This is a genomic window from Micromonospora sp. CP22 (assembly GCF_009712475.1).
Classification (GTDB): domain Bacteria; phylum Actinomycetota; class Actinomycetes; order Mycobacteriales; family Micromonosporaceae; genus Micromonospora.
This window is the reverse complement of the sequence record NZ_VCJO01000024.1, coordinates 1-55,093: the sequence shown is the minus strand read 5'-3', so window position 1 is coordinate 55,093 and position 55,093 is coordinate 1. Positions and strand designations below refer to the sequence as shown.

Below are 55,093 nucleotides of genomic sequence, written 5' to 3'. Positions count from 1 at the left end.
CAACCGCCTCCACATAGGCCAATCACCCAGCATCATCCCAGCTCACTGGCTTGCCGAGCGAGAACGCAACGGCCCTGGGTGATCGCTGCCGCCCTGCCAAAAACGTCACCCACGCAGGGACCGGGAACACTGGCCGCGAGGACCCGACGACACCGATGGTCAAGCTATGGGAGTTCGTGTCGGAGGCCCGATGTCGACCAGACAATTATGATTGTCATTAACGGCGAGCTGCAACTGGTGGCACGCTGATGACAGCAGCCAGCTGTCTATGCCGCTGCGACCCGGTTCGCGTGCCAGGATCGACACAAGTCGATGCCCGGCACCGGTTCCGCCTTATCTAGGCTATTCCGCTCGCCTGAAATCAGGCCACCTGACGGGTCCCGGGCCGACCGCCCGGGACGCGTCTGTCACCACGCCGCCCGAGCCACCGGCGCCACCGTCCTCGACATCACCCCCGCCGGCGTCACACCGAACTTCCACACGGTCGGCATCGCCGACGCCCACAACTACATCTGTGGTGCTGCGGCACACCTCCCTGCCGCTCATCGCCTTCACCCCCCGCGTCAAGGGCGACGCCAGGGTGACGTTCGTCGACCACCCAACCTCGCCGCCGCCCTCACCACCCTGACCGACGCCGAGACCTCACCGCCGAGCATCTGCAGATCGCCCTGTCACAGGTTGACCTGAGCGCCCTCAGCCCACCTGAACACGACCCGATCAACTACTGGAAACCGACCACAGTCGGCGAGCTGCTGTTCAGCTTCTGGGACTGAACACCAGTAGTCACAGGAACAACCAAATTCGTCTAGCCGGACGTGTCACGGATCAAGTGACAGCGATCCGTAATGCATCAAATGGAGCCCGACACCCGCAATAGCCTACTACGGACTCCCGCCAATCCTTCGGACGATGCTTGATATCCCCTCCGCAGCTGCTCTCAACGCATGGTCGAGAGCAGCAAGATATTCTTCTCGGTTTTGAGCATAAGAGTCGGAGGACACCTTTAACCACACATCCTGGTAAGCGTCCTCTAAGCCAAGGACCTCTTCGACAAGTTCTGCCCGCTGGTCGAATGAAAGACCAACCCTACCCTGCAAGAGCATACTTAGTTGAGCCCTATTCGAAACAACGTCCCCTACAAGACGAATATGCGCTAAACCAACCTTCTCACTTAGGAGGATCTCCGCAAGAACAGCATCGTGATGTTCCCGTTGACCAGGCAAAGCAACCCCTAGCCTAGAGTCCGTTTGAGCGCAATCATTCCTCGCGCTCCCTCCGGTATATCAACGCCACCACCTCGCAAAATTGACACGCAGTAGGTGACACAACTGTTGTGAATTCCATCATACGGACCGAGGTCCGCTCCAATTGAGCGTTGCTGGGCATGCATGGCCGCTTCCGCATCAGGAACATCGAAGGATCTCTCAATAACATTGGGACCGAGGGGCTCCGCTCGCGCGCCCGTCGTTGGAAGACCATTTGGACTTCCTCCCTCATCCCATCCGGGGATTACTTGCTCAGTCTCCAGCGACCTGCCGCCGACCTCTACCCGAATCGTGGCATGCTCCATATCGACGTCCCAGCGTACGGTTGCCTTACCACCGCAGTTGTGGACGAGGACCCCATCTGGCCCTCATGATCGGCAGGACAGGACCGGTCGGCCCGGCGCACGGTGGGCAGGCCGGGGACGGGGGCGAGGATGTGCCCGTGCGGGCGTGCGGCCGCGCCGGTGTCGGTGGCGTCACCGCTGTGACGCCGTGCTGGGTGTTCGCTGCTCGGAGCCGGGCTGCGGCAGTGTCACGGCGGGGCGGGTGCTGCGGTGTTCGTGTAGCGAGAGCAGGACGACCGAGCCCAGGACCAGGCCGAGGCCAACCCATTGACTGGGGCCGAGCCGGCCGTTGAGCAGGGTGATGCCGACGAGCGCGGCTGACAGCGGGAAGGCAAGCTCGGCCAGGGTCGCGCGGGAGGCGGGGGTGTTCTGCAGGGCGTGGTAGTACAGCAGCAGGGCCAGCAGGCCCGGCACGGCCGCGAGCACCACCAGCCGGGGCAGCAGCGCTGGCGGTACGGCGACCGACGTGCGTGTCGCCACCGCGAAGCCAGCGAGCGCGACCAGGCCGACGGCGAATCGCAACGTGGTGACGTGCAGAAAGGACAGCTCATGGCTGACCATTCGTCCCAGCACAGTTCCAGCGGCCCACAGCAGGGCCGCGCCGACCGCGAGCGCCGCCGCGCCCGCGCCACCGATGGTCACACCGAATGGATCAGGGAAGGCCAGCAGCCAGGCCCCGACCAACGCCGGCAGCGCGAACAAGGGAAACCGCCGGGTTACGCGCTCGCCGAGCAGGGCGGCAGCTAGCACCAGGGCAAGTACCGGCTGCAACTTTTGCAGGACCTGCGGCGTGATCGGATCACCTAGCCGGAATGCCGCGGTGAACAGTGTGGTAGCCAGCGCCGATGATCCCGCACCGATGACCAGCACACCCACCCTGGTGCGCCGACTACACCGGCCGAGGGAACGCAGCGCAGGGATCAACCAGGGCGAGACGAGAAGCACGAGGACGATGTGCTCGACGAGGACGACACTCAACACCGGCAGTTGCCGGGAAAGGGGTTCTCGCAGCAGGCTGGAGAAACCCCAGAAACTGGCGGCGACGGCGACGAGCCAGGTGCGGTCGCCACTATGACCGGTGGCAGGGTGGGACATCGCGCGCTCTTTCCACAAGTGTGCGGGCAACACGATGGCCCGCTGGACACATCAGTTTGTCGCCATCAGAGTTGGAGTGATCCACGAGCGGGTGACCGCTCCCACGCTTTCGATCTTCAACGAGGCCAGTTGTGCCACGGTGTCCACGACGCGGCGCAGCCCAGAGCCGGTCACCGACAGGTCGTGGAAGCCGGCGGCGGTGAACTTCCACCGCGAGCCGCAGCCCAGGAGTGCGCGAAGTGTAGAAGGGTGTGGCCAGGACGACGACCACCCAAGCGTTGGTCATGGCACGGTGACCCCATCGTGGTCGGCCGGCCGTAGACCTCGGAGTCGCCCCGTCAGATGTCGGTGATCCGGATCCCTGCATGCGCCTTGTACCGGCGGTTCACGCTGATGAGATTCGCGGTAAGTGCCTCGACCTGGTGTGCGTTGCGCAGCCGCCCCCCGTACACGCCTCGCACGCCCGGGATGCAGCTGGCCAGATCCCGCACCAGGTCGACCGCCTCCCGCACATCTGCCAACACCAGGACGTCAGTGTCGACCGAGGCGGTCTCCGGGTCGTCGAGTGTGACCGCGCTCACGTTGTGGAACGCGCCGACCACGATGCTGTCCGGCAGCAGCGCCTGCGCCTGTTGGGTCGCCGATCCCTCCTCAACCGGGAGCGCATAGGCTCCCTGCTTGTCGAAGCCGAGCGGGTTGACACAGTCGACCACCACCTTGCCAGCCAGGCTGGTCGCCAACCCTTTCAGCAGGTCCGCATGTCCCTCCCAGGGAACGGCGATCACCACGATGTCCCCGGCGTCGGCCGCACCGGTGTTGTCCATGCCGGACACGAGGCCGCCCGTCGCCCTGGCCAGCTCGGTGGCGGCGCCGGCGGCCCGCTCCGGGTCACGGCTGCCGATGACCACCGCCAGCCCGGCGGCCGCGAATCGGCGGGCCAGGCCCCGACCTTGCGGGCCCGTACCACCCAGGACCGCGATGGTCTTGCCGACAAGCGACTCGGGCAGGAGATCTGTCATGATGTCTTACTCCTTCTGGTCAGTCTGTAGTCAGCTTCGCTAACGGGACACGAGCTGGTTGACTCGACAATGCCGCCCATCACGTGCGCTTGCGGATCTCCTCGACGGCCTGCGGTACGATTTTGAACAAATCGCCGACCACGCCGAAGTCGGCCAGTTCGAAGATCGGCGCTTCGGCGTCCTTGTTGACCGCGACGATGGTCTTGGAGGTCTGCATCCCGGCCCGGTGCTGGATCGCCCCGGAGATACCCAGGGCGATGTACAGCTGGGGGGAGACCGTCTTGCCGGTCTGCCCGACCTGGAACTGGTGCGGGTAGAAGCCCGAGTCCACCGCTGCCCGGGACGCGCCCACCGCACCGCCGAGCAGGTCGGCCAGTTCCTCGACGAGCTTGAAGTTGTCCGCGTTACCGACACCACGACCACCGGACACGACGACGGAGGCTTCGGTCAGCTCCGGGCGTGAGCTCTTTTGCTCGGCGACCCGCTGCACCACCCGGGCCAGCTTGTCCGTGTCGCTGACGGTAACGGTGAGCTGCTCCACCTCGGGGCTGGCCGGAGCCGGGGTCGGGGACAGCGAGTTCGGGCGGACGGTAACCAGCGGCAGGCCACGAGTGACCTTCGACTTCACGATGGTGGAACCGGCGAACACCGCCTGGGTCGCGGTGCCGTCTGCGGCCAGGTCGGTCGCGTCGGTCAGGATGCCGTTGTGCAGCTTCACCGCCAGGCGGGCGGCGATTTCCTTGCCCTCCTGCGACGAGGCCAGCAGCACCGCACCCGGGCGCACCCGCTTGACCAGATCGGCCAGCACGGTGGCCTTCGGGGCCACCAGGTAGCCGTCGATCTCCTCTCCCTCCGCGGCATAAACCTTCGCCGCGCCGTACTCACCCAGCTTCGGGCTCAGCGCGTCTGCGGCGCCGGGACCGCCGAGCACGACCGCGGCGGGGGTGCCCAACTGCCGGGCGAGGGTGAGCATCTCCAGGGTGACCTTCTTGACGCCGAACTCACCGGTGGCGTCAACGACGACGAAAATCTCAGACATGACCCGCACCCCTCACACGAACTTCTCGGAAGCGAGGAACTCCACCAGCTTCACGCCGCCGTCGTCCTCATCGGTGACCTTCACGCCGGCCGACCGCAGCGGGCGCTTGGCGTGCTCCAACACCGTGCTGGTCGCCCCGTCGAAACCCACCTCAGCGGCGGCGATGCCCAGATCGGCCAGGGACAGGGTCTGCACCGGCTTCTTCTTCGCCGCCATGATCCCCTTGAACGACGGATACCGCGGCTCGTTGATCGTGTCCCACACCGACACCATTGCCGGCGTCGAGGCGGTGACCACCTCATAGCCCTCCTCGGTCTGCCGCTCGACGGTCAGCGTCGACCCGTCGACGGTGAGCTTCCGCGCACCGGTCAGGGCGGCCACACCCAGCCGCTCGGCGATCATGTGTGGGATCACCTGCACCCGCCCGTCCGTCGACTCCGCACCACAGATGATCAGATCCGCGCCCAGCTGGCCGAGAGCGGCGGCGAGGACCTTTGACGTCGCTACTGCGCACGAGCCGTGCAGGGCGTCGTCCATCACATGCACCGCCTTGTCCGGGCCCATCGACAACGCCTTACGGATCGACTCGGACGCCCGATCCGGACCCATCGTCAGGACCGTGACCTCACCGCCGACCGATTCCTTGACCTTCAACGCCTCCTCGATGGCATACTCATCCATTTCATTGATCACGTTGTCCGTCGAACCACGGTCGACAGTGTTGTCGTCAGCACGCAGGCTGCGGTCCGCCCCCGAATCAGGCACCTGTTTGACGAGTACGACGATATTCATCGCGCTTCAACGACCTCCCACTACGTAATCTGCCGGCCGAGCCAGCTCCATAACTTTCTGGACGTTCATAGGATGCCGTCCCTTTCAGTCCCGCGACCGTCTGAAAGAGGCGGACAGGACCGGGCCAGGACGACGACGTCGGCCCAGGCCAAGCAGTCAGCGACACCAGGCCGGTGGCGGCTCCCCATGGACTTGATCTGGGCGGCGGCTGCCGCGGCACGCCGGTATCGCGGGATCCGATGGCCACGCGGAGGCCGGCGGCGTCCAGCGCTGGGCCAGATGCCGCCGATCATCCCGGCGCTGGGTTGGTTTCTATGTCCCGGCGGGGTATCAATCTCGGTCATGCTGGTTCCCTTCGTGGCGGGCGGGGTTATCAGTCGACGTCGGCCGGCCAGACGACCCGACGGTTCTGACGCGCCTGGGCGACCATTTCGCCCATTGAGGTGTATAGAGAGGTGTCCTCCATGCAGAAGTCGTCGCGGGCCCAGACCGTGGACGACACCACGAGGTACCACCCGTCGCGAGGAGCGGGCGGCTGCGGCCGAAGGTGAAGCGTGAAGTCGATGGTGGGAACGAACGCCGGCACGCGCGGGCTGAGGAAGAGCCCGGGCGGTACCGCGTCGATAAGTACCGCCGCGCGGCCGAGTGCGTCGAGCGTGGCCACCGGACGAGCCGGCTCGTTCAGCCTCATCCAGGCGCGCGTGGCCCTCCCGGCGCCCGTGTCGGGAATCAGCCGTAGCTCGAGCAGTCGGCTCCACGGCTGGTCGCGGTACGGCGGGTCGTACCTGGGGGTCTGCTCCGGCGTGAGTATGCCGGCCAGGTCGATCGGCGCGCTGGGGATCTCGGCGCCCCGGACGCGGGCCAGCTTCGCTACGGCGCGGGCCCGGGGGCGGCCCTGGAGCAGCGAGACCTCAACGCACGCGGTCCGTCCGCCCTGGTGCCGGGGCGAGACGAGCAGATCCGCATCCCCGAGGCCCACTGAGCCGCTGAACTCGACCGCCAGGGACAGCACCTCGAACCCCGGGATGCACTGAGCGGCCTCACCGAGCGCGGCGATCACGCGACCGCCGAAGACGCCGTCGAAGCCGCGCCATTCCTCGACGAAGTGCGCGCGGTCAGCCACGAGCCACCGGTTCCCGCACCATGATGTCACCCGAGGGAGGTTCGCCCGGCCAGTCGGCGGCCGCGCGGGCCCAGCGCGTGCCAGCGAGATCGAATGCCTCCGCTCCCTCGGGCCAGTCGTCGACCGTGGTGATCCGCCAGCGGGCCTCCGACGTCAGCAACACCTCGCCGCGCAGGCCGGAGCGAACATCGACGGAGATGATCGGTTCAGCGGCGGTCGGGCCAATCTCCTCCGGAGTCCGGAAGATCGCCGGACCGCCGAACCACGCCAGCGCTGTGCACCCCTGCGGCGCCTGCATTCTGGTTCGCAGGAACCGCGCCGGGACGTGTGTCAGCTCACCTGGGCCGTGGACCTCTCCCTCGAACTCGAGGTGGCCGTCGAGCACGAAGAACTCCTCGGCGGCCAGGTAGCCACCGGGGGTGTCGCGGACGAAGCCGGCGGGAAACCGGGCCAGGATCGTGAAGGTGTCACCGTCTGACTCCAGTGGCACGAGATCCAGCCCGAGCTCGGCCCCCGGCATCGGGACCCTGCGCCAGGTGATGCTGTCAGCGGTGAGGTCGATCGCGCGTGGCCGGGGCATCAGGGCTCCGCGCGAGCCGCGAGGGCCAGGATCTTGTGCGCGTTCCTGAGCACGGCACCGTCCACGAGGCGCCCCTGGTCGTCGAGCAGCACACCGCTCCCCTCGGCCTCTGCCGCCTCCAGCCGGCTGATCACCGTTCGAGCCTCCTCGGCTTCCTCTCGACTGGGGGTGAACACTTCGTGCACCACGGGGACCTGAGCCGGGTGGATGCATGCGCGGCCGAGGAAGCCTTGGCGACGCACCCGGCGGGTGGACTCGGCGAACGCTTTGGCGTCCTTGGTGATCCGCGAGACGGGACCCACCGGTGGGTTGATGCCTGCAGCTGCGCTGGCCAGCACCACCATCATGCGGATGCCGGCAAGCTCGGCCTCGTCCTGGCCGGGTTCGAGTCCGGTGTCACCGGCCAGGTCCACCTCACCGATCTGCAGCTGGTGCACACGTGGTCCTGCGGCGATCGCCGCCACCTGCAGCACCGCGGCCGCCGACTCGACCAGCGGCATCAGCACGCTGTCGTGGTCACCGAGCGACGCGAGCTGGTCGGCCACTTCGCGGACGTCCTGCGCGGACTCCACCTTGGCGAGGGCCAGTCCGCGCAGGGCGGGGATGCCCGCCAGCGCGGCCACGTCGCCGGACCGCCGGTTCCCGCCGTTGATCCGGACCCACAGCTCGGTGCGGAGGTCGGTCGGCTGCGCGCGCAGCCAGTCCTGTACCGCGGCGAGGGCAGGGTCCTTCTCGGCGACCGGTACGGCGTCCTCGAGGTCGACGATCAGTGCGTCCGCGCCACGGTCGAGCGCTTTGTCGAGCTTTTCTGGGGCGTTACCCGGGACGTAGAGGTAGGTGCGTGGGAGGTCGATGACGCTCATCCCACCACCGTCTCTCCGCTGATCAGCGACTTGGCCACAACCATCCGCAAGATGTCGTTGGTGCCCTCGCCGATGCTCATCAGCATGGCATCGCGGTAGAGGCGTTCCACCTCGAACTCCGTGGAGTAGCCGTACCCGCCGTGCACCTTCATGGAGTCGATCGCCGCCTCGAGGGCCACCTCGGAGCAGAAGATCTTCGCCATGCCGGTCGGGCCGTCCGCGCGCCCCTGCCGGACGGCGTCGGCGGCCCAGTAGGCCATCAGGCGGGCGGCCTGTACCTGGGTGCCGAGCTGCCCGAGCTTGAGCTGGATGGCCTGGAAGTCCGAGATCGGCCGGCCGAACGCCTTGCGCTGCTGGGCGTAGGCGAGGGCCTCGTCATGGGCACGCTGGGCGATCCCAACCGAGCGGGCCGCGATGTTCACCCGGCCCCACTCGAGGGCCGACAGCACCTGCTGCATGCCCTTGCCTTCGACGCCTCCGACCAACTGGTCACGGTGCACCCGTACGTCCTGCAGTGAGATTTCGCAGGATTCGGTGCCCTTGTAGCCGAGCTTCGGGATGTCCTTGGTGACCTCGTACCCCGGGGTGTCCGCCTCGATCAGCAGAACGCTCATCCCCTTGTGCGCGGGCGACGCGCTCGGGTCGGTCTTGACCAGCACGGGCAACGGGTCGGCGTACCGGGCGTTGGTGATCCACATCTTGGAGCCGTTGACGACATAGTGGTCGCCGTCGAGCCGGGCAGTCGTGCGAATTCCCTGCAGGTCGGTGCCGGCGTCGGGCTCCGTCAGCCCGATACCGGTACGCCGCACACCGGTCGCCAGCTCGGGCAGGTACTTCTGCTTTTGCTCCTCCGTGCCGTGCATGGCGATCAATCGGCAGGCCAGCGAGTGGCTACCGAGGATGCCGGCGATACCCATCCAGCCGCGGGCGATCTCCTCGAAGACGAGAGCGAAGGAGACCGGGTCGAGGTCGAGGCCGCCGTACTCCTCGGGCACGGTGATGCCGAACAGGCCCATGTCGGCCATGCCCTTGACGATCTCCGTCGGGTATCGGCCGGACTGCTCCCACTCCCGCGCGACGGGGACGACCTCCCGGTCCACGAACTGGCGCAGGAGCGCGCGGAATTCGCGCTGTTCCTCGTTGAGCTTGAAGTCCACGTGCAATGCCTCTCTGTGCTGGCAAGGGGGTCGGCGTGGCGCCGGCTAGCGGGGAGCGGGTACGAAGACCGGCAGCGCTCGCCCGTCGTCGAGGTCGACCCAGTCCACGGCGACGCGGTCACCGATGCGCCAGGCATCGGGCTCGGCGTTTTCGAGCCGGGTCAGGCAGATGACGCCTTCGTCGAGGCGGACCCGGGCGATGACGTAGGGGACGTCCGTGTCGGGGACCGGCGAGCGGTACACGACCGTGAACGAATCGACGACCCCGGTGCCGGCGGCGGTGTCGAACCGGAGCGTGTCGGTGCGCCCGCAGTGGATACACAACGAACGCGGAGGGTGCTGCACGCCGGAACACTCCGCGCACCGCTGCACCGCGAGTCGGTGCTCGCGGGTCGCGTCCCACCAGCCGGCCGTGACGACGTCGGCCGGGGGCACGGATGGCGCCTTCATCGGTCGACCCCCAAGATCACAGTCGCGTGCGTGGACAGAATCCCGCCGGTGCCGTGCGCCAGCGCGGTGCGTGCGCCGGCCACCTGGCGGGGCCCGCATTCGCCGCGCAGCTGACGAACGGCCTCGACGAGCAGCAGCACCCCGTACTGACCGGGGTGGCAGTAGGACAGGCCGCCGCCGTTGGTGTTCAGCGGCAACTGCCCGCCGGGGCGGATCCGGCCGTCCTGGATGAAGTCCAGCGCCTCGCCCCGACCGCAGACCCCGAGCGCCTCGAGCGTCAACGCCACCGTGATCGTGAACGAGTCGTAGACCTCGATGACGTCGATGTCGGAGATCGAAAGGCCGGCACGAGCCAGGGCGTCGGCCGAGGAACCCACCGCCCCCGTCAGCGTCAGGTTGTCCACGGCGGTCATCGAGGTATTGGTGGTCCGCTCGCCGTAACCGAGCACCTCGACCGGCGTTTTGCGCAGGTCGCGGGCCCGCTCGCTGGAGGTGAGCACCACGGCCCCGCCTCCGTCGGTCACCAGGCAGCAGTCCGCGGTGGTGAGCGGGCTGGAGATCATCGGGGCCGCGAGCACGTCCTCGACCGTCAGCGGGCCGGCGCCGTACCGGAAGGCCTTCGGGTTGAGCAGCGCCCACTCCCGGGCCGCCACGGCGATCTCGGCCAACTGCTCGCGCGTGGCGCCGAATTCGTGCAGGTACCGCTGCGCCGCCATCGCGTAGTAGGACAGCGGATACAGCGGGGCGTACGGCGTCTCGAACTGCGCCTCGGGCGTGTGGGCCTCCACCACACCGCCGAGCGAGCGGGACCGCGCCGAGCGCTGGTTCGACGCGAAACTGACCAGCACGGTCTCGGCCTGCCCGGCCCGGATCGCCTGCGCCGCGCGGGCGACGTACATCTCGTACGCCGAGCCGCCGGCGAAGGTCGAGTCGGTCCACTTCGGCTGGATGCCCAGCCAGTCGGCGAGCTGGGTGGCGGAGAACCGGGAGATGCCGGTGGTGGCCAGCCCGTCGACGTCGCGCAGGGCGAGCCCGGCGTCGTCGAGGGCCCGGGTGATCGCCTGGGTCTGCAGGCCGAGGATGGGCTGGTCGGTCACCCCGAGGTCGGACTCGGCGGCGCCGACGATCGCGACACCGGTGCCGTTCATCGCGCCGCCTCCGCTCCGGGTCCGTCGGCCCGTCCGAGCAGGACGGTCGCCGAGGCCGGTGCCACCGCGGTGCGGGCTGCGGAGCCGACCACGACGACCCGCAGGTCGCACACGATCCGTTCGTAGCCGGCTTCGGTGACCGTGCCCTCGCAGCGCACGGTCTCGCCAGCGAAGACGAGGTTGCGGAAGGTGAAGTCGAGGCGGTGCACGAACGACTTCGGACCCAGCCAGTCCTGCAGCTGCTCGACCAGCAGCGCCCCGAAGACCTGACCGTCCACGATCGGCCCGGGGAGCTTCTTCTCCGCGACGTACTCGGGGTCGTAGTGGAGCCGGTGCCAGTCCCAGGTGGCGCCGGCGTAGGCGACCATGTCCGTGAGCCGAATGGTGCGCTCCAGGGGCGGCACGGCCTGCCCGACCGTGATGCTCATGACGACTTCTCCAGTGCCACGAAGATGAGGCTCTCCTCGTTCTCGGCGAGCAGCTCGCCGTCCTGGTTGGTGTAGCTGGCCTTGGACATGACGATGAGCATCGCGTGCCCCGAGCCGGTGACCTTCTCGGTCACGCCCTCGATACGCCAGGTGGCCGTCACCACGTCCTCCGGCCGGATCCGCCGGTGGAAGACGTACGAGTTGCCGCCCCGCACCTGCCGGGTCCCCGGGATGTCCAGGCCCCAGGTGTGGCCGGGGTATCCCTCGTGGTCCATCGGCAGGCCGGCGTACTGGTTGGTCTCGCACACCAGCGTCAACGGCAGGGTCACCCCCGGCAGGCCCTGCGCCCGCGCGTACTCGGCGTCGGAGTAGAGCGGATTGTCGTCACCGATGGCCAGGCCGAAGTAGCGGCCGGCGGCGGCGCCGAACGGCTCGGGCGCGGTGTAGACCCTGGTCCGCCCCGCCAGCGCGCGGACCTCGTCAGTGAGCAGGCTCATGCCCGCGCCTCGGTCTCGGCCGGGTACAGCGCCGTCGGGAAGACCTCCAGCAGGAACTCCGGACGCAGCAGCCCCTTGCAGAGCGCCCCGGTGGACGCCGGCCACGGCGGGCTGAGCAGCCGCTCGCGCACGGGGGCCACCGCCCGGTAGTCCGGCAGCGCCGACTCCACGCAGTACTCCGTGGTCTCCAGCAGGTCCGCCGGGCCGAGCCCGGCGTGCTTCAGCAGCGTCAGGATCGAGCCGTACGTCACCTCGGCCTGGGCGCCGATGTTCCCCGGGTGCAGGGCCTCCTGGGTCACCATGTCGAGCGCGGCGAAGCCGGACATGAACAGCATCCGGCCGGCCTTGATCCCCGGCGAGTAGGTCAGCGTGTCGTAGCGCTTCCAGCCCGGGTTCACCAGCTCCAGGGGGTGCCGGGAGGCGGTGACGTCGATGGCGACCAGCTGCTCGGGCAGGTGCAGCCGGCTCATCAGGATGCCGCCCGCGCCCGGGTACACGCCGGCCCCGCCGAGCCGTTCCTTGCGGATCCGGTGGGTCTTGCGGTAGACCTCGCGGGTCTCGGGGGTCGAGTAGTCGTAGGTGGTGACGGCGTTGTCCAACGACAGCCCGGCCTGCTCGAGGAGCTGGCCCGCCCGGTCGAGGCAGTAGGCGTACTGGCCGACGAAGTCGCCGGGGTGGATGACGTCGCCGTTCTCGTCGATCGGCACGATCGTGGGCAGGTAGACGACGCCGTCGTAGCCCTCGGTCACCGGAAAGCTCCGCCAGGTGCCGGCCTCGCGCGCCTCGCTTGCGATCCGCAACTGCTTGCCGCCACCGCCGACCGCGTGCAGCTCGACCTCGAGGAACGCGGTACGCCGGACCAGGCGCTCCACGACGACCGTGCGGACGGTGGGCGTGTGCTCACCGAAGAGCTCCCGACGCACCGCGGCGGCCGCCTCGTATTCGGGCAGGCCGGAGAGCGTGACGTTCTCGGTGATCCGGGTGACGTCCGCGATGCGGAGACCGGCGCCCTCGAGGATGGTGAGCACCTTCTGGTAGGCGGTCCGGGCCTGCTCCTCCATGCTGCCCTTGACCACCATCTTGCCGACCGCCGCGTCGTGCGCCGCCGCGGTGTGGCCGGAGGTCCAGGCCACGTCCCCCTCCGCCAGGCCGAGGCAGAAGGTGAAGCCCTCGTAGGGGAACCACGGGAAGGATGCAGGCTTGATGGCGTGCAATGTCATGGGCGTTCCTTCGCAGAGCTGGGCAGGAGGCGGGCCAGGGCGTCGAGCAAAGGGGCCAGGTCGGGGTGCTGGTCGAGCTCCCGTACCGCGTCGAACAGGGGCGTGGCATCCCGGCCGGCCAGCCCCGTCGCCTTGGCGATCAGGCCTTCGTCGGTGAGCGGGTTGTCGGGTCCGCCCGCGCTGCGGGGCACCGACCCGTGGATATTGGCGCCGTCGCGCAGGACGACCCGCACCGCGCCGGGGGCGTCGGCGGCGACGCCGTCGCTCGGGGTGATCTCGACGTGGACCCGGCCCGCGAGCTCGGCGACCTCCGGACGGCGGATGGAGTCCGGCTCGAAGGTGTCCAGCCCGAGCCGGCCGTCGACGACCAGCGCCGCCACGCTCCACGGCAGCGAGAACTTGGCGGCGTAGTCGCTCGCCGGGCGGGTCAGGTCGCGGCTGGTGTCGCAGACCACCGAAGCCGAATCCGGGTGCACGCGGGCCACGATGTGGTCAACGTCGCCGGGCCGGAACGGCCGCGTCGCCAGCGCCGCCGCGGTCGCGTCGAGCGTGGCGTGGGACAACTGGCAGGCCGGGTACGGCTTGATCCCGATGCGGGTGGTCTCCCACCGCTGCCCCAGGTCGCGCACGATTGAGGCCCGGTCGGCGTGCCCCTCCGCGAGCGCGTCGTAGATGCCGTACGGACCATCGAACACCGTTTCGGGTCCGGTCGCCCCGGCGGCGGCAAGCCGGGCGGCGAGGATGCCGGCGTGCGAGGCGAAGCCGGGGTGCAGCTGCTTGGTGGAGGCGCCGGTGCCCAGGAAGGCGAGCAGCCCGCCCGCCTGGCTGCCGGCGATGCCGAGCGCGTGGGTGGTGCGCTCGGCATCCAGCCCGGACAGGCGCGCCGCCACCAGGGCCGACGAGAAGACGCCGGCCACCATCGTCGCGTGCAGACCGCGGGCGTGGAACCCGTGTGGTACCGCGGCCGCGATCCGGCAGGCGGCCTCATACCCGACGATCGCCGCGTCGAGCACCGCCGGGCCCGACGCGGCGGTCTGCTCGCCAACGGCCAGGGCGGCCGGCAGCACCACCGCGGTGGCGTGGATGAGGCCGCCGGCGTGGGTGTCGTCGAAGTCGAGGGCGTGCACGAGCGACCCGTTCGCGAGGGCCGCCGCGGGCGCGGAGACCCGCGGCCCGCGGCCCAGGATCGTCGCCTCCCGCGGGCCGCCCAGCTCCGCGGCCACGGTGGCCGCCGCCGAGACCGCGCCGGTGCGCACCGCGCCGACCGCGTTGGCCAGCCCGTCGAACAGGTGCCGCTGCGCCGCCCGGCGAACCTCCGCCGGGAACGCCCGGACCGAGAGTCCCCATTCGGCCAGCGTTGAGGCGATCATCGGGAGCCGGTCTCCGGGCCGGGGGCGTCGGACTGGCCGGTCGCCGGTTCGGCGCCGAACGCGCCGTCGCGGCGCAGCTCGGCGATCTTCCCGTCGTCGAGGCCGGCGATGTCGCGCAACACCTCGTCGAAGTGCTCGTTGCGCAGCGGCGCCCGGCGGTACTGCGGGAGCTCCGCCCCGACGCGCACCGGCGAGGCGACCTGCTGGACGGTGCCGAACCGCGGGTGCTCGGTCGTCACGACCAGGTTGCGGGCGAGGGTGTGCGCCTCCTTGAGCGCCGCCGGCACGTCGTTGATCGGGCCGCAGGGGATACTCGCGGGGTAGAGCACCGACAGCCACTCGTCGACCGTGCGCCGCCGGAAGATGTCCTCCAGCTTGGCCAGCAGCTCCTCACGGTGCTGCTGACGCCCGGAGAAGTTGGCGTACGGCGACCCGTGCGCCGCCCACTCGGGGTGGCCGATCACCTCCGCTAGGCGGGCCCAGAACTTCTCCTTCGCGCAGCCGACCACGAGCCAGCCGTCGCTGGCCTGGAACGCCTGGAACGGCACCAGCGAGGGGTGCGCCGAGTGGCGGGTCCTGGCCGGCTGGTAGCCGGCGTTGAGGTGCCACGCCGCGGGGTAGGTCAACATCGCGATCGCGGTGTCGTAGAGGCTCACGTCGCAGTCCATGCCCACGCCGTCCCGCCGCGCCGCGTGCAGCCCCGCCAGCAGGGCGATCGCCGCGACGTAGCCACCGGAGAAGTCGACCAGGGACAGGCCCGACTTGGTCGGCGGACCGTCCGGCTCACCGGTGAGGTCCATCCAGCCGGCCAGGCCCTGCAGCACGTAGTCGTAGCCGGGCTCGTTCTTCCGCGGCCCGGTCATGCCGAACCCGGTCAGCGAGCAGCAGACGATCGCCGGGTTGAGGTGCTTGAGCTGGTCGTAGGTGATGCCGATCTTCTCCGGCACGTCCCCGCGCAGGTTGGAGTAGACGGCGTCGGAGACCTTCACCAGTTCCTCGAAGACCTCGCGGCCGGCTCGCGTGGTCAGGTCGAGAGAGATGCTCTTCTTGTTGCGGTTGAAGGTCTCGAAGAAGAGCGAGTCCTCGCCCTCGGCGTACGGCGGAACGTAGCGGCCGACGTCTCCGCCGACCCGGGGATCCTCGATCTTGACGACCTCCGCCCCGAGATCGGCCAGGTGCACGCTGCCGAAGGGGCCGGCCCCGTACTGCTCGAGCGAGATGATCCGCACGTCCTCCAGCGGTCTCATGCCTTGCCTCCGGTCAGTTCTGCGATCAAGGCCAGAATCTCGTTCTGCGCCACGCGCACGTCCTCGGCGCCGATGCCGTGGGTGGGCGGGCTGAGCTTCACCGAGTCGGCCTTCCCCTCGTACGCGGCGATCCGCGCGGCCACGTGGTCGCGGTCGCCGGCGAGGGTGAGCGCGTCGACCATCTCGTCGCTGACCTGGTCGGCCAGGTAGTCCGCGCCCTGACCGGCGCGGAACGCGTCGATCACCGCCTGCTGCTGCTCGCTCAGCCCGTGGAAGTCGAAGAAGTCGGCGTAGGTGCGCACGCTGGCGTAGAAGCCGACCAGGCCCGCCACCCTCCAGCGTGCCTGCACGGGATCGGGGTCCACCGAGCAGCAGGCCGAGACGACGACGTCAACGTCGGGGCGCGTCTTGCCCTCGGTGCGGGCGATCCCGGCCTCCAACTCGGGCAGGACCCGCTCGACGAGGTAGCGCGGCGAGCAGAGCTCGTGGCTGATCCAGCCGTCGCCGATTTGGCCGGTCAGCCGCGTCATTGCCGGCCCCATCGCGGCGAGGTAGACCGGGATCTGCTGCCGCAGGACCGGGAACGGCCGCTCGTAGCCGCGGATGTGCATCGGCTCGTACTCGCCGTCGAGGGCGATCTGCTCGCCGGAGGTGCAGGTCCGCCAGAAGTGCCGGATGTTGCGGACCGTCTCCCGCATGTGCGGCACCGGCTTGCCGAAGCGTGCGTTGTGCCACTGCTCGTTGAGTCGCTGCACACCTGACCCCAGCCCGAGCACGAAACGTCCGTCCGACAGTTCGTCGATATCCAACGCCTCAAGGGCGGTGATCATCGGGCTGCGGGTGAACGCCAGGGCGATCGAGGTACCGATCTTCGCGCGGCTGGTGCCCTGCGCCAGCGCCGCCGCGGTGATCGTGGCGCTGCGGTGCAGCTCCGAGACCCACAGGACCTCGGCGCCGGCCTCTTCCGCGCGCCGCCCCGCGTTGACGAACTCCTCGAGGGTTTCGCCCCAGGGCTGGTAGGTGATGCGCATCCGACTCACTCCTGGTCCAGCGTCAGCGGTGCCTTGCCCTCGGGGAAGATTCCTTCGATCTGCTCGGCCCCCCGCTTGTAGACGTAGAACGTCCGTTTGAACGAGCAGACCTCGTCGCCGTGCTGGTTCAGTGTGCGGGTGCGAACGGTGACGATGCCGGCGTGCGGGCGACTGCCCGACTCCCGCTTTTCCAGCACGAGCGACTCGCTGAACAACGTGTCGCCGGCGAAGACCGGGTGGGTCATCCGGATCTCGTCCCAGCCGAGGTTGGCGAAGGCGTTCTGGGTGATGTCCGTGACGCTCTGGCCGACCGCAATCGCCACGGTCAGCGTGGAGACCACCAGTGGTTTCTTGAACTCCGACTGCGACGCGTAGAGGGAGTTGAAGTGCATCTGGTTGGTGTTCATGGTCAACAGCGAGAACCAGATGTTGTCGTTCTCGGTGACTGTGCGGCCCAGCGGGTGCTTGTAGACGTCACCCAACTCGAAGTCCTCGTAGAAGCGACCCGTCCACCCCGGCTTGACTGTCATACCGCGCCTCTCAAGCGATCATCCCGTAGGCCCGAGGTTAAACCTCAGACGTTTGAATGTCAACCACCGGGAAGGCGCTCCACGCGGTCCGTCTAAGCAGTTCAGAGCAGCAATGAGCGCCCGCTGAGCAATCCGTACGCGAGGTCTCGTTGCTATATGTCAGACATTTCGGCAAGCCTAATCGCTGTACGCTTCGCGCAGGGCAATCAGGTGCTTCAGCATCTCGGCCGCCGCCGCCTCACCGTCACCGTTCTCGATCGCGGCGAGGATCGCCTCGTGCTCGTGGTCCACGCCGGCCCAGAACTCGTCGGGGACGTTCGGCGAGAGGAACTTCGCTTGGAGCACTCGGAAGACTGGCTCGGTCATCATGCTCAACAGGCGGTTGCCCGCGGCCTCGACGATGATGGCGTGAAAGTTGCGGTGCTCGCGGAACCGGCCCCCGCGGCCCCGGGTAAGCATCTCCCGCTCGATCGCCTCGCGCAGCGCCTTGAGATGGTCGTCCCCGCGGCGCAGCGCGGCCAGCCGCGCCGCGGGCACCTCCAGCACCTCGCGCGCCTCGAGCATCTCGCCGACGGTGACCGAGGCGCTACCGGACATCAGCCCGATGCTGGTTTCGAGATAGTCGCTGACCTGCTCGAAGTTCACCGTGCTCACGAAGGTCCCGCCGGTGGTACCCCGCGTCGTGCGGATGAGGTCCCGCGAGGCCAGGACCCGCAGTGCCTCCCGCACCGTGCTCCGGCTGACGCCGAACGTCGCGGCGAGCTCCGCCTCGGACGGCAATCGGTCCCCTGCGGAGAGGGAGCCCGTGAGGATCAGCTCCCGCAGTTGGTCGGCCACCTGCTGGTAGGCGGTCCGCACCCTGCTCACCGGCAGGTTGCCGGAGCCGCCCCGGGCGCCCTGGATCTCTTTCAGGGGATTACCGGTCATGGCTGACCCTTCTCCTTCGCCGTTGACGCCCGTGTTCCGGCGCGGGCGAGGTACTCGTCGCGTAGCTGCCGCTTAAGAATCTTGCCGCCCGCGTTGCGGGGGAGGTTGTCGATTACATGCCACTCGCGCGGAACCTTGTATCGCGCCACGCTGGCCCGCACGTGCGTCTCCAGGGAGCCGAGGTCCACCTCGCGTCCCCCGGCGGGCACCACGAACGCCGCGATCCGCTCGCCGTACGTCTCGTCCGGCACACCGATGACGGCGACCTCGTTGACGTCGTGGTGTCGGACGACCACCTCTTCGATCTCCCGCGGGAAGATATTCACGCCGCCGGCGATGATCATATCCTTCTTGCGGTCCACAATGGAGATAAAGCCCTCGTCGTCACGCACCGCGATGTCACCCACCGTGACGAAGCCGTCCGTGGTGGTCGCCTGCCGGGTGGCGGCCTCGTCGCCAAGGTAGCCGGCCATGAGCATCGGCGAGCGCGCGAACAACTCACCGGGCACGCCGGGCGGGACCTCTCGGCCCTCGTCGTCGAGCAACCGCACGTCGTTCATGAACCACGGATGCCCCACGCTGCCAGCCTTGCGCATCGAATCCTCCGGCCTGAGGTTCGTCACGATCGAGCACTCCGTCGAACCGTACAGTTCGTGGACCCCGACCCCAGGGAAGGCTTCGTGCACCCACTCCTTCAGCTCGACCGGCAGCGCGGCCGCGTTGAAGTAGAGGGTCCGCAGGGCGGACAGATCGTAGGCCCCGGCGGGCTCCGCGACCAGCCGCCGGATCTGCTGAGCGTGCGTGGGGACCAGGAACACCGTGCTGGTGCGGGACCGTTCGAGCATACGCAGGAACTCCTCCGGGTCCCACTTGCGCAGCACCCACGTCTCTCCACCCAACTGCGGGCCGGCGTAGCCGAACGAGAAGCCTGCGCCGTGGTACAGGGGCGCCACGGCCGTGGTCACCCGCGAGGGTCCCAGCCCGTACTCGATCGCGGCGCCGTACGCCGTCAGCACCCGCCCACGGTGGGTCAGCACGACCCCCTTGGGCACGCCCGTCGTGCCGGACGTGTAGGTGATGCAAAAGGTGTCCCGCTCGCCCACGGCCACCCGCGGGTCACGGGCGGCAGCCCGATCGAGGAACGCCTCGTAGTCGCGCCCGACCTGGCCGTCGAAGCTGAGCACGAGGTCCAGTCCATCCACGATCGACTCGGCGTTGCCGTGCAGCGCGGAGTCCATGATCAGGACCCGCGCTCCCGAGTGCCCGACGATGTACTCGTTGTCCGCGGCGGCGTTCTTCGAGTTCAACGGCACCATCGGTAGGCCGGCCTTGGCCAACCCCGTGGCGACCTCGAAATACTCCATGCGATTCGCCGACAGCACGGCGACGGCGTCGCCCGGGCGCAGGCCCGAGGCGAGCAGGCCGGCGGCCAGCCGGCTGGATCGCTCGTGCAGCCCCGCGAATGTGAGGCTACGGTCGCCGTCCACGACGGCGACGCGGTTCGGAGCGGACCGGGCGAACTCCCGGACGCCGTTTGCCATGTTCAGTTCGGTGCCCACCAGTTACCGTTCCTTCACCGGGTCAGCCATCAACATCACCGCCGTCGCCTCGGCCACCGCCGCCCCCGCTCCGTCGACGACCTGCCAGGCGAACTCCTGGATCGCCTTGCCGCTGCGGGTGTGCCGCACCGGCCCGGGGGTGAGCCGAACGCGAAGCCACGCACCGGCACGCACCATCGAGTGGAACACCACCGACCGCAGCTCGAGCAGGGCGATGGCGCGGTCGAGAATCCCCGACTGCTCGACGAGACCGCCGGCCAGCAGCAGCACGCCCTGGCCCGGCAGCGGCGCGTCAACGCCTTCGGCGCGCTGCCCGGGCGTCGGGTTGAACAGCGGATGCGTGTATCCGCCGCTCGACACGATCGTCCTGATCAGCTCGTCGGTGATCTCGACGCCCGGGGTCTCAACGTAGCTGCCGGACATCGGCACCCCCCCAGTGCGGATCGCGCCGCTCGACGTACGCACGAAAACCCTCGTCGGCGTCCGCCGTGCTGACCTGCATCTTCTCGAAGAGCTCACGCTCGTAGCGCAGCCCCTCCTCGAGGGTTAGGTTCTGCGCCGCCCCGACCGCCAGCTTGGTCACCGCGATGGCCGGGCGCGACCGCCCCCGCACCGCGGCCACCAAGCGCTCGACCTCGTCGTCCAGCCGTTCGCTGGGAACAGCCGAGAACGCCAGTCCCCACTCGACCATGGTGGGACCGTCCAGCCACAACGAGGTCAGCAGGAGCGCCTTGGCCTTCTGGTCGCCGAGCTTGCGCGCTGCCCGCTGACTGGCGCCCGCCCCCGGTGGGACGCCGAACTGCAGGTGGATGTCGCCCACGCGCGCGTTCTCGGCGGCGACCACAAGGTCGCAGGCGAGCAGCAGCTCGAAGCCGCCGGCGCGGGCCAGACCGTTCACCCGCGCGATCACCGGCACCGGAAGCAGCTCGATCCGGCGCAGCAGGGCGTGCAGCCGGTCGAGGAACGGCAGGAACACCCCGTGCACGTCGGCGAAGCAGGACTCCAGAAAGGTGATGTCCATGCCGACGCTGAACGCCTTCTCGCCGGCGCCGGTGACCACCACCGCCCGCAGGTCCTCGTCCGCCTCCGCCGCGTCCAGCGCCCGCTCGAAGTCGTTCAGGGTCGACGGGATCAGGCTGTTCATCGTGGCCCCGCCATCGAGCAGGAGATACATCACCTGGTTCTCCGTGCGTACGCGCACCGCGGTCATCGCGCCGCCACATCCCGGAGAAACTCGGCGATCTGGTGGGCGTACTCCGCCGGCGCCCGCAGGTGGGGTTGGCCGGGCAGCCCCGGCAGCGTCACCAGGCGCGCCTGCTTCGCCAGTTCCAGGGCCACCGGGTCCTTGTCGGCCAGCAGGTCGAACTCGGCGTCGAGCAGCAACACCGGGATGTCGAGGGCGGCCAACGGCAGGCCCGGGTCGTGGCGGAACGCCGCCTGGTATCCCCAGTCGTAGCGGTCGACGACACGCATCAGCTCGGTGACGGCGAGCTGCAACATGTCCGTGGTCAGCTTTGGCCAGATTCGGCGGTACCGCTCGACCGCCCACGCGAACTGGCGTCCCTCGACGTCGTACGGCGCCTGGGGCGTCCAGTTGGCCAGGAAGTCCGCGCGCTCCTCGGGCGTGAACAGGGCGACACCGGAGAGCACCACCGCCCGGGCCCCGCGGTCGAACACGTGGGCGGCCTCGATGGCCAGCGAGGCGCCGGTGTGCACGCCGCCGAAGACGACATCCGCCATGCCCAGCGCGGACGCCGCCCGGGCCAGCACCGCGGCGTACTCGGGAATCTCGAAGCCGTTACGCGGGGGCGGGTCCGAGGCGCCGTACCCCGGGGTGTCGAAGGCGACCACCCGTGCGTGCCTTCCCAGGATCGGCAGCACCTGCTGATAAACGCGGCTGGACAGCGGGGACTCGTGGAACAGCGCCACCCAGGGTCCGCTCGTGCCGGCGGTGAGGTAGTGCACCTGTCCCCAGTCGGACTCGACGTAGCCGCCACGCACCCTCATCGCGGGCCTCCCACCTTCACCAGCAGTTCGGTCTCGCTCGCGACGGCTATCTGTGGTCCGACGGCGCCGACGGGGATGCGCACCAGGCTGGGCTGCGCCAGCGTCCGGCCGTCGACGACGATGGCGCCCGAGACGTTGATGATGAACCGCTCCCGATCCACCGTCTCCGGCCGGGCGACCCAGTCGGCCGCCGCGGAGCGCACGAGCACCGAGGCCGATCGGGTCTCCACATTGGCGCTGAGCACCTTGGACCGGAGCGGGCCGGACGCACCGAGCCGGGTGACCGAATCGTCGTGCGGGCGCCAGACCATGAACCGCGTCTCGGCGCGCCGGACGTAGCCGCGGGGGCCGACCGTCCCGACGTCGCGCGCCCGGGCCTGCCGCCCGGCCTCCTCGTCCGGGCGCACCACCCGGGAGACCCGGTCGCTGCCCTCGTCGGCGTCCTCGCCCTCCATCATCAGGATGGCTTCGAAACCGACCCGGGAGGCGGCCGAGTGCACCCAGCCGGGCGGCCGCCAGAAGTAGTCGCCGGCCACGAACCGCCCCTCGGCGGTGAGGTCCACCTCGCCGCCGACAAAGTAGGCCTCCTCCACGCTGTCGTGGTAGGCCTCGCTCAGGTCGCGGTAGCCGGCGTCGGTGCGGATGTGGTCGATGCGGCGCGAGGTCTCCGGATCAAGCCACAGGTTGCGCATGTGATAGCGGGACAACAGGTCGAGCGCGGCCTCCTGGCTGCTGCCGATGTTCTCCCGGAACGCCGGCTCCATGCTCTCCCAGACGGACCGCCCGTTGACCCACGGCAGGCTCGACCCGTCCACGACACTGACACTGGCACTCATGCGGGCTCCTGGTTCTCGACGGCGTCGCGCACGGTCTTATGGCCGGCGAACGCCTTGTAGGCGTGGGGTTCCCGGGGGTCGGGCGACAGCCGGGCGGAGAGCAGCGTCTGCGTGTACGGGTGCTCCGGCGCGTCGAACAGCTCCCGGGTCGGCTTCGTCTCGACGATCTCGCCCAGGTACATCACCGCGATGCGGTCGCTCACCCACTCGACCGTGTGCATGTCGTGCGAGACGAACAGGTACGCCATCGAGTACTCGCGCTGCAGCTCCGCGAGGAGGGCGAGGATCTGGGCACGGATCGACAGGTCCAGCGACGACGTCGGCTCGTCGAGCACGACGAACCGCGGCCGACTGATGATCGCGCGGGCGATGCCCACCCGCTGCTGCTGGCCGCCGGAGAGCTCACCGGGGAGCCGGTCGGCGAACGACTGCGGCAGACCGACGTGTTCGAGGGTGCTCAGCACCTGCCGGCGGATCTCCGTCGTGCCGAGCTGCGGCTGGTGGATCTGCAGCGGCTCGGCGACGATCGCCCCGATCGCCATCCGCGGGTTCAGCGACTCGAACGGCTCCTGGAACACGAGCTGCATGTCCGCGCGCTGCCGGCGCAGCGTGTTGGCGTCCATCGTCCCGAGGTCCTTGCCGTCGATGCGGACCGCGCCCGAGTCGACGTCGATCAGCCGCAGGGCGACCCGGCCCAGCGTCGACTTGCCGGAGCCGCTCTCGCCGATCACCGCCAGCGTCTCGCCCTCGTTGACGTGGAGGGAGACCCCCTTGAGGGCGTGGACCGGCTCGCCTCCGCGCTGGCGCGCGGGGAAGACCTTGTGCACATCTTCGATCTCAACGAGAGACATCGAGCTTCTCCCCTGGCTTCGGCACGGAGGCGATCAGGCGCTGCGTGTACGGGTGCTGCGGCTCGACCATCACGTCCATGACGGAACCGTGCTCGACCACCTGGCCGTCGTACATCACGACCACCCGCTGGCAGTACTGGGCGATGACGCCCAGGTCGTGGGTGACCAGCACCATCGACCGCCCCTCCTGGCGGACCAGCCCCGAGATCAGGTCGAGGATCTGGGCCTGCACCGTGGCGTCGAGCCCGGTCGTCGGCTCGTCGGCGATCAACAGCTGCGGCGACAGGGTGGTCGCCAGGGCGATCACGACCCGCTGGGCCATGCCGCCGGAGAGCTGGTGGGCGTAGCCGTCGAGCACCCGAGCAGGGTTGACGATGCCGACCCCGTCCAGCATCCGCAGCGCGATCTCCCCCGACTCCTTGCGGGAGACTTTGGTCTTGTGGGCCTTCTGTAGCTCGTAGAACTGCCGCTCGATCTTGTAGATCGGGTTGAGGGACCCGAAGGGGTTCTGCGCGACGAAGCCAATCTTGGCGCCGCGCACCTCGCGCATCCGCCGCACCGGCGTGGCGAGCAGGTCGCCGTAACCGGCGAGCTGCGCCTTGTCGGCGGTGACGGTGCTGTTGGCCGGAAGCAGCCGGAGCAGCCCCTTGATCGTGGTCGACTTGCCGCACCCGGACTCACCGACGATGCCGACGATCTCTCCCTTGTGCACGGTGAGGTCGACGCCCTTGACCGGGTGGACCAGGCCGTGGGGAGTCTTGATGCTGACGGCGAGGTTGCGCACCTCCAGCGCCAGCTCTTCGGACTGCGCGTTCATCGGTAGGTCCTTGCGGTGCGGTCGCCGATCGCGTCGGCGAGCTGGTTGAAGGCCAGGACACAGAGCACGACGGCCAGGCCGGCGAACCCGGCGATCCACCACTCGCCCGAACTCATGTTCCCGGCGCCGTCGCGGATCATCGAGCCCCACGAGGGGGTCGGCGGGCTCACGCCGATGCCCAGGAACGACAGCGAGGCGATCACCACGATGGCGTTGGCAACGGTCAGCGAGGTCTGCACCAGCACGATGCCCCAGACGTTCGGGAGCAGGTGCCGGAAGATGATCCGCCGGGGCGAGGCGCCCGTGGCGGTCGCGGCCTCGATGAACCGCGACTCGCGCAGCGAGAGCACCTCGCTACGCAGCAGCCGCATGAACCGGGGCACGTTGATCAGCGCGATCGCCACGACGACCATGTAGAGCTTGTTGCCCGACAGGGAGACCAGGGCGAGCGCGAGGATCAGCAGCGGGAAGGCCTGGAAGGCGTCCAGCCCCCGGACCAGCCGCTCGCTGCCCTTGCCCTTGCTGCTGGCGGCCAGACCGAGCAGGACGCCCACGACCAGCGACAGCACCGTGCCGGCCAAGGCGAGCGACAGGTCCACCCGCGCCGCGTAGATGACGCGGGAGAAGATGTCGCCGCCGGCGCCGTCGGTGCCGAACCAGTGCTCGCCGCCGGGCGACCGCAGGGTGGCCCCGCCGTCGATGCCCATCGGGTCGTACGGCAGGGGCGCGAAGAGGCTGGCCAGCAGCAGGACCAGGATGAACAGCACGCCGAGCGCCGCTCCCGGGTGCTGCCGGAGCATCCGGCGCATCTGGACGCCCCGCCGTGGTGCAAAGACGTCGTCATGCATGCTTGATCCTGGGGTCGAGGAGCCCGACGACGATGTCGAGCAGCGTGTACGTGATGAGCGTGATGGCGCCGGCGATGAGCACCATCCCTTGGACCACGGGGACGTCGAGCCGCAGGATGCCCTGCAGCGCCCAGGCCCCCAGGCCGTCCCAGGCGAAGACCCGTTCGACGATCGCCTCGCCGCCGAGCAGCGACGCGAAGATCACGCCGGCGTAGGTCACGATCGTGGTGCGGGACTCGACGAGCGCGTACCGCAGCACGGTCCGCTCCGGCAGGCCCATGGCCCGGGCGAAGAAGACCTGCTGGGAGTGGAGAGCCCGCCCCAGGGTCGCCCGCGCGGTCTTGGCGAAGTACGCCGCGTAGACCAGCCCCAGGGTGAGCACGGGCAGCACCAGGTGCTGGAGGGCGGAGCCGGCCAGCGCCGGGTCACCGGCGATCAGGGCGTCGATCGGGATGAACCCGGTGACCTTGGGTGGCGTGCTCTCCGTGAACCCGATCTGCCCCGCGGGCGCTGGTGCCCAGCCGAGCAGGAAGAACACGACATAGATCAGCAGCAGTCCGAGGAAGAAGTCGGGGATCGCCTGGAAGACCCCGGTGAACAGCCGGCTGATCCAGTCGGGCGCCCGGCCCCGGAAGTAGGCGGCGATCGCGCCGAAGGCGATGCCGACCACCGCCGCGAAAAGGACCGCCAAGATGATCAGCTCCAGCGTCGCCGGCAACTTCTCGAAAATCTCGGTGGTCACGGGACGCTTGGAGTAGTAGGACTCGCCGAGGTCACCCCGGAGCAGTCCGCCCATGTAGTCGACGTACCGCTCCACGATCGGCTTGTCGAGCCCCAGCTCCTGCGAGATGGCCTCGACCTGTGAGTTGCTGGCCATCGGCCCGGCGATCAACCTCGCCGGATCGCCGGGGGTGACGCTGACCAGCAGGAAGGACAGCGTCACCACCCCGAACATCGCGGCGATGAGGAACCCGAGGCGCTCCAGGACCAGCCTGACGGGTCCGCGGGCCTTGCGGGCCTTCCGGACCGGCAAACCGGGCATGGCGCTCAGGGTCATGGAATTCAGCTCCGCTTCAGCTCGTCGAACTTCACGCCACCGGTCGGCAGCGCGACGTAGCCCTTGACGTTCTCCGCGACACCGACCAGGTCCGGCACCTCGACCAGCGAGATGATCGGCTCCTCCCCGACCAGGAACTCGATGGCCTGGTTGACGACCTGATCGCGCTGCGGCCCGGACGGCTGCTTGAGCACGGTGGTGACCAGCCGGTCGAACTCCGGGTTGTTGTAGCCACTCTTGTTCAGCGCCGACTCGCTGTAGAGGTACAGGAACAGCGAGAAGCCCGGGTCCGGCTGCGAGGGGCGCTCGCTGTACAGGTAGGCCTGGTACTCCTGCTTCGACACCGCGGCCTCGAAGTCCGCGGCCGACGGGATCGCCTTGAGGTCGACGTTGATCCCGACCTTCTGGAGGTCGGACTGGATCAGCCGACCAAGGTTCTCCGCGAACGGGCCCGGACGCGCGGTGTTGAACGCTACGGTCATGTCGAAGCCGTTGGGGTGCCCGGCCTCGGCCAGCAGTTGCTTGGCCCGGTCGGGGTCGTAGCTGCCCGTCTTCGGCTGGTCGGCGAGCAGCGCGCTCGCCTGCGGGCTCAGCGCGGACTGCGCGTAACCCTGGTAGATGGAGTTGACGATGGCCTCGCGGTTGATCGCGTGGCTGATCGCCTGCCGCACCTTGGGCTTGCCTAACGCCGGGTCCTTCACGTTCACCGACAGGTTGTGCCGGTTGGAGTCGGGCTGGCGCGACACGGCCGCGTTGGCGCTCTCGTCGATCTTCTTGAGCTGGTCGATCGGCGGCTCGGAGATCATGTCCACGTCACCGGAGATCAGCAGCTGGGCGCGGGACGACGCGTCAGGGACCGCCTTGATCACGATCTCCTCGAACGCCGGCTTCGGCCCCCAGTAGTTCGAGTTGTACTCCAGGCGCAGCTCACGGCCCGGGTCGAGGGACTTCAGCTTGTAGGCGCCGAAGCTGGCGCTGTTCGTCTTCAGCCACTCGGCGGCCCAGGGGTCGTCCTTCGTGGCGTGCTTCTTCGCCTCGTCGGAGTCGACGATCCCGAGGATCGGGTACGCCAGGACCGACAGGCTCACCGCCGACGGGTCGGTGAGGTTGTAGCGGACCGTGTACTGGTCGATCTTGGTCCACGGCTCCTGCTTGTCGACGTTCGCCGTCGGAAGCAGCACGCCGGCCTGGAGCGAGCGCGGGTTGGTGAACATCCGCTCGAACGACCAGATGACGTCGTCCGCGTCGAGCTCGTTGCCCCACTCGCTCTTGACGCCCTGCCGCAGCTTGAAGGTGACTGCGTCTTGTCCTCGTTGGCTTCGAAGGACTCCGCGAGCGCGGGCTTCAGGGCGTCCACCCCGAGGACCTTGCCGTCCGCGGCCTTGCTGGTGTCGTAGTCCAGCAGCGTGTCCATGAACCCGTCCAGGCCGTAGACCCAGGTGAGCCCGGTGAACTCATTGGGGTCCAGCTGGGTGGGCGTGGACGCCCAGGCGATCCGCAGGGTCGCCGACGACGCCGAGCCCTTGCCGCTGGCTCCTCCACCGCCACCGCAGCCTGCAAATCCCAGCGCTAGCGCGGATGCTGCGGTCACCGCCGCGACCCGGCGCGTAATTCGCGAACGCATCTCGTCTCCTGCCATGTCCACCGACCTGACGGCCAGGTCGATACGTCAGACGACGGTAAGTGATGGCCCTCACACCCGCAAGAGCCGAAGCGGCAAGTCTTGCCCTGGCCTGCCTCCTAACCGGCGGCTAGCCTGTTCGAACAGCGCGCCGCCACCCGTCGCCGACCTCTGGCACAGGGGCGGGGCTTCAATCCACAGACGTTTGTGTGGCAGGTGCAATGCAGATGCTCGGCACGGGTCCGATCAATGAGCCCGACACCCGGCGAGAGCTACGTGAGATGACCGCTGGGCTCCTCGGCAGGCACCTGCCGACGGAGCAGGCGCTGACTACGGACCGGGAGGGCAGCTTCGATCGCTCGCTGTGGCTCCGGCTCGGCGAGGCAGGCCTGCTCGGAATCGGCGCCGAGGAGCGGGTCGGCGGCAGCGGCGGCACCGTCGGCGACGCCGTCGCGGTGACCGAGGAACTGGCCCGGGTGCTACCCAGCCTCGCTGTGGACTACGTGCTCAGCGGCATGGCCATGCGGATGCTCGCGGAGCCGGACTGCGGACCGGTCGCGGACTGGCTCCCGGAGGTGGCCGCCGGGCGCATGATCTGCTCGTACGGACTCAGCGAGCCCGGCGGTGGCACCGACCTACTCGCCCTGCGCGCCGGGGCCACCGAGGTCGACGGCGAGTGGCGGGTGAGCGGCCAGAAGACGTGGATCTCGCTGGCCGGCGAAGCCGATCAGGTGTTCGTGCTCTGCCGAACGGACCCTGCCGAGAAGGGACGACGGTCCCGCGGCCTGAGCCTCATCGCCGTACCGACCGACCAGCCCGGCGTCGCCGTGCGACGCGTCCACCTCGCGGGCATGCGCGCAGCGATGACATACGAGGTCTTCCTCGACGACGCCGTTGCGCCCCTGACGAACCTCGTCGGCGCACGAGGCCGTGGCATGCAGGTGCTGTCCAAGGCACTCGACGTGGAGCGGGTGATGGCCGCGGCGATCAGCCTCGGCCTCGCGCGGGGGGCGCTGGACCTGCACATCGTCTACGCACGGGAGCGGGAGGCGTTCGGCACACCGATTGGGGCCTTCCAGGCAATCCAACATCCCGCGGCCGACAGCATCGCCGAGCTCTCGGCGGCCCGCGCGCTGATCAACTCCACCGTAGCGATGATCGAGGCCGGACAGGAGGCACTGGCGTACTCCGCCATGGCCAAGCTGTTCGCGGCGGAGACGGCGGCGCGCATCGTCGACCGAGGGATGCGCGCGATGGGCGCGATGGGCCTCGCTGACGAGTCGGCCATGCAGATGTACTTCCGCGATGCTCGGCTGCAACTGTTCAGCCCGATCAGCAACGAGATGGTTCGCAACCTGCTGGGCGAATCGCTGGGCCTGCCGAGGAGCTACTGATGTTCGACGGAATCGACCACGTGGTGCTGCCGGCCGCCGACGTCGAGCCGCTGCGCCGGCTCTACGTCGAGCTTTTCGGGTTCACCGAAGTCGCAGTGGACGACGACCCCGATCCCGCCTGGCAGCAACTGTGGCAACTCCCGGCTCCTCCGACACGATCCGTGATGCTCGGCAAGCCGCGCAGCGCGGGGGGCTGGATCCGGCTCGTCGAGGTACCCGGGCTGCCCCCTGCGTCGCCGGCCCGGCGCCCGAACCGGGTCGGGCCCTACGCGCTCGACTTCTACCTGCGGGATGCAGACGCCGTGGAACAGCGAATCGAGGAAGGAGGCTGGGAGTTCCGGACACCCGCGGTGTACTACAACCTCCCAGGAACCGACATCCCGGTACGGGAGCGGATGCTCGATCAACCCCTCTCCGGGCTACTGCACGCGGTCGTGCAGTATCGCCCGCGCGGCACCAGGTGCGTCATCGACCAGGACCGACAGGAGGACACCAGCGAGGTCGTCGCCGTGGTCTTCATGACCGACCGGTTCGAGGAGGCCACGGCATTCGCCCGCGACGTGCTCGGCGCACGGCAGTACTTCACCGGCAGGTTCGACGGGCCGGCCGTCGAACAGATGCTCGGTATGGCACCCGGGGAGGGGTTCGCCGCGGCGCTCTTCCGCGGCCCGGGCTCGCGCAACGCGCGCCTCGAATTCGCTGAGGTACTACCGGACGGCGAACCTCGCACCGGCCTGGTGCGGAGGGTCGTCGCCACGTGCGCTGTGCCCGACCTCGACGCACTGCACACCCTGGTGAAGAGCGGCGATCACGGTGAGACCATCGGTCCGGTCACCGTCGACGGCGTACGCCACCTGGGCCTCGCCTCGTCCTACGGCGCCGCGTTCGACTTCTTCGAGCCTGTCTGACGTGGCGTCGGCGCGGCGGGATCCCCTGTTGTGGGCAGCCTGCGTCCTGCTGGTCATCGCGATGATGGCCAGCTTCACGCCAACCCCGCTCTACCCGAGGTACCAGGCGGAGTGGGGCATCGGGGACGACCATGTGAGCCTGGTGTTCGCCGGCTATCCCATCGGGGTGGTGCTGGTGCTCATCGGCCTCGGCGGCCTCTCGGACCGACTCGGGCGCCGCAATACGCTTCTGCTCGGACTGGCGGTTCTGCTGGCCGCCATGCTCATCCTGGGGTTCGCCACCGACCTAGTCACCCTGGTCGGTGGCCGCATCGTCCAGGGCGCCGGCGCCGGACTGCTGGTCAGCTCGGCGGCGGCCGCTCTGATGAAGTCCCATCCCGACGGTCCGGACCGGGGCTCCTTCGTCAACACATTGTGCGTGTCGCTCGGGGTCGCCATCGGGCCATTCGTCGCCGGGAGCCTGGCCAGTACGTCTGATCGCCCGCTCCTGGTCCCCTACCTGGTGATCGCCGTCCTGCTGTTGCTTCCGCTCGCGCCGCTGGCGCGTTCCCGGACCAACCGGACGGCCGCGGGGTCCATACGTGTCGTGCAGGCCGTGCGCGTCCCTCGGCTCCTCCTGCGTCGCTTCTCCGTCGCCGCGGTGGCCATCTTCTCCACCAACATGTGTTTTGGCCTGTTCGGTGCGTTCGGCCCGCAGATCGCGCACCGGATGGATTGGACGTCGGAGGCCGCGAGCGGTCGCCTCGTCTCGCTGACGCTGGTCGCGGTCGTAGCGGCCCAGCTCGGCGGCCGACGACTGTCGCGGTCCACGGCGATGGCACTCGGCGTGGTCCTCGCCCTCCTCGGATGGAGCGCCACGGCGGCCGGTGTCGCCAGCCTCTCCCCCGTCGCCGTGATGCTGGGATCGGCGGTGCTCGGCCTCGGCGCTGGGCTGTGCCTGCTCGGAAGCGCCGCACTCGTCGGCGTGATCTCCCCGCCGGGTCGAGAAGCAGAGGTCTACTCGGCGTACCTGGTCGTTGCGTTCGCCACTCTCGCGGGCACCGCCCTGGCGGCCGGCCCGGTGCTGACTCGGTTCCCGCTGACGGCCGTGCTGGTCGCGGCTGTCGTGCTCTCGTCGCTCGTGGCCGCCTGGGTGCTTCCCGGCGTTCGCCGCATGGCAAGGGAGGAGTTCGCTTGACACCCCGTACGATCACCCAGTCGCTCCACGACCTTCAGTCCGGGGCCCTGACGGCGACGGCGCTCCTCGACGAGGTCGAGGCCGCGGCCGACCGCTGGGATTCGTCGTTGGGCGTTTACCTGTACCGAAGCGGGCAGGCCGCCTGGGCAGAGGCCGAGCAGGTCGACGCACGACGGGAACGCGGTGAAGCGCTTGGCCCGCTAGCCGGCATCCCGCTCGGGATCAAGGACGTCATCGCGACGTACGGCGCTCCCACGACCGCACAGAGCCTCATCGCGCGTGATCCGCAAGTCGATGCACCGACGGTCGCGCGGCTGCGAGCGGCCGGTGCCGTCATTACAGGCAAGACCAGCACGATGGAATACGCGCTCGGCTTCAACGATCCTGACAAGCCATTCCCCATGCCGCGCAACCCGTGGGATCCGCTCCGCTGGACCGGTGGATCGAGCTCCGGTACCGGCTCGGGCATTGCTGCCGGCTTCTTCCTCGGCGGGCTAGGCACCGACACCGCGGGATCGGTACGGATGCCTGCTGCGTGGTGCGGCGTCACCGGGCACAAGCCGACGTACGGAGTGGTTCCCCGAACCGGTGTCTTCCCGCTGGGCTGGACCTACGACCACGTGGGACCGTTGGCGCGAACCGCGGAAGACTGTGCCCTGCTCCTGTCAGTGATCGCCGGACCCGATGGGCAGGACCCGGCCGCGACCGGTCACGGCTTCGCGTACTCACCCGAACCTGTGCGGCCGTTGCGGGGACTGCGCATCGCACTTGCGGTGGACCCGCTGGAGGTGTCGACAGCCGAGGTATGCCGGCTGACGCGGGAGGCGGCGGAGGTGTTCGCGGCGGCCGAAGCGGTGGTCACCGAGATCAGGCTGCCGCACTATGCCGAGGGCGTGGACGTCACGATGTTGGGCCTCGCCGCCGAGGCGCTGACCTACCACCGCACCGATCTGCGCCGCAGGTGGGAGGAGTACGGCCGCCCGACCAGGTCGGCGCTCATCACCGGTGCCTTGCTGTCGGCGGCCGACTACGTGCAGGTACAGCGGGTACGCCGCCACCTCGTACGGGCCGTGGCCGACCTGTTCGACGACATCGACTTGGTGTTGTCGCCCACCGCCGCACGGCCGGCACCGCTGGTCGACGGGCTCGACTTCGACGAGGTCGTGGCGATGCTGCAGACGGCGTACTGGAACGCCACCGGAAACCCCGCGCTGTCTGCGCCCATGGGCCTTGCCGACGGGATGCCGGTCGGCCTGCAGATCGTCGGCCGCCCGCACGCCGACCAACTGGTCCTGGACGCGGGACGACACTTCCAGGACCTTACTGACCACCACCTGCGGGCGCCCGACCTGACGGAGGACGAGCGATGAGGTTTCCGGACCCCGACGAGTGTGTACGGGTGCTGCTTGCCGCCGCTGGTCTTCAGCCTACCGAGGAAGAGATCCGGGCATCGGTCAAGGGATATCCAGCCCTACGGTCGGCGCTGCAGCGGCTTCACGACCTCCCGATCGACCACGAGGAGGAGACGGCGCTGGGATTCCGGATCGCGACCGCCCTGGATGCTCAGACCCGGCTGCGGCCGGCCGAGTCGGGGCCGACCAGCAGCGCCACCGACGCCGCCACCTCGCGTTCGTAGGCGCTTGCCGCTCGCTCCCGCTCGTCGTCTCCCCACAGCCGGCGGGCCACCGCCCTCGGGCCGGGATCGAGGTGGCAGAGCGCGTCCGCCACCTGGGTGACGGTTGCGTCGAGGGCGCCTCGCGGCACGACGCGGGCAGCGCCGGACGAGCCGAGCATGCGCGCTTCCACGTGTTCGCCGGTGAGCATCATCCGTCGTACCAACGGGGGCGGGAGGAGCCGTTCGGCCACCGCCGCGCCGAGTGGGAGCCCGAGTTCGAGCTCCGGTAGCCGCAGCCAGCCGTCCTCAGCGAGCACCGCCACGTCGGCGCAGGCCACCAGCAGCGCCCCCGCTCCGACACACGCGCCCTGCGCGGCCACGACGACGGGGCCACGGCAGCGCAGCACGGCCAACACGGCGGAGGCACCGTGCTGCAACTCCTCGACGACCCGTCCTTCGGCCACAGCGGCCTCATGCTGGCGGAGGTCCTGGCCGGTGCAGAAGTGCCGGCCGGCGCCACGCAGGACCAGCACCTGATCGGCCGTGACCAACTCGGCAGCCGCGCGTAAGCCGGCGTACCGCTCGTGGTCCAAGGCATTGCCGCGGCTGCCGTCGAAGTGGACGGTGACCACGGCGCCAACGGTGGTGACGGCGAGCCCGCTCATCAGTAGGAGCGGGGCAGTCGCAGGGCCCGGTGGGCGATGTGGTTGAGCAGCATCTCCGTGCTCACCGGAGCGATCCGGAACAATCGGACCAGACCGGAAAGTGTGGCCAGACCGTACTCCCGGGCCATCCCATTGCCACCGTGCGTCTGGATGGCTACGTCGAGGGCGTAGGACGCCGTCTCGGACGCCTCCACCTTTGCCATCGCGGCCGCGACGCCGCCGGTCTCCCCGCGGTCCACGGCCCGTGCCGCCTCGAGGGTGAGCAGCCGAGCCGCAGCCAGGCGGGTCTCCGCTCGCGCCAGTGGGTGCGCGATGGCCTGGTGGGTGCCGATCGGCTCGCTCCAGACGATTCTCGTCCTGGCATAGTCGGCGGCCTTCTCGATCGCGTAACGCGCGATCCCGTTGAGCAGGGCGGCGCTGAGGATGCGCTCGGGGTTGAGCCCGGTGAAGAGCACGCGCAGGCCGTGCTCGCCTCCAACGATGGCGTCCGCGGGCACCCGGACCGCATCAAAGAACAGGGAATACTGCCGCTCCGGCGAGATGATCTCCACGGGGATCGGGGTGCGGCTCAAGTTCGGCGCGTCAGTGGGTACCAGGAAGGCCTTGGGGCCGGGCGGAAGGTTGTCGGGACCTCCTGCGGCATTGGCGATGACGACCATCGCGTCCGCGTTGTCGACGTGGGAGACGTAGTACTTCTGGCCGGTGATGATCCAGTCGCCGTCCTCGAAAACGGCGCGCGTGGAGATGTTGTGCGCGTTGGAGCCCGCATCGGGTTCGGTGATGGCGAACGCGAGCACGCGGGAGCCGTCGGCGAGGCCGGGGAGCCAGGACGCACGCTGCTCGTCGGACCCGAAGTCGATCAACATCGTTGCGCACACCGCTGGCGACAATGCGATGAGCATGAGAGGTAGGCCGCAGGCGGCGATCTCCTCGGCGACGACGGCGAGGGCCTCGATTCCTTGCCCTCCGCCGCCGTACTCCTCCGGGATCGCGACGCCCAACGCGCCGAGGTCGCCGAGTTCCTCCCAGAACTCGCGGGCGTTCCCCGATTCCGCGCTGGTGCGCAGGTAGTAGTCGTGGCCGTACTTCTCGCACAGCCTGCGCACGGCGACCCGGAGGGCGTCGAGCTCCTCGATACCTGCGGTGGCGGTCACGGGGATCCTCTCAGGCGTGCTCGCCAATGACGCAGACGTCACAGGCGTCGGATTCGGTCGCCGCGGTGTCGTGCCGCAGCCAGAGGTCGACAAGGTCGCGGGCTTGGCCGCGTCGGGCGGTGCGTGGCCGGGCACTCGGCGGGCCGCCCTGAAGCAACGCATTGAAGGCGGCCTGCTGGCCGAGAGCGGACGGGTCCAGGACGGGAACATCGCACCGGTCCTGGATCGCAGCGGCGATCGGTGACATGCAGGTGCACCCGAGCAGCACCGCCGCCGCCTCGTCGGCGATCGCGGCCTGCCGGCACGCCTGCCCGAGATCGTCGATGAGACCAGGCTCGTGGCGCAGCATTCGTGCCTTGATTCCCTGAGAGCTCCCGACCCGGTCGAGTTCCCGCTCCGCCGAGAAGTGGTTCACCCGGACACAACTCTCACCCCCCGGGCAGGTGCGCAGTCGTTCGTCGTAGATGAATCCCATGGACTCGGGCCACACCGTCACGATCGTGAACCGCCCGTAGACCGAAGCTGCCGCCAGCGACGCCTCGCCAGCGCCCACGACCGGCACATCAACGGCTGCCCGTACCGCGTCGATGGCGTAGTCGCCGAACGTGTCGATAAACAGCGCGTCACAGCCGCGCTTGACCGCTCGCTCGGCAGCGTCGAGGGTGATCAACTCTGTGAGCAACCGGTCGTAGGGCGTTCGGGCGAGCACGCGCGCCCGCAAGTCCACCAGAGCCGTCTTGATGCCGGCAGGGTCCCTGAGCGGCGGACGGGCCTTGCCGTCGGAATTCAGCATCGCGAGGTGCTTCAGATCTGCCATGCGGCCGCCCCTCACGCTGTGGGGGCGAATGCGGATGGCCGACTGCCTGACCGCGCCGCAACGTGGATGGGGGTCGTCACGACCATGGATGGTCACCTCCGTGAAAAGTATGATGTATTGACTCTGAGACAGTCAAGATCCCGCCAACCGCCACTTTTCGCTGGCGATCTAACCCGCTACCAGCGGTCTGACGAATCCGTATGGAGCAAGCGCACCTTGCCGCCGACGACTTCGCTCCGCCCCATCGCTGGACCAGCCGCCATAAGTGAGGCGCGAAGGCGGGCTAGTGTCCTGCGCCAGAAATTCGCCTCAAAGGTGGCGTAAGCTGTGGTGACGGCGAAAACCGGACGTCCGACTCCGCCGTTGATGAGCGTGTGACGTTGACGCGGTGGTCGCGGCGGGCGAAGTCGTCCAGCATGCTGGCGAGCGTCGGTCACCCTCAGGCCGACGCTGTGGTGGCCGATCTGCGACCGGCCCAACACCTTCACCCCACGCCCGCCGGAGGGAACCTGCACCGGCGCCGGCACGGCCTTCGCACGCGCCCGGTCCAGGCCCGGCACCGCCAGGTCCAGTGGCAGCGCCGCCATGGCGGCGAGTTCCGGCACGGTGGCCAGGAACCCGCGCCGTAACCTGCGCCCGGCAATCGTGGCGACCGGTTGCGGCATCGTCATCCGCCGCAGCCGGTTCGGGCCCGTGTACGCCGCGGCAGCCGAGGCGATCGTGTGCCCGAGCCCGACCAGACGCTCGCGGATCTGCTTCGCCCGCTGCGCATCCGGTGGGGTCGTGTCCGGGTCGGTGGCGACGGCGAACCGGACCGCGATCTCGAAGTGCGGCACCCGCACCGCCTTGTCCACGACGGTACGGGCGTCCGCGCTGGCAACCGGGTCCCGCTCGGCTACCCGCCGCGCCGTGGCCGGCGCGCGGGTCCGGGCCGGGCCGGGCGTGAACGCGTCGAGCAGCCACAGCACAGGCTCGATCGCCAACCGCGCCGCCCCGGAGACGGCACGAGCGGCCACGTCGGGCCGCCCGTGCGGATGGGTGCTGGTGCCCGCCGCCGCCCGCCGAGCCGCGCGGACCCGTCCGGCGGGTGCCGGGCGAGCGAGGATCTGCACACACGCGTGCTCCCGGTGGCGGACCTCGGCCCCGGCGGCGAGCAGCGCCCGCAGCGGATCGGCGTCGTGCTCGGCGCGCAGCGGCAACACGTCGGTGTGCTGCGGCCAGTGCGCCCCACCCACCTCATCGCCCACCTCGCCTGGGATCGGCGCGGCAGCGACGGCGGTGGTAAGGGTGGCGGCGGGCCAGGCCGCCCGGACGGCGGCCTCGACCGCGCCGGGCGGCACCGTCCCGGGCACCCAGACCCGGATGGTCAGGGCGCGGCCGGTCCAGGTGTACTCCCACCCGACGTGCGGGTAGCCGAACACGCGCCGACGCCACACCGACGGCGTCAGCACACCCATGAGGGTGCTCCAGAACGCGGCGGCGGCCTCGGCGGTGACCTCGGGTGGCGCGGCGATGGTCAACCACCGCGCGCCGGCCGCGAACCGCCGGTGCCGCCAGGTGAGCACCTGATCGTGGGCGAACACCGTGCCGACGATCGCGGCGGCGGCGAGGAAACCGAGCCACGGCCGGGCGATGACCCACTGCCACACCTCGGCAGGCCAGGTCGGGGCGGTCATCATCCGTCCTCCCCGACACCCGTGACGGCGATCCGATGCTCTGCGCCCGACCCGACGCTCCTGAAGGGGATGCGCGATGGGCCCGCGACGAGCAGACCCTCGCCCCTGGGCGCCGACAGCAGCAACCGCGACTCCCCGGCGGTCAGGCTGAACGCCTCACTCACCGAGTCGATGGACTGCGTGCTCTGGCGCATCAGCACCTGGGTCGCCGCGTTGGACACGACGGCGAGACCGAGGTCGGTGGAGAGCACGTCGGCGGCGTCCTGGGTGATGACACACAGCCCGGCGGACCGCTTGCGGGCGGCTTTGGCCATCCGAAACAGGAACCGCGCGCCCTCGCCGTTGCGCATCAGCAGCCATGCCTCGTCCACCACCACGAGCTTGCGCCGCCGGCGTGAACTCGTCGTCGGGGTGTCGATGCCCGACCAGATCGAGTCCAACGCCAGGAGCGTGCCGACGGTACGTAGCTCGTCGGGCAGGTGCCGCAGCGACCACACCACCAGATGTCCGGTCGGGCTGGTGGTGGTCGGCCCGCTAAACAGGCTGGCGAAGTTCCCCACCGTCCACGGGGCGAGCCGCGCGGCGAGCTGCCCGGCGGCCGGATCGTCGTCCGCGTCCAGGGTGGCGGCCAGGTCGCGTAGCAACGGGGCGGGTGTGGTCCAGGTGGCCGGGTCGCCGGTGATCCCCGCCGCGGCGTAGGTGGTGGTGATGGCCCGGTCCAGGGCGGCGCGTTCGGCCGGCGGCGGTGCCGCGCCGAGCATCACCGAGATCAGCGTGTGCAGGTACAGGCCACGCCGGGTCAAGGTGTCGGGCCGGTTGTCGGTGGGAAGATCGAGGGGGTTGACGCGGACGCCGGGCTGGCCGAGCTGCACGACGGTGCCGCCGACGTGCTCGGCGAGGGGCGCGTACTCGTCCTCCGGGTCGATCACGCTGACGGTCGTGCCCTGGTACAGGTTGCGCAGGACTTCAAGCTTGACGAAGTAGCTCTTGCCCGCACCGGAACGGGCGAGGACGACGCTGTTGTGGTTGTCCTGCGCCCACCGATCCCAGATCAGCACCCCATTGCTGGTCGTGTTGACCCCGTAGAGCACGCCCTCGGGCGGGGCGACGGTACCCGGGGCCGGAGCGGCGAGGTCCGCCGACGCGAGCGGGAAGGCGGCAGCGAGGGCGGTGGTGTCGAGGATGCGGCGCATCTGCAGCGGGTCCACCCCGACCGGCAACGTCGCCACCCAGCCTTGCTGGTGGCGGAACGTCGCCGGCTGCAGGTCCAGCAGAACACTCGCGGCGGCGGACTTCACGCCCGCGGTGACGGTGCGCAGCTCGTCCAGGGTGCGGGCGTGGACGGTGACGTAGATGCCGGTGTCGAACAGCTTCGCCGCCCCACGGGCGACCCGTTCGGCGAGATCGGCGGCGTCGGCGGCTGCCGCCTCGACCATCGGGTCACCGAGCCGTCCCTGATCGGCATCGAGGCGGCGCGACGATTCGAAGCGGGCGCGCTGGCGTTTGAGCATCGGCGCGGCCAGCTGCGGCGCGACAGGGGCCACGTGCACCGCCACGTCGACCCGTCCGGGATAGGACAGCAGCGGGTCAAGCCAGGCGGGGCCGACCTCGGCCGGATAGCCGCACACCGCGTAGGTGGCGGCGTACCCGTCGCCGACCTGCACATGCCAGGGCGTGACCGACAACGCGGCCGGGGAGGGCATCCCCTCCCCGGCCGCGACACTCTTCTTGGGCTTCCACACGTTCATCATGTGCTCCGTGAGGTGATCGGGGCACCGGGCACCGCGCGAGGGCCAGGCACCGGTGGGGAGAACGGATCGACCGCGTTCGCGAGGGCCGAGGCGACGGCCGGCCCGTCCAGTGCGGTGGCTTCGACGCCGAGGCCGGACAGGGCACGCACGGCCGTGTCGGCGGCGTGCGCGCCGGTGACGACGGCGAGGACCTGCCGGCGCAACGGATCCCGTTCGCTGTCGAGGTCGAGGAGGAACTCGGCGTAGTCGTCGGCGGCGGCCTGCAACGCAGGGTGTGGCAGGCGCGGCGCGTGATCGACGGTCGCCTGCGCATAGACGGTCAGGTCGTGCCGCTGCGCGGCAACGACGATCTGCGCCGGCCCGGTCAGGCTGTTGAGGAACCGACCGAACCCGTCCACCAGCGCACCCTGCTCGCCGCCGGTGCGTAGGTGGATGTTCGTGGTGCCGCAGGCGATCAGCACCTTGTCGCTGCCCTCGCTTGTCAGGACTCCGGTCGCGCTGATCGCCGTGACCGGCGAGCGCAGTGGCGCCGGGACGCTCGGCTTACCGGCGGCGGCCGCGACCGAGCTGGCCCGCGCGGTGCCTGGAGCGAGGGTGCGCTGGCTGCGGGACAGCGAGAGGCCGTGGCGCAGCCACACGTCCAGGGGAAGTCCGTCGCGGCGGCCGAGCGCCACCACGACCGCGACAGCGAACACGAGGACGCCGGCGACGATCCAGGCCACCGGCGGGAGCAGGTGCCCGTACGTGCGGTGGATCCCGAACTTGGCCAGGCCGACGCCGCCGATGATGCCGAGCTGCCGGAACGTCAGGCCGAACGCGATGCGATCCGGCTCGTTGACGTTGGCCGGCACGACGGCGCGCGGGAGGTTGTCATCGAGGTTGGTCATGTGTCACTCCGGTTGAGGTAGACGGTGCGCATCCGGCGGTAGTGGCGGTGGGCGCGGGAACTCATGTCGACCGGGTTGGCCGCACCGGCGTTGGCGTACGACCGCCCAGGCCGCGAGTCATTCCTTGGACGGCGACGGTGCGCAGGATGAGTCCGGTGATGTTCGGAGCGCGGCCCTGCTGGGTAACGAACCGCCGCATCAGGTTCGGGATCTTGACCGTGGTCCACAGGACCACGATCACCATCAGCAGGTTGAGGGTGTCCGAGCCGCGTAGGCCGAGCAGGATCGGCAGGTTCGATTCCGGGTCGACCAGCAGGTTGATGCCCGCCGAGAACGCGACCGCCTGCAACGTGGGTGTGGCCAGGCACCCCAGCAGGGTCCGCCACCACAGCGTGGCGGCGCCCTGCGTCCACGGGGTGGCATAGCAAGCCAGCGCCACCGGCGCGATGCCCGCCAGGATGACCAGCATCCCGATTCGTACGAGCCAGGTGCCGACGAGCATGAACATCAGCACCACGATCAGCAGCCCGATAACGGCGATCAGCAGGGCGTTGCTCGGATCGGTCATCGCCGACGCGACCCGCGCGCGGATGAAGGCGATGGCCTCGATGGTCGGTGCGGACTCACCGGCCATCGCCACCGTCAAGGCGTTGGCAACCCTGATGAGCACGCCGGTCAGCGGGACCGCGAACGCGGAGAGCACAAACCCGACCACGAGCCGGGGTACCAGCTGCTTGACGTGGTACTGGGTTTCGACGGAATCACCGAGCATCACGGCGATACCGGCGGCGATGACCGCGAGGACGAAGCAGGCGCTGACGACCAGCGCACTGTTGCCGGCGATCGAGCGCACATGCGGCAGGACGGTGACGTCCGGCGAGACGAAGATCGACGATGTGAGGAAGGCCAGCAGCCCGCCGAGAAGATCGTTGACCGTCTCGGCCAGCCAGCCGACCAGGGCCTCCATCAGCCCGTTGATCATCATGGTTGACATGTCAGCCGCCGAGGATGCCCTGCAACACCTGCAGGATCACCGGGGCCAGCACCGCCAGGGCGTATCCGACAAGGGCGGACTTGAAGTTGCCCTTGGCCTGCTCGACCTGCGCCGGGTCGCCGCCGGCGGCCATGTAGCGCAGGCCACCGATGACCAGGAACATCGTCGCGACCAACGCGATGATGCCCATGACCCAACCGGTGATGTTGGCAATGACCTGGTTGATGCTGTTGACCGCCAACGGCTGCGGCGCGGCGGCGAGGTCAGACAGAACGGACAGCGTTGTGTGCATGAAGCGCTCCACAAGGGATCTGCGGGGCCGCCGCGGTGAGGACCAGAGCGAAGGACCGGTGAGGTCCGGTTGGGGGCGCTCTCCCTTACGTGATGCGAAGGGGCTGCGGTGTCAGTACGCCGCGCCAGCCACGCCGGACCCTGGGGCCCCGCCGGAAGGAAATGGTCCCCACCGGGCGGGCATGCCGTGGATGACATGCACCGCCCAGATCTCGACTGTCAGGCCGATCGAACCCACCACACGCCTGTCACGCCCTGACAAGACCAGACAGCGACTCACGTTGCCGCCGCTTGACGATGCGCTGTCCGGTGCCATCCAGACTGTGCGATGTCATTGATCCAAGTCCTACATAGCGGCGGGACCGAATTCGCCCACGACGGGGTCGCTTCGTGTGGCACAGGACATGGGTGGACCGCAAACGCAAGGAGCTGTCGGCGTACAGGAGCGAGTGCACAGGTAAGTGGCTGTGATCGGTTCTTCGCAGGGGATGGACTTCTTGCCGCAGGGCGCGACGGGGGAAGCTCAGTAGGATGCCGCAGTGCGATGTCGTCCGTCTGGCCAAGTACGAGGCCGACCGTTTCGCGGGGAGCTGTGGTGATCTCGGAAGTCACGCCACCCGCCATGGTTGCGGTGCTCCGTGGTCTGGCGGCGAACGCCGCGTTGGACATGGCATTGCTCCGGCCCTTGCTGGACAGTTTCGATCTGCTGACCCTGGTGGCGCTAGCCGAGCGAGAAGACTTGACCCGCGCGGCGGCCATGGCACTGGCTCGGCGCGCAGATCCGACGCTACGACGGTCGCTGGCGCGCAATCCAGTCGCCGCCATGCACGTGTGGTCCGTGCTGGTCGCCGATCCCGATCGGCAGGTACGTTGCGCGCTGGCGCGGGGCCACAGCCGCGACTTCCGGACCACGGTGGACCTGCCATTACCGGAGGCGGCCCAACGGGCGCTTGCCCATGACCCCGACGACCAGGTGCGTCACGCGCTCGCGTACCGGCCCAATCCAGCAATGCAAGTGGGGCTACACCTGGCAGCGGACCCTTCTGTCCCGGTCAGGCGGGCTGTGGCCCAGTCCTGGAGGCCGCTGCCGGATGTCGTTGCACGAGCGCTGTTGGCCGACTCGGACGCTGAGGTGCGCCGCGGCGCCCTCCTCGCAATGACACCACCACCCGACCTCGTGACTCAACTGCTCGCCGATCCCGAAACCCGCCAGGAGGCTGCCGAACAAGCACCGCTGAATTCCGAGGATGCCGCCGTCCTCGTCACCGATCCGAATCCTGCCGTCCGCGAAGCGGCGGCACGAAATCGCCATACCCCGCTCGCGATGGTCCTGCGGTTGGGCCGGGATCCGGACGAAGACGTCCGCGCGGCGGCGATGCTGCACCCGGACCTGCCCGACGAGGCACGCGAGCAAATCGCGGCAAGCGTGGACACCCGCGACTACCACGTCGCCGACTGGCTGCTCCCACACCGTTCGACGCTCGCCGAACGCCTGAAACATGTCGACTCCCGGTTCGTCTTCTGCCGCCGAGCGGTGGCCTTCTCGCCAGACCTACCCACCTGGGCCGTCGCGAGGCTAGCCGCCGACGAGGACTACAGCGTGCGGCTCTTGCTAGCCGAGAACCATCCCGAGGCCCCCGCAGACATCCTTCCCGACCTCATCCGCCGTGCCGGCCACGCACGCTGGAACCTCGTCAACCATCCCAACATGCCCGCACACGCCCTCGCCGAGTTCGCAGCCTCCGGCAACGACGACCTCCGCCGGGTCGCCGCCACCAGCCGGAACCTGCCAGCCACCGCTGCCACCCAGCTGGCAACCCACGACGACCACACCACGCGCCACCTCGTGGCAGCCAACCCGGCACTGCCACTGCCAGAGATCACCAGGCTGCTCCACGACCCCGACCCACAGCTGGCCGAAGCCGCCGCCCACAACCCCCACCTCCCACCCAGACTCGCTCGACAGCTCATCGCCAGCGGCGACGCCAGCCTCCCCAAGGCAGAACATGACAACGGACCGCCGGCCGCGGGACATCCACCGACCCCCGACGAAAGGACGCCGCGGCCGGCGAGTAGCGCCGGCGAGTAGCACTGTCATGGGCATCACCGCACGCTGGACGCCGCCGTCCCTCACGTTCTGTGACGCCCGGTCGGCGTCAGAAGCGGACGTCTGATCTTGAAATGCGCTCATTCAGTGAGCCGGCGGCACGCACTCCGGCTGGGCGGTAATCCGGCCTGCTTGAAGACGAGCTGGCAGCTCCCGTTCATCGGGTCCCAGAGCTGATCGTTTGTTACCAGCGCCCGAACCAGCGCGCGTTGCGGTTCAGTAAGGGGCCGGTGCGTCGCGTACGGCTTGGGGAACGCGAACCGCACCAACGCGCCCCAGCCGTCGTCGAAGCCGGCCCAACTGTCCCGACTGGCCGCCTGGCAGGCAGCCGTGGCGATCTCGTCGAAGTCAGCGGCCACGCGGATCGCCGCGCCGACGAGAGCGAACTGGTGAACCCCCGCAGGTGGTGGCTCAGCCAGCGCGGCCAGGATCAGCTCACGGGCGTGTGGGTCGTCCTCGTGAGCCAGCGCGGCCCGGAGCCGGACCGCTGGGTTCGGGTCGGAGAGCCGGTCGCGGAGGTCAACGCCGAGTTGGCCGAGGCAGTGCATCCACTCTGCCTGCGGCCCGGCGCCGCGTTCCGACCACTCGAGCACGAGCGCGGCCAGTTCCTCCCGTCGGTCCGCCAGGGACTGCATCCGCGCGATCGCCACGAGATTCTCCGCGCGGAACAGCGCCCGATCTGGCGGGGACGCCGCGAGCAGCGGAAGCACTACCGGGTACGCCTGCGCCACGGCATCGGCGAGGTCCGGCAGTATCTTGGCGAAGTCGCGATCGTCGGCGAGGTGGGTCACGCTCATAGCCGCGTCGCCGAGGAACTCTAGAAGCGATTCGACGGTGTCCGGGTGGGCTCGCTTCTCGGCGAGCAGCGCGGTCACGGCCCGAACTGCCGGCGCGGTCGCGGTCTCCGGGAAACCCTGATGCAGCACCGCCATGTCAAGGTGATCCAGCGCGGCCTCCCGGGCCTCGGCATCACCGAACTCCAGCGCGACCAGGTGCCCCGGGGTGTCGGTCGCCCGGCCGTATGCGTGCCCGAGCCGGCTCCAGTCAACCGTCATCGTCTCGTCCTCCGGTCCAGGTCATGGCTCGGGCACGACCTGGATCTCCAGTCGATGCCGGAGGTAGTCGTCGTTTGAGGTGCGAGCGGTCTGCCCGGCCTGAGCAACGTGGTCCCGCATCTGGCTGGGGTACGTCTGTGTCCAGGATGAGGCCTGGCAGTATGCATCGACACAGGTCCAGGTCGCCGGTCAGGAAGAGGCGTAGTGCGCTCAGGTGGAGCTCCACCGGCTACTCGCCGAGGGGCCTGCCGCCTCGACTCGCCGTTGACGTGCATTTTCCACGCTTCTCTCCAGCGCCTCAGATGGTAAGGCCGGGAGATCCGTTGACCGGGCTCGAACCGGCGTCCTCCCGGTCCCTAGCCGGGTGCTCTACCGCTGAGCTACAACGGATCTCCACAGGCCTCGCCGACCGGGCTCGAACCAGCGTCCACCCGGGCCGGAGCCGGGCGCTCTACCACTGAGCTACGACGGGCGCGATCATGCTGCCCGATCACGGCTCGACGTGTCCACCCCGTTACGGCAGCTCGCTGACCACGACGTCACCCGGGATCAGCGACTGCTCCAAGCCGCCCTTGATCGTCTTGCCGGAGAACGCCCCGCCGGCACGCAGCATCGACGCCCACACCGGGTCGACGATCGACACCCCATGCACCAACTCGGGCGTGGGCCGGAACACCCCGACGGCTGACAGTGGCTTGGGCCCTGTCCAACCCGACGTGACCGGGTCGACGCCACCATCGGCGCATGCCGCCTCCACATCCGTACGGGTGCAGGCGGCGGTGCCGTCGAGCACATCCCACGGCAGCGGCAGCCGAGCCCACACGCCCACGTCGGGGTGCAAGCCGCCGCCGGTCGACCGGTGCCACGCCGCCAGGTCCGCCGCGATCAGCATCATCGCCTTGCCTGGGCAGGACGCATCCAGCAGCCCAAGGGTGCCGGAGGCGTCCAGCGCCGCGATCCACGCCGCCCGCGCGGCGTTGTACGCGCCGCACAACAGGTTCCACGTCGACGAGTCGTTACCCCGCCTCACGATCATGGTGGCCCGATCGAACTCGCTGGCCACCCACACCCGCTTGAGCAAAAACGCGACCTGGCGCATCGTCGCCCACCACCGGCCCAGCAGCTCACCACGCTGCGCGTCGGTCAGCCGGGCGAGCACCGCCGGCGTCGGATGGGCCTGGGCGATCATCCACCAGTCCGTCGCCGGGCTGGCGGTGCAGTGCTTGAACAGCAGGTCGGCAATGCCGTCGTACGGGTTGTCCCGCCCTGACAGCGTGAACTCCCGCCGCAACTTACGCTTGGCCGTCATATACGCCACGAAGCACCCCGCCCACGGATCAGCCACAAACGCACCCCGCTCGATGCTCCCCGCGAACCCGGCCCGCGCGACCATCGTCAAACGCCGCTTGGTCTGCTCGACCGCCAACCTGTCAGCCTTCGCCGACAGCCGCTGCGTCACCCGGAACCGCCGGTTGTACTGCCGCTTCGACAACTCGATCCCGGCCGCGGCCCGGCCCTCCCGGTTCAACCGATCACGCAGAAAATCCAGCCGGGCCGGATCGACGGCACCCAACGATTCGCTCAGGCGGGCCGAAAAATCCAGCAGCGAAACAGGATCGTCCGGGTCGATGCCGTCCCGCGGCAGCTCGAACAGCCGCGCCGCGGCGTCGATCTGACGGGCACCTCCCACCGGCCGCGCGAAGTCCGTCGACATCGAACTCCACCCGTTCCACCGCGACGCCGCACGAGCCGCCCGCCCCAACGTCATCCGGTCCCGAAGCCCCAACTGGCCGCCCACCACCCGCAACACCAGATGCGCGACCTCCTCCGGCCGACGCCGCTCATCCAGCGACGTGTGCAACGCGACCAGAGCATCCTCAGCAGAGGTCTCGGCGATCGACATGGCGGGCATCCTGGCAGGCACGACGACACCGGAGCAATCCCATTCACCACTGAACCTGGCACCACACCAGGGGCATGCTCGACGTTGCCTACGCCACCTTCGATGGCGAGCGCCTCCGCGCGGGACCTCCCCGGCGAGTTGCGCAGGCCCAACAGCTGGTGTCGGTGTACGAGAGTTTCAATACAGAGCCAGGTACACAGACGTACACAGGCGGGATCCGCCACTACGGCTCCGTCGGCGACTGCGGACGCAGCGGCCTCCCTCCGCAGCTCACGCTGGGCTCGCAGATCCGGGTCCGCGCGCCCGGGTGAACCGCCCCGAATTTGTAGAGAGGTCGCCAGAAACCTGGTGGTCGATATGCCCGCTCTGGGGGAGTCCGGCCCAATCAGTGCCTGCCGTGGGCAGATGGTCGCCAACCCGCTACAACGGTAGTACTCGCCGGCAACACGGGCCGTAACTGAGGTCCGCGTGGTGGATCGATCGTGCGCAATCGGCAGGTTACGTTCGATGGATCCTGCCGATCGATCCGCCGGAGCGTCGATGCGTCTGCCCGACCGAGCACGGTCCTCGCTGCTCCTCATCGGCTCGGCCCAGTATCGGTCCGAGCACCTGCCCGACCTGCCTGGGGTCGCGAACAACGTCGCCGATCTGGCGGATGCGCTCACCGGCGATGCGGGCGGCTTCGATCAGCGTACCTGCGTGCAGCTGCTGAATCCGGACTCGGCACTCACCGTGCAGCGGGCGTTGCGCCGGCAGGTTCGGAGCACCGAGGACACGCTGCTGGTGTACATCGCGGGGCACGGTTGGCTCGGTCACCGGGGTGAGCTGTATCTGGGGCTGCCGGACGTTGACCCGGAGGAGCTGCGGGTGACCGCGTTGGCGTTCAACGCCGTCAGAGAGGCGCTGCTTGATTCGACCGCCGCGAACAAGGTTCTCATCATCGATGCGTGCTACAGCGGCCGGGCACTCGAAGGGGTGATGGCGAGCGAGGCTCCGCTGGGAGCACTGACCGCGATCGAAGGCACCTACACGCTGACCGCCACCAGTGGCAACCGGCTGGCCATCGCCCAGCCGGGGAGCCGGCACACCGCCTTCACCGGTGAGCTGCTTCGGCTCTTGACCGACGGTGTCCCCGGCGGTCCGGAGCTGCTAACCCTGGACCTCCTGTATCAGGAGCTTGTTCAGGCGGCGAAGGCCAAAGACTTTCCACAGCCCGAACAGGTCAACAGGGGGACCGTTCGCGATCTCGCCATTGCCCGCAACGCCGCGGTGGAGCAGACCGACAGCGGTGTCGGCGAGCAGTTCGACGACGGGGCTGTTGAGCTGCCGGCCATCGCACCGCGGTGGATTGTGCCGGGGTTCGCCGGCGAGCATGGGCTCACGCGCGACATGCTCGGAATCAAGGCCGACTCCGACGCGGTGGCGGTGCTGCTGGCATCGCGGAGCCTGAAACCGCCGCTGGCCTTCGGCGTGTACGGCAAGTGGGGCAGCGGCAAGACATTCTTTATGCGCACCCTTGAGCGCGAGGTCAAGGCATTGGCCGACGATGAGCTGCCAGGGCTGTGCCGCAAGGTCGAGAGTGTCTGGTTCAACGCATGGCACTACGCCGAGGGAAACCTGTGGGCAAGCCTCATCCATCGGATCTTCTCATCCCTGCACGGCGACGGCCCGGCGGCCGAGAAACGGCTCGACGCCGCCATGTCCAAGATCACGGCGGTGACTGAGGCGAAGGCCGAAGCGCAGGCCAAAGTACAGGCGGCCCAGGCGACCGCCGATGTCGCGGCCGATCGACTCAAGCAGCTCAAGATCGATTACCAAGAAGCCCGGAACAAGGCGAAGCAGGCCACCCTCAAGGACTCCTGGAAGGCGTTCACGCTCGATACCGAGGTCCGCGGACAGTTCGACGAGGCCAGACAGACGCTCGGACTACAGAAAGCCGGGGACAGTGCTCGCGAACTCGCCGACGCCGCTGCGGAGGTGCGGCAGCTCGCCGGGCGCGGCTGGGCGCTCGCAACCGCCGGACGTTGGTGGCAGACACCGCTGTTCCTGGGGCTGGTCGCGGCCGCGCTCGTCGCGGCGGCAGGCCTGGGCATCGCGGCGCTGCTCGACGGCCGGACGACGTGGCTGTCCCCCGTCATCCTCCGGATTTCCGAGCTGGGTGCCTTGGCCGCCGGAGGCGCGGCCTGGCTGCGGCGACAGACGGATCTCGCCCGCCGGCTGCTCCGGCCCGCCGAGGCGGTGCAGCGTCTGGTCGACGAACGTGTCGCCGCGCTCGATCGCGAGCACCAGAGCAAGTGCGAGGCGGCCGAACGGGAGCTCCGCGAGATCGAGGACCAGCGCGACGGTGCCCTGGCCCAGCTGGCCGAGGCCCAGGCGCGCGTCGCCGAGGCCACCGCCGAGCTCGACCAGCTCCACGGGCCGCGGCTGCTGGAGCACTACCTGGCCGAGCGGGTGAACAGCGCCGACTACCGGCAGTACCTCGGCGTCGTGGCGCAGGCTCACCGCGACCTGGAGGACCTGAACTCCTACTTCACGACCGCCCTCGACAGCGCCGGCGATGCAAGACCGGTCGACCGGATCGTTCTCTACATCGACGACCTCGACCGGTGCTCGCCGACGACGGTGGTCAGGGTCCTGGAGGCGGTTCACCTGCTGCTGGCCCTGCCCCTGTTCGTCGTGGTGGTCGGCGTCGATGCGCGGTGGCTCATCCGGTCGCTGCGCGAGGAGCATTCGGTGCTGCTGGAGTCCGGCGAGGACGCGTCGACCGCGACGACGGCCACCGACTACCTCGACAAGATCTTCCAGCTCGGCTACGGCCTGCCCGACATGACCGTCGACCGGTGCGCCGCGTTGCTGATCAACGCGGCCGTCGCCAGCCAGACGACTGGGCCGGACCAACCCGCGGCCGAGCGGGCGCCCGCCGACGCTGCCGAGCCCTCCCGGGCCGCGCCAGGCGCGGCGCGGTCCGATTCCACCGGCCGACCGGCCGTGAACCGGCCCGCGGACATGCAGCTGGCGGCCGTCAACGCGCTCGTGCTCGACGACCCGGAGCTGGCCCTGCTCGCTGCGGTCGCGCCGCTGGTCGGCACGTCACCGCGACGGACGAAACGCTTCCTCAACGTCTACCGCGTGATCCGGGCCCGCACGATGATGGACGAATCGCATAGCAGGCTCCTGGCCGAGCCCGGTGCCTCCGCTCAGCTCATCACCGTTGTCGCGCTTGCGCTCGGGCTGCCCAACCGGATGCCCCTCGCGCTCGACCTCATCGCGGCCGACGACCCCACCACCGTGGGCGCCTTCCTCTCCGCGCAGAAGGTGCCCCCGTCCGAGGCCCGGCTTATCCGAGGCTTCCTCGAAGTCGGCGGCGAGCTGCAGGAGCTGCCCGTCGGGGTGCTGACGCGATGGCTGCCGCTCGTCCGGCCGTTCGCATGGCCGTTCGGCAACACCCTGACGTACTGAAGGCCGCTATCCCCAGCGGGCCGAGTCCGGAGGGCGTCTTGCCCGTTGGTGAGGCGTCCTCAAGCCCATCCGAGCGGACAGCGGCTACCTATTGACTCGTGGTACGACCGCAGCTCGGCCAGATCCGTACACACGATTACCTCAAGCGCGGCCTGCGACATCGGGGGCACGCGGGAAGCCCTACGCCGGGCAGCATGTAGTCGTGGCTCCCGACCAACTCGTTGGCTGCGTTATTTTCGGGTTGGCCTCCGCCGGCGTGGCCGTTGCTCGTGCGATACGTCATTCGCGCAACCGCGCCTCCGCGGGGTTGCGGCCCTCGATGCGCTGCCAGGAGGTTCTGGCGGGGGACCGAAGAGTGATCGCGCGCCTGACCCGCGAAGTGTGACCAGGGCCGTGTGACCAGATGAAACTTCATCGACCGTTCGGTGGTATCAGAGGATGTGAGTCAGCTTGAGATCGATGGGTTCCGCCGAGTCGCTGACTCGGTGAAATCGGGCGCCGCGGAAGACCGGGCCGCGGAGGTTTCATACGGTCACAGTCGCCCCGGTCTCACCAGAGCCGCGAACCTCGCAAATCTGCAGCTCCACGTCATTCGGTACCTCATCCATATGTCGATAATCGCCGACGCGCCCACCAGCCGGCGGGACACCGGACGGGGCGGGGGGGGCGTCGGACGGAACTGGCGTCAGGGGCGGGGTCGGCGGCATGTCCGGATGGCGCTGGTCGGCAAGGCGCGTGTGGACGGGCTGTACAGGTGATGCGGCGGGCGGGCGGTGGCCCGGCTTCAGGCAGGCTCGGGACAGTCGTGCAGATTCATGCTTCGAATGGGTCCCAATGGGTCGCGTAGCGCAGCAGCGAGCGGGCCAGGTCGGGGTTTGCCGCTGCCCACCGGGTGTCGAAGAGGAACCATTGGTCGAACCCGAAGAAGTCATCGATGTATCGGGCGACTTGTGCGACGTGGGGGTCGAGCCGGATCAGCGATTCGGTAGGCCGTTGCGCGACTCCCGGCTCTCCTACGTCTCCACGGTTCGGGTCGGGTGTGGGCGCGTGGTCGAGGCCGGCGGGCGAGGGTGCGTATCCGGGTAGCCGGGCGTAGCGTCGCAGGGCCGCGCCGACGTCGTTGTCTTCCGGGGCGACGAGGGCCTTCAGGAGATGGGCGTCGTGGGGCCAGGTGTGGGCGTCGAGGTCGTCGGCGTCGCGCAGATGGGTGGCGAGGTCCGGCAGGGCCAGGCCGGGGAACACGGTGGCACCCGGCAGGTCCAGATTGCGGTAGGTATCGGGTGATTGCCAGCAGAGGCGCACCGAGTAGACGGACCCGGGGCCGGGCGGAACCAGCCAGACGGTACGGACGGGCACCGCAGGGCTGAAGACCGCACCGCAGGCGGCCGCGCTGGTGGGCAGGGGCCAGGTGTCGTGCAGCAGGAACGCGAGCCGGTCAGGCGACGCGGCAACGGCGGCGTCGTCGAGGAAGTAGTAGGCCAGGTCCACCTCGTCGTCATCGGTGCGCACGCGCAGGGCGTGCTCACCGAGCCGGATGAAGGTGTCCTCGTCGTCGCCCTCCACCCACAGGTGCCCGATCAACAGCGCACGCAGGTCGTCAACGGACTCCGGTCGAGGCAGGTGCCGCTTCCGGGCCTCCTCGAAGATCGACTCCAAGCCGTAGACGTCGCCGCCCAACTCGCTGTCGATCCATGCGTGCGGGTCGTCGTGCTCCCAGCCGCGGCGGAACCAGTCCAGCACGGTCGCGTCCGGCACGGTGACCACCCGCTTGCTGAACGGCGACTCCTCCCGCCACCGGCACACGAAGAACATGCCGGACACCCTAAGCGGATGGTCCGACACGGCCCTGCGGCGACGTCCCCCCGGCTACGTCCGGACGCCACAGCGGTCGGGCACCAACGTCATCTCCGCGGCAGGCGCTCTGTGGAAGACCCACCGTCGCCTCGGTGGGCTCGCTTCCGGCGGGCCGGAGCGAGACGATGGGTCGATGACCAAGCCGAACGAACAGACGCAGGACGAGGTTGGCTGGTTCTGCGTCCGCTGCGTCTTCCGTGTGGGCTCCGACTCGGCGAGCCAGTTGTACGAGGAACGGCTGACGCTGTGGCGCGCCGCAGGTTTCGACGAGGCGATCGGACTGGCCGAGGACGAGGCGCTCGGCTATGCGGCGGAGCACCCCGACATGGACTATGTAGGACTCTCCCAGGCGTATCGGCTGTTTGATGAGCCCGGGCATGGAGCAGAGGTCTTCTCGCTGCTGCGAGCCAGCGACCTGGATCCGCCGACCTACCTGACGAGGTTCTTCGACACCGGCGAGGAAAAACAGGGCGAGCTTGAACCCGACACCTGACCGAGCGCCACCCCTGTTTCCAGCACGTTTGCGCCGATCTCGCACCCGATCCGCGGCAGATCCGGATACGTCTGAGCGGCGCGCGAAGAAGCGGTCACGGCGGCCGCTCGTCGGGGCGTGAGCCTCACCAACTCGTGAGATTGCGCCGACGCCGCACTCTCACCGGCCGGCTCGGGCACCGTGCTGATCTTGGCAAGCAGCCCGCCTCGACCGGACATCCGGTCAGCCCCGCAACGCCGCAGTACCTCGGCTGGACCCGTTCCGACACTCGGCGGGAGGATGACGCTTCGTGCTGTGCGCGTGTGCATGCCGACCTGATCGCGCGGACGGTCGGTTCGAGTGGGGAGGCTGAACCGTGGGTATCGCGTGGCGTGATTCGCCGGAAGAACTGGTTGGACTGCTACGCCGACACGGCCTGACTCCGGACCGGGTGGACAACGTCGAGGCGGCGTGGAAGGCGTTCCGCGAGTTTCTGGCCCAGCCGGTCGACGGCCTGGAGCCAGGGCCGGACAGCGACGCCGACGGCTTCGTTGTTCAGTGGGGCCGGTACAGCTGGCACGACCAGCTCCCCAGCCTGAGCTTCACCCGACAGTTCGCCGTCGACGTGCGGGAAACCTGGACCGAGACCGACTGGTACCAGCCAGAATACTGGCAGGTGAGCCTGGACCTGGTGTTCCCAGACGCACCCGCGCTCGCCGATCTCGACCGGCTCGACGTGCAGAACACCGGGTTCGACTTCAGTCCACCCGGCCCCGAACGAGACCATGCGATCGGTGAAGCGGAGTGGGAACTGCAGCGGTCGCCCACACTGCAAGCACTGTGGGCGAGCACCCCCTTGCACAGCGCCGTCACGCTGGACCGTGCGGACTGATCCCCCGAGCGCCGCTGCCACACCCGGGTACGGGCGCCAGCACACGATGGCGCAGGCGAGGGTGAGGAATGCTTCGTGGGTGTTGTCGCGGATCTCCCCAGCGGATGCGTAGGCGGCGGAACCAGTGCAGCAGGGCGATGGTCTGCTCGACGCCCCAGCGGCGGGTGCCGAGGACGGAGCCGTGGCCGGTGCGGCGTCGGGCGATGACGGGTGTGATGCCGCGCGTGTGTAGCTCGCGGCGGTACTTGTCGAAGTCGTAGCCAAGGTCGGCGTGGATCCGGTCGGGCCGTTGCCGGGGCCTGCCACGGATGCCTTTGATCCGTGGGACCTTGTCGACCGGGGGCAGCAGTTGGGTGACGTCGTGGCGGTTGCCGCCGGTCAGGCTGACGGCGCGAGGGATGCCGCCCGCGTCGGTGATGACGTGGTGTTTCGAGCCTGGCTTGCGGCGGTCGACCGGGCACGTCAACGATTCCACGCCGCTGGATTCGTCGAAGGGGTAGCCGCCGATGCGGCGGTCGACTCGGGCCAAAGCGCCCAGCGGTAGGTACAGCTCCACGGTATCCAGGCCCTCGTACCGGGACAGGAAACCACCGCAGACGACGCGGGCGCCCGAGGGCAGCGTCAGCGCGCCGCGCAAGCGGCCATGCGCATGGAGGGCGGCCACGCCAAGCTCGAACACCGCGAACCCGGACCCGTCGGCCCGACGCACATGGCAACCCTGAACGCCGGCAACGCGCCACAGGGACCGTAGGGCCCGGTCGACATTGTCATCGTCAGCTGCGCCGAGCACCAGGCAGAGTTCGTAGAAGCCACCCGTCCAGTTCTCGTTGTCGTTCATGTCGTTCGCGATCCGAACCGCATCACCATCGCCGATTCGGCCGCAGACGTCACCCTGGTTCCTGCCGCACGCGTCGCGGCATGACAGTGCACTCGATCAAGTCTTGAGGGACTACGCAGCCGCCCGATCAGTAGTGGGCAAGGATCTGCGTGACAGGGTGGCCGAGAAGGGTGGCCACGTCGGCGAGTTCCCGGGCATCGAGTTCGTACTTCGCGCGGGTCGGGTTCATGGCGCACACCTCGAATCGGGCGAAGCCGACCGGCCAGTCGTAGCGAAGCGCGACCAGGGAGGTGACCGTAGCGCAGCACGGCACCGTCGTATCCAGGTTGTCGAAGCTCTCGCCGTTCTCCTCGATCAGATCGTAGAACCACTCCATATCGATCTCCGCGAGGCAGCACGAGCACGTGATCCTCGTGGTGTTCTCGCCGGCGTCGATCAGAGTGACTTTGTCGTAGAACTCGTGTTCGACTTGTTCGACGTCGTCGTCAGGACCGGAGAACAGCCGAGCGACGTAGGCCACGGCCGCGGCGGCGGCCTCGAGGGTGGGCTGCCAGGTCACGTCCGTCGGGATGAGACGTATGTATCCGTCACTCACGGCAGTCAGGATGCCTTGCCTGATGCCCTCATCAACGTCCGGGCCATCGTCCGCGCGAATGTGGCGACTCGCCGCTGACGGACGGAGGTACTACGCGGTTGGCTCGGCGGGATAGCCGCACCGTTGCGGCGAGCAGTCCTCGGCGTGGTCCCTCGACCAGAGGTAGTAGTCCCGCTCAAGCATCCGAGCAGTCACCGCGAGTCGGCGTTGCCGTATTACGGGCACGGTCGATGGCAGTGCCGTGAACGTTTCCGGGAGCACAGCCAGTGTGCCGGTGATTTGCTCGCCGTCGACCATGCGTAGGAGCACGCGGCATTCCCACCAGGGGTGGTCCTTGTCGGGCCAGTAGTAGTTGGCCGGGTCGGGGAAGAGGTAGTGCGGGGTATTCGGGTCCAGGTGTGCCCGAAACTCGGGGCTTGCGGATCCCATCCCGAGCCGTCGCCTGCCCGCCTCCTCGTACAGGGCGTACATCTGGTCGCGGTTGAGGGCCTTGAGTATCCGGGCCTGCCGGGGAAGGGGCTGCCGACCGGGTGGGGTACGGACGGGCCAGCCGGCCAGCACACGTAATCCTTGTCGAAGGTTCCAGGCAGCAGCATCCTTGCGGGGCGTCGGGAGCGGGGGAGGCGGTGTCCACTGGTATCCGGCTTGGGCGATGTGGCGCAGCATCCACTTCCGCCCTTGTTCTCCGGTGGTGTTCCAGGTCCAGCTCATCGGCCGGGTCTGCATCGCCCGGTCTCGCCGGCTGATAAGCCCCGGGCGAGAAGGTCGCCATCTGCCTTGCGGGCGGGCGACTAGCTTGATCTTTAACCTGTGGTCGGTTTGTATCGACCCTGGCTGATCATGGCCGCAGCCCTTGGTTGATCATTCT

General features: G+C 69.1%; 49 protein-coding genes, 1 tRNA gene and 1 pseudogene. 8 read left to right on the top strand and 43 right to left on the bottom strand.

Annotated features, from left to right (window positions below):
* Window positions 1-1,741: 1,741 nt before the first annotated feature.
* The 28 genes from FF096_RS24080 to FF096_RS23945 form a co-directional block, all read right to left on the bottom strand.
* The gene (locus FF096_RS24080) at window positions 1,742-2,737 is read right to left on the bottom strand and encodes an EamA family transporter (protein ID WP_309223853.1); all 996 of its coding nucleotides are present in this window, start codon (window positions 2,735-2,737) and stop codon (window positions 1,742-1,744) included.
* A gap of 305 nt (window positions 2,738-3,042) precedes the next feature.
* Window positions 3,043-3,723, bottom strand: a complete 681-nt coding sequence (gene npdG, locus FF096_RS24075; RefSeq protein ID WP_155221846.1) for an NADPH-dependent F420 reductase — start codon at window positions 3,721-3,723, stop codon at window positions 3,043-3,045.
* 79 nt (window positions 3,724-3,802) lie between these two features.
* Window positions 3,803-4,762: an electron transfer flavoprotein subunit alpha/FixB family protein gene (locus tag FF096_RS24070; protein WP_155221845.1), complete on the bottom strand. Its 960-nt coding sequence runs from the start codon at window positions 4,760-4,762 to the stop codon at window positions 3,803-3,805.
* 12 nt (window positions 4,763-4,774) lie between these two features.
* Window positions 4,775-5,554 (bottom strand): electron transfer flavoprotein subunit beta/FixA family protein, encoded by a 780-nt coding sequence (locus FF096_RS24065; RefSeq protein ID WP_155221844.1) that lies wholly within the window; start codon window positions 5,552-5,554, stop codon window positions 4,775-4,777.
* Between the two features lie 373 nt (window positions 5,555-5,927).
* A complete protein-coding gene (locus FF096_RS24060; protein WP_196222622.1) occupies window positions 5,928-6,677 on the bottom strand; it encodes a thioesterase family protein in 750 nt (249 codons plus the stop codon).
* Window positions 6,670-7,257, bottom strand: coding sequence for a hypothetical protein (locus tag FF096_RS24055; RefSeq protein ID WP_155221842.1), 588 nt, complete (start codon window positions 7,255-7,257; stop codon window positions 6,670-6,672). The genes FF096_RS24060 and FF096_RS24055 overlap by 8 nt, the downstream gene beginning before the upstream one ends.
* Window positions 7,257-8,120, bottom strand: a complete 864-nt coding sequence (locus tag FF096_RS24050) for a CoA ester lyase (protein WP_155221841.1) — start codon at window positions 8,118-8,120, stop codon at window positions 7,257-7,259. Before FF096_RS24050 ends, FF096_RS24055 begins: the two co-directional genes overlap by 1 nt.
* Window positions 8,117-9,277, bottom strand: coding sequence for an acyl-CoA dehydrogenase family protein (locus tag FF096_RS24045; protein ID WP_309223852.1), 1,161 nt, complete (start codon window positions 9,275-9,277; stop codon window positions 8,117-8,119). Before FF096_RS24045 ends, FF096_RS24050 begins: the two co-directional genes overlap by 4 nt.
* A 45-nt stretch (window positions 9,278-9,322) precedes the next feature.
* The gene (locus tag FF096_RS24040) at window positions 9,323-9,727 is read right to left on the bottom strand and encodes a Zn-ribbon domain-containing OB-fold protein (RefSeq protein ID WP_155221839.1); all 405 of its coding nucleotides are present in this window, start codon (window positions 9,725-9,727) and stop codon (window positions 9,323-9,325) included.
* Window positions 9,724-10,875: an acetyl-CoA acetyltransferase gene (locus tag FF096_RS24035; protein ID WP_155221838.1), complete on the bottom strand. Its 1,152-nt coding sequence runs from the start codon at window positions 10,873-10,875 to the stop codon at window positions 9,724-9,726. The genes FF096_RS24040 and FF096_RS24035 overlap by 4 nt, the downstream gene beginning before the upstream one ends.
* Window positions 10,872-11,303: a MaoC/PaaZ C-terminal domain-containing protein gene (locus FF096_RS24030; RefSeq protein WP_155221837.1), complete on the bottom strand. Its 432-nt coding sequence runs from the start codon at window positions 11,301-11,303 to the stop codon at window positions 10,872-10,874. Before FF096_RS24030 ends, FF096_RS24035 begins: the two co-directional genes overlap by 4 nt.
* A complete protein-coding gene (locus tag FF096_RS24025; RefSeq protein WP_155221836.1) occupies window positions 11,300-11,800 on the bottom strand; it encodes a MaoC family dehydratase N-terminal domain-containing protein in 501 nt (166 codons plus the stop codon). Before FF096_RS24025 ends, FF096_RS24030 begins: the two co-directional genes overlap by 4 nt.
* Complete coding sequence (locus FF096_RS24020) at window positions 11,797-13,020, bottom strand: Rid family hydrolase (protein WP_155221835.1); 1,224 nt, start codon at window positions 13,018-13,020, stop codon at window positions 11,797-11,799. Before FF096_RS24020 ends, FF096_RS24025 begins: the two co-directional genes overlap by 4 nt.
* Window positions 13,017-14,390, bottom strand: coding sequence for an MmgE/PrpD family protein (locus tag FF096_RS24015; RefSeq protein ID WP_155221834.1), 1,374 nt, complete (start codon window positions 14,388-14,390; stop codon window positions 13,017-13,019). The genes FF096_RS24020 and FF096_RS24015 overlap by 4 nt, the downstream gene beginning before the upstream one ends.
* Complete coding sequence (locus tag FF096_RS24010; RefSeq protein WP_155221833.1) at window positions 14,387-15,637, bottom strand: CaiB/BaiF CoA-transferase family protein; 1,251 nt, start codon at window positions 15,635-15,637, stop codon at window positions 14,387-14,389. The genes FF096_RS24015 and FF096_RS24010 overlap by 4 nt, the downstream gene beginning before the upstream one ends.
* Window positions 15,634-16,668: an LLM class flavin-dependent oxidoreductase gene (locus FF096_RS24005; protein WP_155221832.1), complete on the bottom strand. Its 1,035-nt coding sequence runs from the start codon at window positions 16,666-16,668 to the stop codon at window positions 15,634-15,636. The genes FF096_RS24010 and FF096_RS24005 overlap by 4 nt, the downstream gene beginning before the upstream one ends.
* Window positions 16,669-16,673: 5 nt before the next feature.
* Entirely contained in the window at window positions 16,674-17,198 is a 525-nt protein-coding gene (locus FF096_RS24000) for a MaoC family dehydratase (RefSeq protein WP_155221831.1), read from the bottom strand.
* Between the two features lie 177 nt (window positions 17,199-17,375).
* The gene (locus FF096_RS23995; RefSeq protein ID WP_155221830.1) at window positions 17,376-18,125 is read right to left on the bottom strand and encodes a FadR/GntR family transcriptional regulator; all 750 of its coding nucleotides are present in this window, start codon (window positions 18,123-18,125) and stop codon (window positions 17,376-17,378) included.
* On the bottom strand, window positions 18,122-19,684 hold the full coding sequence (locus FF096_RS23990) for an AMP-binding protein (protein WP_309223851.1): 1,563 nt from the start codon (window positions 19,682-19,684) through the stop codon (window positions 18,122-18,124). The genes FF096_RS23995 and FF096_RS23990 overlap by 4 nt, the downstream gene beginning before the upstream one ends.
* Before the next feature lie 3 nt (window positions 19,685-19,687).
* Complete coding sequence (locus FF096_RS23985; RefSeq protein WP_155221829.1) at window positions 19,688-20,107, bottom strand: hypothetical protein; 420 nt, start codon at window positions 20,105-20,107, stop codon at window positions 19,688-19,690.
* Window positions 20,088-20,894 carry an enoyl-CoA hydratase/isomerase family protein gene (locus FF096_RS23980; protein WP_155221828.1) on the bottom strand — a complete coding sequence of 269 codons (807 nt, stop codon included), beginning with the start codon at window positions 20,892-20,894 and terminating at the stop codon, window positions 20,088-20,090. Before FF096_RS23980 ends, FF096_RS23985 begins: the two co-directional genes overlap by 20 nt.
* Window positions 20,891-21,691, bottom strand: a complete 801-nt coding sequence (locus tag FF096_RS23975; RefSeq protein WP_155221827.1) for an alpha/beta fold hydrolase — start codon at window positions 21,689-21,691, stop codon at window positions 20,891-20,893. The genes FF096_RS23980 and FF096_RS23975 overlap by 4 nt, the downstream gene beginning before the upstream one ends.
* Complete coding sequence (locus FF096_RS23970; RefSeq protein ID WP_155221826.1) at window positions 21,688-22,527, bottom strand: hypothetical protein; 840 nt, start codon at window positions 22,525-22,527, stop codon at window positions 21,688-21,690. The genes FF096_RS23975 and FF096_RS23970 overlap by 4 nt, the downstream gene beginning before the upstream one ends.
* Window positions 22,524-23,378: an ATP-binding cassette domain-containing protein gene (locus FF096_RS23965; RefSeq protein ID WP_155221825.1), complete on the bottom strand. Its 855-nt coding sequence runs from the start codon at window positions 23,376-23,378 to the stop codon at window positions 22,524-22,526. Before FF096_RS23965 ends, FF096_RS23970 begins: the two co-directional genes overlap by 4 nt.
* Window positions 23,365-24,195, bottom strand: coding sequence for an ABC transporter ATP-binding protein (locus FF096_RS23960; protein ID WP_155221824.1), 831 nt, complete (start codon window positions 24,193-24,195; stop codon window positions 23,365-23,367). The genes FF096_RS23965 and FF096_RS23960 overlap by 14 nt, the downstream gene beginning before the upstream one ends.
* The gene (locus FF096_RS23955) at window positions 24,192-25,043 is read right to left on the bottom strand and encodes an ABC transporter permease (RefSeq protein WP_155221823.1); all 852 of its coding nucleotides are present in this window, start codon (window positions 25,041-25,043) and stop codon (window positions 24,192-24,194) included. The genes FF096_RS23960 and FF096_RS23955 overlap by 4 nt, the downstream gene beginning before the upstream one ends.
* A complete protein-coding gene (locus FF096_RS23950; RefSeq protein WP_155221822.1) occupies window positions 25,036-26,100 on the bottom strand; it encodes an ABC transporter permease in 1,065 nt (354 codons plus the stop codon). Before FF096_RS23950 ends, FF096_RS23955 begins: the two co-directional genes overlap by 8 nt.
* 5 nt (window positions 26,101-26,105) lie before the next feature.
* Window positions 26,106-27,539, bottom strand: a complete 1,434-nt coding sequence (locus tag FF096_RS23945; RefSeq protein WP_155221821.1) for an ABC transporter substrate-binding protein — start codon at window positions 27,537-27,539, stop codon at window positions 26,106-26,108.
* Between the two features lie 403 nt (window positions 27,540-27,942).
* On the opposite strand from FF096_RS23945, the gene FF096_RS23940 reads away from it, so the two are divergent.
* The 4 genes from FF096_RS23940 to FF096_RS23925 are packed head-to-tail and all read left to right on the top strand — an operon-like array spanning window position 27,943 to window position 32,570.
* Window positions 27,943-29,115 carry an acyl-CoA dehydrogenase family protein gene (locus FF096_RS23940; RefSeq protein WP_155221820.1) on the top strand — a complete coding sequence of 391 codons (1,173 nt, stop codon included), beginning with the start codon at window positions 27,943-27,945 and terminating at the stop codon, window positions 29,113-29,115.
* Window positions 29,115-30,023 carry a VOC family protein gene (locus FF096_RS23935; protein ID WP_155221819.1) on the top strand — a complete coding sequence of 303 codons (909 nt, stop codon included), beginning with the start codon at window positions 29,115-29,117 and terminating at the stop codon, window positions 30,021-30,023. The genes FF096_RS23940 and FF096_RS23935 overlap by 1 nt, the downstream gene beginning before the upstream one ends.
* A 1-nt stretch (window position 30,024) precedes the next feature.
* On the top strand, window positions 30,025-31,200 hold the full coding sequence (locus FF096_RS23930; RefSeq protein WP_155221818.1) for an MFS transporter: 1,176 nt from the start codon (window positions 30,025-30,027) through the stop codon (window positions 31,198-31,200).
* The gene (locus FF096_RS23925) at window positions 31,197-32,570 is read left to right on the top strand and encodes an amidase (protein WP_155221817.1); all 1,374 of its coding nucleotides are present in this window, start codon (window positions 31,197-31,199) and stop codon (window positions 32,568-32,570) included. Before FF096_RS23930 ends, FF096_RS23925 begins: the two co-directional genes overlap by 4 nt.
* A 193-nt stretch (window positions 32,571-32,763) precedes the next feature.
* Here the strand turns inward: FF096_RS23925 and FF096_RS23920 are convergent, their stop codons facing one another.
* From FF096_RS23920 to FF096_RS23885, 8 genes are all read right to left on the bottom strand, one after another.
* Complete coding sequence (locus FF096_RS23920) at window positions 32,764-33,480, bottom strand: enoyl-CoA hydratase/isomerase family protein (RefSeq protein WP_155221816.1); 717 nt, start codon at window positions 33,478-33,480, stop codon at window positions 32,764-32,766.
* A complete protein-coding gene (locus FF096_RS23915) occupies window positions 33,480-34,634 on the bottom strand; it encodes an acyl-CoA dehydrogenase family protein (protein WP_309223850.1) in 1,155 nt (384 codons plus the stop codon). The genes FF096_RS23920 and FF096_RS23915 overlap by 1 nt, the downstream gene beginning before the upstream one ends.
* 10 nt (window positions 34,635-34,644) lie before the next feature.
* Complete coding sequence (locus tag FF096_RS26875) at window positions 34,645-35,451, bottom strand: aspartate/glutamate racemase family protein (RefSeq protein ID WP_155221814.1); 807 nt, start codon at window positions 35,449-35,451, stop codon at window positions 34,645-34,647.
* A gap of 176 nt (window positions 35,452-35,627) precedes the next feature.
* Window positions 35,628-37,130: a hypothetical protein gene (locus FF096_RS23905; protein WP_230462903.1), complete on the bottom strand. Its 1,503-nt coding sequence runs from the start codon at window positions 37,128-37,130 to the stop codon at window positions 35,628-35,630.
* On the bottom strand, window positions 37,127-38,875 hold the full coding sequence (locus FF096_RS23900) for a VirB4 family type IV secretion system protein (RefSeq protein ID WP_230462902.1): 1,749 nt from the start codon (window positions 38,873-38,875) through the stop codon (window positions 37,127-37,129). The genes FF096_RS23905 and FF096_RS23900 overlap by 4 nt, the downstream gene beginning before the upstream one ends.
* Window positions 38,875-39,765 carry a PrgI family protein gene (locus FF096_RS23895; RefSeq protein ID WP_155221813.1) on the bottom strand — a complete coding sequence of 297 codons (891 nt, stop codon included), beginning with the start codon at window positions 39,763-39,765 and terminating at the stop codon, window positions 38,875-38,877. The genes FF096_RS23900 and FF096_RS23895 overlap by 1 nt, the downstream gene beginning before the upstream one ends.
* A 61-nt stretch (window positions 39,766-39,826) precedes the next feature.
* On the bottom strand, window positions 39,827-40,759 hold the full coding sequence (locus tag FF096_RS23890; protein ID WP_230462901.1) for a conjugal transfer protein TrbL family protein: 933 nt from the start codon (window positions 40,757-40,759) through the stop codon (window positions 39,827-39,829).
* Between the two features lies 1 nt (window position 40,760).
* Window positions 40,761-41,051, bottom strand: a complete 291-nt coding sequence (locus tag FF096_RS23885) for a pilin (RefSeq protein WP_155221812.1) — start codon at window positions 41,049-41,051, stop codon at window positions 40,761-40,763.
* Between the two features lie 594 nt (window positions 41,052-41,645).
* Here FF096_RS23885 and FF096_RS27375 point away from each other — a divergent pair.
* Window positions 41,646-43,139: a hypothetical protein gene (locus tag FF096_RS27375; RefSeq protein ID WP_196222620.1), complete on the top strand. Its 1,494-nt coding sequence runs from the start codon at window positions 41,646-41,648 to the stop codon at window positions 43,137-43,139.
* A gap of 98 nt (window positions 43,140-43,237) precedes the next feature.
* Here FF096_RS27375 and FF096_RS23875 read toward each other — a convergent pair whose 3' ends face one another.
* From FF096_RS23875 to FF096_RS23865, 3 genes are all read right to left on the bottom strand, one after another.
* The gene (locus tag FF096_RS23875; protein ID WP_155221810.1) at window positions 43,238-44,212 is read right to left on the bottom strand and encodes a hypothetical protein; all 975 of its coding nucleotides are present in this window, start codon (window positions 44,210-44,212) and stop codon (window positions 43,238-43,240) included.
* A gap of 318 nt (window positions 44,213-44,530) precedes the next feature.
* Window positions 44,531-44,602, bottom strand: a tRNA-Pro gene (locus FF096_RS23870).
* 124 nt (window positions 44,603-44,726) lie between these two features.
* Window positions 44,727-46,115, bottom strand: coding sequence for a hypothetical protein (locus tag FF096_RS23865; protein WP_230462900.1), 1,389 nt, complete (start codon window positions 46,113-46,115; stop codon window positions 44,727-44,729).
* A 507-nt stretch (window positions 46,116-46,622) separates the two neighbouring features.
* Between FF096_RS23865 and FF096_RS23860 the strand changes: the two genes are divergently transcribed.
* The gene (locus FF096_RS23860) at window positions 46,623-49,574 is read left to right on the top strand and encodes a P-loop NTPase fold protein (protein ID WP_155221809.1); all 2,952 of its coding nucleotides are present in this window, start codon (window positions 46,623-46,625) and stop codon (window positions 49,572-49,574) included.
* 813 nt (window positions 49,575-50,387) lie between these two features.
* On the opposite strand, the gene FF096_RS23855 is transcribed toward FF096_RS23860, so the two are convergent.
* Window positions 50,388-51,386 (bottom strand): hypothetical protein, encoded by a 999-nt coding sequence (locus FF096_RS23855; RefSeq protein ID WP_155221808.1) that lies wholly within the window; start codon window positions 51,384-51,386, stop codon window positions 50,388-50,390.
* Window positions 51,387-51,561: 175 nt separating this feature from the next.
* On the opposite strand from FF096_RS23855, the gene FF096_RS23850 reads away from it, so the two are divergent.
* Together FF096_RS23850 and FF096_RS23845 are read left to right on the top strand one after the other, a co-directional pair.
* Window positions 51,562-51,921, top strand: a complete 360-nt coding sequence (locus FF096_RS23850; RefSeq protein WP_155221807.1) for a hypothetical protein — start codon at window positions 51,562-51,564, stop codon at window positions 51,919-51,921.
* Window positions 51,922-52,351: 430 nt separating this feature from the next.
* Window positions 52,352-52,792 carry a hypothetical protein gene (locus FF096_RS23845; protein ID WP_155221806.1) on the top strand — a complete coding sequence of 147 codons (441 nt, stop codon included), beginning with the start codon at window positions 52,352-52,354 and terminating at the stop codon, window positions 52,790-52,792.
* Window positions 52,793-52,825: 33 nt separating this feature from the next.
* Here FF096_RS23845 and FF096_RS26865 read toward each other — a convergent pair.
* The 3 genes and pseudogenes from FF096_RS26865 to FF096_RS23830 form a co-directional block, all read right to left on the bottom strand.
* Window positions 52,826-53,249 (bottom strand): annotated as a pseudogene (locus FF096_RS26865) (IS5 family transposase); the annotation flags it as partial.
* A gap of 508 nt (window positions 53,250-53,757) precedes the next feature.
* The gene (locus tag FF096_RS23835; protein ID WP_155221804.1) at window positions 53,758-54,225 is read right to left on the bottom strand and encodes a hypothetical protein; all 468 of its coding nucleotides are present in this window, start codon (window positions 54,223-54,225) and stop codon (window positions 53,758-53,760) included.
* A gap of 90 nt (window positions 54,226-54,315) precedes the next feature.
* On the bottom strand, window positions 54,316-54,786 hold the full coding sequence (locus FF096_RS23830) for a hypothetical protein (protein WP_155221803.1): 471 nt from the start codon (window positions 54,784-54,786) through the stop codon (window positions 54,316-54,318).
* Window positions 54,787-55,093 lie beyond the last annotated feature (307 nt).

Coding starts and splice junctions, on each gene's coding strand:
- npdG (WP_155221846.1), bottom strand. CDS start 3,723: ATGACAGATCTCCTGCCCGAGTCGCTTGTCGGCAAGACCATCGCGGTC.
- FF096_RS24070 (WP_155221845.1), bottom strand. CDS start 4,762: ATGTCTGAGATTTTCGTCGTCGTTGACGCCACCGGTGAGTTCGGCGTC.
- FF096_RS24065 (WP_155221844.1), bottom strand. CDS start 5,554: ATGAATATCGTCGTACTCGTCAAACAGGTGCCTGATTCGGGGGCGGAC.
- FF096_RS24055 (WP_155221842.1), bottom strand. CDS start 7,257: ATGCCCCGGCCACGCGCGATCGACCTCACCGCTGACAGCATCACCTGG.
- FF096_RS24050 (WP_155221841.1), bottom strand. CDS start 8,120: ATGAGCGTCATCGACCTCCCACGCACCTACCTCTACGTCCCGGGTAAC.
- FF096_RS24040 (WP_155221839.1), bottom strand. CDS start 9,727: ATGAAGGCGCCATCCGTGCCCCCGGCCGACGTCGTCACGGCCGGCTGG.
- FF096_RS24035 (WP_155221838.1), bottom strand. CDS start 10,875: ATGAACGGCACCGGTGTCGCGATCGTCGGCGCCGCCGAGTCCGACCTC.
- FF096_RS24030 (WP_155221837.1), bottom strand. CDS start 11,303: ATGAGCATCACGGTCGGGCAGGCCGTGCCGCCCCTGGAGCGCACCATT.
- FF096_RS24025 (WP_155221836.1), bottom strand. CDS start 11,800: ATGAGCCTGCTCACTGACGAGGTCCGCGCGCTGGCGGGGCGGACCAGG.
- FF096_RS24020 (WP_155221835.1), bottom strand. CDS start 13,020: ATGACATTGCACGCCATCAAGCCTGCATCCTTCCCGTGGTTCCCCTAC.
- FF096_RS24015 (WP_155221834.1), bottom strand. CDS start 14,390: ATGATCGCCTCAACGCTGGCCGAATGGGGACTCTCGGTCCGGGCGTTC.
- FF096_RS24010 (WP_155221833.1), bottom strand. CDS start 15,637: ATGAGACCGCTGGAGGACGTGCGGATCATCTCGCTCGAGCAGTACGGG.
- FF096_RS24005 (WP_155221832.1), bottom strand. CDS start 16,668: ATGCGCATCACCTACCAGCCCTGGGGCGAAACCCTCGAGGAGTTCGTC.
- FF096_RS24000 (WP_155221831.1), bottom strand. CDS start 17,198: ATGACAGTCAAGCCGGGGTGGACGGGTCGCTTCTACGAGGACTTCGAG.
- FF096_RS23995 (WP_155221830.1), bottom strand. CDS start 18,125: ATGACCGGTAATCCCCTGAAAGAGATCCAGGGCGCCCGGGGCGGCTCC.
- FF096_RS23985 (WP_155221829.1), bottom strand. CDS start 20,107: ATGTCCGGCAGCTACGTTGAGACCCCGGGCGTCGAGATCACCGACGAG.
- FF096_RS23980 (WP_155221828.1), bottom strand. CDS start 20,894: ATGACCGCGGTGCGCGTACGCACGGAGAACCAGGTGATGTATCTCCTG.
- FF096_RS23975 (WP_155221827.1), bottom strand. CDS start 21,691: ATGAGGGTGCGTGGCGGCTACGTCGAGTCCGACTGGGGACAGGTGCAC.
- FF096_RS23970 (WP_155221826.1), bottom strand. CDS start 22,527: ATGAGTGCCAGTGTCAGTGTCGTGGACGGGTCGAGCCTGCCGTGGGTC.
- FF096_RS23965 (WP_155221825.1), bottom strand. CDS start 23,378: ATGTCTCTCGTTGAGATCGAAGATGTGCACAAGGTCTTCCCCGCGCGC.
- FF096_RS23960 (WP_155221824.1), bottom strand. CDS start 24,195: ATGAACGCGCAGTCCGAAGAGCTGGCGCTGGAGGTGCGCAACCTCGCC.
- FF096_RS23955 (WP_155221823.1), bottom strand. CDS start 25,043: ATGCATGACGACGTCTTTGCACCACGGCGGGGCGTCCAGATGCGCCGG.
- FF096_RS23950 (WP_155221822.1), bottom strand. CDS start 26,100: ATGACCCTGAGCGCCATGCCCGGTTTGCCGGTCCGGAAGGCCCGCAAG.
- FF096_RS23940 (WP_155221820.1), top strand. CDS start 27,943: ATGCAGATGCTCGGCACGGGTCCGATCAATGAGCCCGACACCCGGCGA.
- FF096_RS23935 (WP_155221819.1), top strand. CDS start 29,115: ATGTTCGACGGAATCGACCACGTGGTGCTGCCGGCCGCCGACGTCGAG.
- FF096_RS23920 (WP_155221816.1), bottom strand. CDS start 33,480: ATGAGCGGGCTCGCCGTCACCACCGTTGGCGCCGTGGTCACCGTCCAC.
- FF096_RS26875 (WP_155221814.1), bottom strand. CDS start 35,451: ATGGCAGATCTGAAGCACCTCGCGATGCTGAATTCCGACGGCAAGGCC.
- FF096_RS23905 (WP_230462903.1), bottom strand. CDS start 37,130: ATGATGACCGCCCCGACCTGGCCTGCCGAGGTGTGGCAGTGGGTCATC.
- FF096_RS23900 (WP_230462902.1), bottom strand. CDS start 38,875: ATGAACGTGTGGAAGCCCAAGAAGAGTGTCGCGGCCGGGGAGGGGATG.
- FF096_RS23895 (WP_155221813.1), bottom strand. CDS start 39,765: ATGACCAACCTCGATGACAACCTCCCGCGCGCCGTCGTGCCGGCCAAC.
- FF096_RS23890 (WP_230462901.1), bottom strand. CDS start 40,759: ATGTCAACCATGATGATCAACGGGCTGATGGAGGCCCTGGTCGGCTGG.
- FF096_RS23885 (WP_155221812.1), bottom strand. CDS start 41,051: ATGCACACAACGCTGTCCGTTCTGTCTGACCTCGCCGCCGCGCCGCAG.
- FF096_RS23875 (WP_155221810.1), bottom strand. CDS start 44,212: ATGACGGTTGACTGGAGCCGGCTCGGGCACGCATACGGCCGGGCGACC.
- FF096_RS23865 (WP_230462900.1), bottom strand. CDS start 46,115: ATGTCGATCGCCGAGACCTCTGCTGAGGATGCTCTGGTCGCGTTGCAC.
- FF096_RS23860 (WP_155221809.1), top strand. CDS start 46,623: ATGGATCCTGCCGATCGATCCGCCGGAGCGTCGATGCGTCTGCCCGAC.
- FF096_RS23855 (WP_155221808.1), bottom strand. CDS start 51,386: ATGTTCTTCGTGTGCCGGTGGCGGGAGGAGTCGCCGTTCAGCAAGCGG.
- FF096_RS23850 (WP_155221807.1), top strand. CDS start 51,562: ATGACCAAGCCGAACGAACAGACGCAGGACGAGGTTGGCTGGTTCTGC.